Origin of the sequence: Fodinibius sp. SL11 (assembly GCF_052060035.1) — a bacterium.
GTDB lineage: Bacteria > Bacteroidota > Rhodothermia > Balneolales > Balneolaceae > Fodinibius.
Genome location: NZ_JBPOEA010000016.1, coordinates 1 through 57,132, shown reverse-complemented (window position 1 = coordinate 57,132; position 57,132 = coordinate 1). Strand labels below are relative to the sequence as shown.

The window sequence follows — 57,132 nt, the reverse complement described above, 5'->3', positions numbered from 1 at the left end:
TAATTCTCGACCTTTTTTGAAACTTCTTAAGCATTGCCCCCCTTTATAATGATACATCCAAAAGTTAGGATCCGGGGCATCAATAATCGCAAAATCGGCCTGTTTCCCTTGTTCAATAGAACCCAGCCTTACATCTCTTTTAACGGCCTTGGCTGCATATATTGTCGCTCCCTTCAGCACTTCATCGGGTGTTAACCGTCCATGATTACAGGTCAACATCATCGCCAGTGGCAAGTCGTAACTGGGCGCCGAACCGGGATTAAAATCAGTAGCTACCGCAACATCTACTCCACCTGTTACTAAACGGCGACAATCCAGAAATTCTTCTTGCGTGTAGAGTGACGCCAGTGGCAAGGTAACTCCCACCACTCCTGCTTTCGCCATCGCCTCAATGCCTTCATCCGAAATCTTCTCCAGATGATCTGCACTGGCCGCCCCTACTTCTGCCGCCAACTCGGCCCCACCGCACGAGGTCAACTGATCGGCATGGAGCTTGGGTGTCAATCCCGCAGCCTTGGCTGCCATTAAAATTCGCTGCGATTCATCTATGGTAAAAGCCGATTCCTCGGCAAAAATATCACAAAAATCAGCCAGCTTTTGCTCGGCAACGGCCGGTATCATTTCATCAACTACTAAATCAATATAACTTTCGCGATCGTCTTTATATTCGGGCGGAATAGTGTGGGCTCCCAAAAAGGTGGATACGACTCCCAAAGGCTGCTCCTCGGCCAACCGCCGATATACGCGCAGTATTTTTAACTCCTCCTCTACGGATAATCCATACCCACTCTTGCATTCCACGGTGGTTACCCCCAGCTTAGCCATCTCTTTTAAAAATCCGGCTGCCTTATCATACAACTCATCTTCAGTGGCTTTCCGGGTGTCTTTTACTGTAGAAAGGATTCCACCACCGGCTTTTGCTATCTCAAGATAACTTTTTCCCTGCACCCGCATCGCAAATTCATCAGGCCGCCATCCGCCAAATGCCAAGTGCGTATGACAGTCAACAAGTCCGGGAATAACCATCTTCCCGTCCGCGTCAAATTGTTGTTCGTTGGCATATTTTTCGGGCAGATTCTTTTCACGCCCTACCCATTCTATGGTATCATTCTTCCAGGCGATAGCCGCATTTTTTATGGGATGGATCTCATCTTGCGCCCCTTGATCTTTACACGTTGCCAAAAATCCGATGTTTGTTAGTACTGGCATATTTTGCTGATTAGTTAGCCAAAATTTCTATTCTAAACCACGGTCAACAAAATAACAAATAGCCCGATTTATTAGAAGATTCAAACATGACTATATCCTTACTTCTGCGTAGCTTTTCTATCAGACAGATGCCAAAAAGAGAGGGCATAACAAAAAGGAATATCAACGGCTTTTTAGAGGGAAATTACCATGGCTTATTTAATCAACAAGAGATTTCTATTACTATTCATCATAGGTTTTATTCCAATCTTGGTTTATTCTCAAAGTTATTCCGACTATGAATTTCGAAAGTTCAGCATCGCGGTTAACGGAGGCGCAAGCCTGGGAGATACCAACAGAAACGAATACTTTTTGTCGAGTAATTTCAGTCTTAACACCAAAGACTCCTATTCGTTTGGAGGTAGCTTACAGTACGCCTTAACCCCAGCCTGGTCGCTCGAACTCGGTTATCAACGAACAGATATTAAAGGATTAGACTCTCCGTTTGAGACGAAGGTGAATATGATCGCATTCCGAAATATTATCAATCTTAATCAACTTCTAATGATCAACTTGATCACTGAGCGCATTAACCCGTTTTTAACCGCCGGTGTTGGTTACGACATGTACAATTATCGTCTTGCCACTGAAAAAATCTATAACCATAATTCAAGTTACAATCTGGGAGCCGGCATCGCATACAAACTTACCAACACAGTTGATCTGTTTACCCACTACGATTTTCATATTGGATCAAATGAAATGGATAATGATACTGAAGGCTGGGGTGCTGATATGATCAATGCACTCACTGCAGGAGTCCGCATCAATTTTGGAAAAACTAACGCCATTCACCCCTCATGGAAACCTTTCCCGGCCGATTTAAGCCAATCGGATTACGAGCTGTTCGTAGCCCAGGTTGATCGCATCAACACATTAAATACGCAGCTTGAAGAACTGGAAAAACGAAGTGACCAAAACGACCAAAAGCACGATTCCACCATTCAAGACAATCGTGCGGCCATTGATTCCCTGAATGTGCGCATGGATCGCCTTGAACAACGAATGGACGATCTTGAACAAGCTTTTGCCAACCTTAAAGGATCGATTAATCCCGTTGCCGTAAACCAAGAAACAGGAAAAGCAGAATTACTCCCGGCCGGTCATTACGTGCAAATTTTTGCCTCATATGCGTTGTTGCCTGCCCAACGCGTTAGAAAATATGCTATGGATCAGCTAAACGATTCCTTACAAAATGCTGAAGAAAAGATTTTTATCATCAAGCGTAAGCGGTACTATGAAGTGTTAATTGGTGTACTTACGGAATTTGAGGATGCCTCAAATATCCAACAGATTATGACTAATTTCCATGAGGATGCGTACGTAATCTCCTTTCCTCGTCCGGTTAACTTAATGACGGATTTTGAGGGATTAAAAAAAGTGGATGAGAACTAATTTATTGTCCTAAAGACACCGGGCACCGCCTCGGTACCCTGAAAATTTAAATTATATTAATTCAGTCAGCTTCTTTTCTACTTCTTGTACCATGCTTCTATTTTGCAGCAACTCAACCGCCTTGCTGATATCATCCTTAAAATAGTGATCCTCCTCGGCGTGCGGTATCGCATCGCGTACAAACTCATGGGCTATTTCTACGCCGCGACCCGGTCGTAATGGCTTGCGAAAATCCAACGCCTGCGCAGCGGTAAACAATTCAATAGCTAATACCTGTTCCACATTTTGATAGACCTCTAACAGCTTCAATGCACTGATACTCCCCATACTTACATGGTCTTCCTGCCCCAAGCTTGTGGGAATCGAATCTACCGAAGAAGGATGGCACAGTACCTTGTTTTCGGATACTAAAGAAGCCGAGGTGTATTGCGGAATCATAAATCCTGAATTAATGCCCGTTTCTTGCATCAATAGCTCCGGCAATCCATCATGGCCTTCGAGCAGCAAATACGTTCGTCGCTCAGAAATACTGGCCAGTTCTGCCAGAGCAATTTTGGCGTGATCTAACGCCAGCGCCAAGGGCTGGCCATGAAAATTCCCACCACTGATGATATCACCATCCTCAAAAACGAGGGGATTATCGGTTACCGAATTAAGCTCTGTTTCAATGCTCTGTCGGCAGTAACGCAGTCCATCGCGGCTGGCGCCATGCACCTGTGGGACGCATCGCAAACAGTACGGATCTTGCACTTTTCCGCAGTCACGATGTGACTCTAAAATCTCACTTTCCACCAACAACTCTCGTACATTATTAGCTACCTCCTGCTGACCTTTATGCGGACGAATTTCGTGAATGCGCTCATCAAACGGCTTTATGCTTCCTTGCAACGCCTCCAGACTCATAGCCGAAATGAGATCAGCAGCTTTCAATAAGCTCAGCGACTTTTCAAGCACATACGCGCCATAAGCCCCCATCAGCTGGGTGCCGTTAATCAGGGAAAGCCCATCTTTAGCTTGCAGATCGATAGGTTCCAAATCGTGTTCATTCAGCACTTTCTCGGCAGGAATCGTATCTGATCCATCAGCATTCCAAAACAACCCATACCCCAGCAGCGGCAACGACATATGGGCCAAAGGAGCCAAATCTCCCGAGGCCCCCACACTGCCCTTTTCGGGCATGGCAGGAATCAGATCATGGTCAGAAAAATAGATCAAGCGATCAAAGGTCTCTTCTGAAATTCCGGAATTGCCCAGTCCCAACGCATGGATTTTAAGCTGTAGCATCAGTCGGGATATATCTTTGGGAATCAATTCGCCCACTCCCACCGAATGAGATAAAATAAGATTGCGTTGCAACTGCTTAAGCTCTTCCCCATCTACCCGTTTGTTAGCAAGTGCCCCAAATCCAGTATTGATGCCGTACATCGGCTCATCACGATCAAGCGCATTTTCCACCACCAAACGGGCATTTCTAAGGGCTGTTTTATCTCTCTTTAGATGGTTAATGCTTTGGGTAAGGTCGTCATACAAATTGGCTATGGTAATATTCACTGTATTGCTTTTTTGTTCCCGATATTTCTTAAAATACGAGGTCTTTTGCCCCATCCCAATTGTGTTTTTTGTATCTTTTCTTTCGCCTATCAATATATCCCAATCGAAACATAATACCTTGATTCCCGGATACTGCATACTCTGTAAATGCTCAAAAATTGATTATTTTTATGAAGATACCTCTGAGCATCATGCATCGGTGTACTACCAATGCCAAAACTGCGGATTGATTTTTGCCCCGTCAAAAGACCGACCAGACCGAAAAGAAGAGCTTGCCCGATATGAAACCCACGACAATGACCCCCAAGATGAAGGCTACCGGAATTTTCTGAACCAACTTTTTGAGCCTCTCAATGCGTTATTAGAACCGGGAAGCAAAGGGCTCGACTTCGGATCAGGCCCCGGCCCTACCCTCAACCTGATATTTGAAGAAGCAGGTCACGAGATGCGTATTTATGATTTGTTTTACGATAACGATAAATCTGTCTTTGAAGAAAAATATGATTTCATCACAGCCACTGAAGTCGTTGAGCACCTTTTTAACCCAGGCCAGGAATTAGATCGATTGTGGAAATGCTTGCGGCCGGGAGGTTATTTAGGCATCATGACTAAAATTGCAGAAGATAATGTCGACTTTTTTGCCCATTGGCATTACCGGCTGGATATCACGCACGTTACATTTTATACCCAGGAAACCTTTCACTGGCTTGCCAATCACTGGAATGCATCGGTTGAGTTTCCGGCTGACCGAGTCATCATCTTCCAAAAGCCTGAATAATTAAAATGTATTTATCACAAAGTAATACGCCATCACTCCGCTGGCTATTACTTTCATCAGGGTATTTACCAGCAATCCTGCAAAGGATCCGATCGCCGATTTTAGTGCGCGATCCGAGGTTTTTCCACCAATAAGTTCTCCAGCAAAAGCCCCCAGAAGTGGTCCTAATATTATTCCAAAGGGAGGAAAGAAAAATATCCCGATCACCATACCCAACAGGCTGCCCCAAATGCCATACAGTGATCCGCCAAACTTTTTTGTGCCGTAGGCGGGAATCACGTTATCCAAAATCATAATAGCCACAACGATAAGAGCCCAGACTACTAAAAATGTGGTTGTAAAAGGTTGGTTAGCTATTTGTAAAACAAGCAATCCGCAATAAGTTACCGGTGTTCCGGGCACAACAGGCAGGAATGAGCCAATAAGGCCAGCGAAAATTAAGAACGATCCAACGACAAGTAGAATAGTTTCCATAGGCTATATTTCATATTGATTGATCAATATAGTAAACGAAAACTTAAGGTCTGGGTTGCAGGACTATTTAATTAGAATTGGAATTGCCCAAAAAATAGACTCACCCTTAGAAAGGTAAGCCTAAAGACTTTAACCCTTTAAACCTTATAAAGGAGGTTTATATAGCAGCAACTTGCTCCTGATATCTCCCTATTGATATTGCTCCCAAAACTGGTCCAGCTACCATCACCAGAAACACCAGCGGATCCTGCCACTGCGCCCATAACAGATTTGTGAGTTGGATGCTGATAATAGTGACTGCAAAGCCAATGCTGTTGACTATAGTAAGTCCCGTGGCGACATAATTCGAGTCCGAGGAGTGGGCTACAAGCCTTGAAAACTGTGGTGAATCAGACACCACAAACAGTCCCCAGGCAAACAAGAATGTGATAAACAATGCAAACGGCAGCCCAACAAAAAGGGGCAGGGCCAGACAACAGAGACCAGAGCCAATCAGCGAGAAAAGTGCCACTTTTTTGCTACCAATTGAGAGTGACCAGTGTCCGCCTACAGCACAACTGATGCCTCCAACACCAATCACTGCAAATGACCACAAAGAGATACTCCCTGCCGGCACCTCATTCAACTGCCCATAATATCCGATCATTAATGGGACAAAGGCCCAAAAGGTGTACAACTCCCACATGTGACCAAAGTAGCCCAATGCTGCTGATCGGAAATTTCTGTTTTTAAACAATTTAATAACTGCCGACGGCTTAAATTCACCCTTTTTACCTTGATAGGGACCATCCGGTACAGCAAAATAAAGTAACACTCCTCCTGCAGTGGCAAAGCAGGATGTAGCAAATAGAATCACTTTCCACGGTAAGTCAGCACTCATATACTTGATTAAATGGGGGAATGCGGTCCCTACAACCAATGCCCCCACCAGATAGCCCAAGGCCTTCCCAAGTCCTTCTTTGTGCCAGTCGGAAGCTATCTTCATCCCCACCGGATAAATGCCGGCCAGAAAAGATCCAGTTGCAAATCTGCTCAACATCAAAAGAGAGAATGTACTGCTATAAACAGTAAGAACATTGGCACCGGCTCCGAGGACCGCACACCACAAAAATACCTTGCCGGGAGAAATACGATCCGCTACACTTAGAAAAGCAAAGACCAGTGTACCGATAATAAATCCGAATTGTACTGCCGAGGTGATATATCCCACTGCCATCTCTGTAAGCTGTAGCTCTTGCACCAGATCCGGAATTACGGCATTCCCTGCAAACCAGAGCGAAGTTCCGGCAAACTGGGCAAAAACTATGACCGGAAGTATTCGGCTGGGAATGGATTTTGTCATAAAATAGATCAGTATTGATTTCTTTTGCACTCCATTATAACAGAATAATTCATCAAAAAAATAACATCTGAATGTAGAATTTCCGTATTTGATTTCATCAATAATCATTAGCTATTCAAGAGATGCGACCCTTCCTATCTTTCTTTGTCACCGTTTTATTTTATCTGCTATGCGTTATTCAATCCTCTAATGCTTTGAACCAAATTCCAAAGGATTCCCTGCGTATCACAGTTTCCAATGGTACAGAACTTTTTGTCAACGTCCGCGGCAACGGCCCTCCCTGCTTGTACATCCACGGCCGGGTGTAGGTTCATACTGGATGGAGAAACTATACGGGGAAAACTTGGAAAATTATTTTACCATGATTTACCTTGACCAACGCGGGTCGGGACGATCGGGTTCTGCTGCAAATAGTGACTATTCCCTTAATCGAATGGCACGTGATTTCGAAGAGGTACGACAACCTCTTAAAATCGATTCATTGATCACTTTTGTGTGGTATTCTGCAAATAATCCATGCCAAGTAATACCCTGAAGCTATTCGCGGAATGATGATGGTAGCATCTACCCTTTCCCTGAATGAAAGTATTAGTGATATGATCCACTACGCGCTTGACATGTTGGATATTCCATCTGAAGAACGGGATCAGTACTTAGATGAAACAAAATATCCCCTCGATCGATTGATGCCTCTTTTTCAAATTGCTCTAGAAAAAAATCTGTTTTGGAAATTTCGCTATGCAAATCCAGAAAATTACAACATAATGGATTTAGTGATGGCACAGGTCAACAATCCCAATTATGAATTTTCGAATCGTGCGTTTAGCATATCCGAATATTATGATGAGACCTACAAAAAATTGGTCCCAAACTTATCTATACCAGTACTATTATTTTATGGGAAAAAGATTACGCCATCAGAACAACCCATTCCGATGATGTTCACTTCCCAAAAATGACCAAGGTCTCATAAACAGGCGAACATGTGCCATTTATGGAGGGGAAATATGACCTTGAGATGGCCATTCGATTGTGGCTTGCAATAATCGAATGGGCATCACGCATCATCAGCAAAACCACCTATTTTTGTTAATCCACCATCGGCAGATCCACACCCCGCTCTTTGGCCGTTTTAATGGCTTCATCGTAGCCGGCATCAGCGTGACGCATAACCCCACTGCCAGGGTCATTGGTAAGCACGCGCTCGAGCCGTTCATCGGCCATATCGGTACCATCAGCCACACACACCATTCCGGCATGGATGGAATATCCGATACCAACCCCGCCGCCGTGATGCAGCGACACCCAGCTGGCACCACTTGCCGTATTAAGCATCGCATTCAGCAGTGGCCAGTCGGCAATAGCGTCGGAGCCGTCTTTCATATCTTCGGTCTCGCGGTTAGGCGATGCGACCGAACCGGTATCCAGATGGTCGCGGCCAATAACCAATGGCGCATCTACTTTTCCTTTTTTTACGAGCCAGTTAAACTTCGCTCCCATCTCAGCACGTTCGCCATATTCCAGCCAGCAGATGCGCGACGGCAGACCCTGAAACTGCACTTGATCCTGTGCTTTTCGGATCCAACGGTTAAGCGATTCTTTTTGGGGAAAAGTATCCAAAACAGCTTGGTCCGTCGTATAAATATCCTCGGGATTGCCTGAAAGCGCCGCCCAGCGAAACGGCCCAGATCCTCGACAAAACAACGGGCGCACGAATGCAGGGACAAATCCCGGAAAGTTGAACGCCTCATCCATTCCGCGATGATCAGCTACCTGACCGCGCAGGTTATTACCATAATCAAAGGTAATTGCTCCCTTCTTCTGCATCTTCAGCATGGTTTCTACATGTGTCACCATCGAGTCAAGCACCGCATCTTGGTACATCTTTGGATTGAGCTCCCGCTCCTCGGCCGCTTCCTCCAGCGACATTCCGGCCGGGATGTATCCCAATTGCAGGTCGTGGGCCGAAGTCTGGTCGGTCAATACGTCGGGGATAACACCTTTCTCCAGCATCTTGGGTAAAACCTCTGCCACATTTCCCAACAATCCTATCGAAAGCGCTTCGCCTTTCTCTTTGGCATCCAGCGCTTTTTCGAGCGCTTCATCCAGGTTCGTGCATTTTACATCGCAATAGCCGGTTTCCACGCGCCGGTCGATGTGATGCTCATCTACTTCGATTCCGATAAACGAAGCACCGTTCATGGTAGCGGCCAGCGGTTGTGCACCTCCCATACCTCCAAGTCCTGCTGTAACGACCAACTGTCCTTGTAACGTACCGCCAAACTTCTGCCGGGCACACTCGGCAAACGTCTCGTAGGTGCCCTGCAAAATTCCCTGCGTGCCAATATATATCCAAGAGCCGGCGGTCATCTGTCCGTACATGGTTAATCCCATTTTATCAAGGCGACGAAATTCATCCCAATTCGCCCACTTCGGGACCAGATGAGCATTAGCAATGAGTACACGAGGTGCTTCTTCATGGGTACGAAATACGCCCACCGGCTTACCGCTCTGCACCAGCATGGTCTCATCATCTTCGAGACGCTTCAACGTTTCCACAATTTTGTGATACGACTCCCAGTTTCGGGCGGCCTTCCCTCCTCCACCATAGACAATTAACTCCTCCGGCTTTTCGGCCACATCGGGATCCAAGTTATTCATCAGCATCCGCAGGGCGGCCTCTTGGTGCCAGCCTTTGCAATTTAACTCGTTTCCTGTTGGTGCCTTGATGTTTTTAACAACGCCTTTTTTTGTACTCATCACCACTGTTTTTATTTCGGATTTTGGAGAAATGTAATAAATATAGAGCGTTTTGCGTATTCAGTAATTTAAATTTGGTTACCAAAATTTGTGCTACATAATGCGAACGACGAAAAAGTTGCTTCACTATGTCGGTTTAATTATCATGCACGGCGTAAAAGTTATTTGTATTGGGAATTGCAATTCTAAATAAATACCAGTTTCAATGGCAAACGAACAAGCAGGGACGGTAGACACCGCCCAGAAAAATGACTTTTTTGGTCATCCACGGGGACTATCTACACTATTTTTTACCGAGCTTTGGGAGCGTTTCAGTTATTACGGGATGCGCGCTCTCTTGGTTCTTTATATGACGGCAGAAACGATGACCAGTAATCCCGGCTTGGGGTTCAGTGTTGGTAAAGCAACTGCTATTTACGGACTTTACACATTCTTTGTATACGTGCTTTCCCTTCCCGGAGGATGGATTGCCGATAAGCTCTGGGGACAACGAAAAGCTGTTTTCGTAGGTGGTGTCATTATTGCCGCCGGACACTTTAGTATGGCTGTTCCATGGATTGAATTCTTCTACCTTGGTTTAGCACTCATTGTAATCGGTACCGGTCTTTTAAAACCGAACGTTAGCTCCATGGTCGGCGACTTGTATCCCGAAGGCGGAGCACGTCGCGATGCTGGATTCTCCATTTTCTATATGGGAATTAACTTCGGGGCCATCTTAGGACCCCTGCTCTGCGGTGTCTTAGGCGAAGGATACAACTGGCACTGGGGATTCTCTCTGGCCGGATTCGGGATGGTGCTCGGACTGATCTCCTACAAATACGGATATAAATTTCTGGGCAATGCCGGAGAATTAAAAACCGGTGAAAGTCAAGAAGTGCTAAACGCTCGAAGCAGAAAATTCTACACTATTTTATCTGTTTCTGCGGGCGCTATTGTCACCTTCGCTTTTTTGATGAGTTCCGGAGTTATAAGCCTTGGCCTGCAAGATTTAGCGGGTTATCTTGGTGGCGCCGCTGTGACTATTACCATTGCTTTTTTTGCTTATATCATTTTCTTCGGCGGACACACAAAAGAAGAACAAAAGAAGCTGGGTGTCATTTTCTGGCTGTTTATTCTTGCAGCCCTTTTCTGGAGCGGATTTGAACAAGCCGGGTCTTCGCTGAACCTTTTTGCCAAAGACTTAACCAATCGAAACATTGGTGATATTGCCTGGCTTGACGGAGGCACCGCCCTGATCATAACGGCTCTAATTGCCATCCCTCTATTTTATGTGGTATACCGAGTATTTAAACGGGATGATCTTTGGGATTTTGCCAAAGGAGTGGTCGTTGTTTCATCGATCGGTATCATCATTTTCTTATACTGGTTGATTCGACAGATTGGCATTGGATGGGAAACACCGGCCAGTACGCTACAGCTGATTAATCCCTTTTTCATTGTTGTTTTCGCACCCATCTTTGGATTCATGTGGACCTGGCTGGCATCGCGCAATGCCAACCCCTCCATTCCGGTTAAATTTGCCTTGGGATTATTTGGCCTTGCTGCCGGATTTTTCGTTCTCTCTTGGGGCGCAGCTAACGCCACAGTTGAAAACCCTGTAAGTCCCGCCTGGCTTGTTGTTACCTATTTCTTACATACGGCCGGTGAACTTTGCTTGTCCCCGGTAGGTCTTTCATCCATGACCAAGTTGGCACCTAAAACAAGGGTCAGCCAAATGATGGGGATCTGGTTTGTTGCTGCTGCTGTTGGCAACCTGTTTGCAGGATTGATGGCAGGTCAACTTGAAACACTTGCTCCAAATAGCCTCTTCTGGTGGGTTGCCATGATTGTAGGCGGAGGCGGCATTATTGCTCTTATTGCAAGTCCTTTTGTACAAAAACTAATGGGCGATGTAGAGTAAAATTCTAACAAATTAAATTTTAAACCCTGTCATTGCTTAAAGCTTTGACAGGGTTTTTTATTAGAATGATATAAGATGCAAAACGCCTTATATTTATTTCTATGACAAAACAAAAAAACACCTCTCACAAAGAGCAGCAACAAATTACTCAAAAGGAACCCATCACAGCGATTGCCACTCCGGTAGGAGAAGGCGGCATTGCCGTCATTCGTATTTCTGGGAAAAATGCTATAGCAAAAGTTAATGAAGCATTTCGTGGTAAAAACCTTACCGAACAAGATTCGCATACCGTCCACTTTGGGAATATTGTAGATCAAGATGGCAATGTTGTCGATGAAGTATTAGCTACGCTTTTCCACTCTCCCAAATCATACACCGGTGAAGATACCGTAGAAATTTCGTGTCACGGTGGAGTACTTGTAACTCAAGCGGTATTGGAAACAATATTAGATTTAGGTATCCGTTCAGCAGAACCCGGAGAATTCACTCAGCGTGCATTCTTAAATGGAAAAATGGAGCTAAGCCAGGCCGAAGCAGTCGCCGATCTCATCCACGCAAAAAGTAAAAAAGCACTGGATGCCGCCCACCAGCAGCTGGAGGGTCGACTGGGAGAACATATTAAGGAGTTTCGTCAGCAGATTATTGACGCTACGGCCATGGTGGAACTCGAGCTCGATTTTGTCGAAGAGGACGTTGAGTTTGCTGACAAAGAAGAGCTGGAGCGAATCCTGAAAGAACTCGATGAGGAAATTGATAATCTGCTGGCCACATATGAAACAGGACGCTTGGTTAAACACGGCGTGCGAACCGTTTTTATAGGGCTTCCTAACGCCGGAAAATCCACCCTACTGAATACCCTGGTAGGCAAAGAGCGTGCTATTGTTACCGATATTGCGGGTACTACACGCGATACTATTGACGTAGACTGGAGTTACGACGGACTTCGATTTAAGCTCACCGATACGGCCGGACTTCGCGATACTGACGATGTCATTGAGGCTGAAGGCGTTAAACGATCGCAAGAGGCTTTCAAAAAAGCTGATCTGGCGGTCTACCTTAAAGATCTGTCAAAAGAGCTCACCCAAGAAGAACGGGAAGACATCGCCCGCTTTCAAAAAGCGGCCGGAGAAACTCCCTTTGTACTGATTGGAACCAAAAACGATATTGCACTGGATGTGGACGATGAACGCATGAATTACGATCTAAAAATATCCGCGCTTGAACATGAAAAGATTGAAGAACTTAAAAAGCTCATGAAACAGCGTGCCTTAGAAAATAAGGAGTATGATTCGTCCAGCATACTGGTTACCTCAAGCCGTCACCGCGACGCCTTGAAAAAAGCCCAGGAGAATGTCCGCAGTGCATTACGTGCATTAGATCAGGGAATGACCGGCGACTTTCTCTCTATCGATCTACGATCAGCTTTAAAAGACCTTGGAACTATCACCGGAGAAATTACTACTGAAGATATTTTAGACTCGATTTTTTCACGGTTTTGTATTGGAAAGTGAATTTTACTTAGGAATACCTTTTTTGGAGAATGAGCAATATCAAGAAACAACTTACTCCCAGCATCAATAATCCAATGACAAAGCCGGCCCAACTCCAGGCTGACAAAATTATTCCCGAAGTGGTACCGATGATGCTGGAGCCTATGTAATAAAAAAGCCAGTATAAGCTGGTCGCCGTACTTTTACCACTCTTCACAGAGGCCGACACAATACGACTGGCTGTTGTATGTGCCCAAAAAATCCAAACGTCAATACCCCAAGTCCCACTACAAACACCCAAATATTAGTTGATAAAAGCATCACCAGTCCAACCAAAACTGTCACAATTAAGACTTTTAGAATCGTTGCCGGTGTATATAAATCCGACCATCGGCCGGCAGCTATTGATCCGCCAATACCCACGGTATACATCACATAAACCAGCGCAATAATATAGTGAGGCAATGAAAAAGGCGGTCCTTCCAACCGAAAGTTCAAATAGTTATACGTGCTTACAAATACACCCATTAGTAATGCGGCGATCATAAACAGGGCAAACAGTATAGGCCGACGCAAAAATAATTGCATTTGTCGGAACTTATAGCCCATCTGTATTTTCTGTGACTCAAAATGCTGTGATTTAGGTAAGATCCACAAGAAAATAACAGCAAGCACTATACCGATAACCCCAACGATTAACGTAGTATAACGCCAACCCAGCCAACCATTGAGGAACCCGGCGCTCACACGTCCCGACATACCGCCAAGAATATTTCCGCTTAGATACAAGCTGATAATAAAACCTAAGACGTTGCCATGTACTTCTTCGGCTAAATAAGCCAATGCTACCGCTGAGATTCCCGAGATGGTCATGCCTTTGAGAAAATTGACAACCACCAGTACCGCAAAGTTTGGGGACCCTGCCGATATAATTGTCAACAGAGCAGTGCCAAACATGCAGGCAGACATTAGCTTCTTTCGCGGCCATCGATCTGCCCAAAATGCAAAAGCGAACAATCCCGCAGCCATTCCAGCCGTTCCTCCGGAAATCGCCAAACTACTTACGGCAGGTGAAACAGAAAATGCTCTTCCCAATGCCGGTAATAAGGGCTGAAAAAAATACAACTGTGCAAATATGGAAAGTCCGGTTAGGATAATTCCCCACTGTATTTTTTGGTACCGCAGCGTGCCCAGTTGTGCTTTAGTTACTACTCGATCAGCGATAATATCTTATTAAAGTGCGTTTTATTTACTTTGATTTAATGCAAATAATAGGGTTTTCATTTCAATATTTTGGAATATATCCCAAAACGGAAGTACCTTCTTTTTTGTTTATATCAGTTCAACTACCATAAACCTCTGATCATAATATTTTTTATGAAAATTCTACTTATTGGTGGCACCGGAACGATCGGTTCTGTCCTTACTGACCGGCTGAAAGATGACCATGAACTTATTATTGTAGGACATTCCTCAGGTGATCTGCAAACCGACATTACTGATCCCAAGGCCATACAATCATTGTTTAAAGAGGTCGGAACCATCGATGCCGTTATTGTCACCACGGGTTCGGCACCAATCAAACCACTCAAAGAACTTACTAATGACGATTTCATCGAAGGGGTCAAAAGTAAAATGATGGGTCAAATTAATGTGGCTTTGACAGCACTCGACTACCTGAATGATGGAGGAAGCATTACGCTTACCACCGGTATTTTATCACACGATCCCATCCCGCAAGGTACTATCTTAAGCACCGTTAATAATGCTGTGAACGGATTTGTGATCGGATCGTACGGAGAATTTATGCAGCACGGCATTCGTATTAACGCGGTAAGCCCTGCGCTGGTGGAAGATTCGGCTGAAGCATTGGGCGATTACTTTCCCGGTCATACCCCTGCTAAGATGAAACATGTGGCAAACGGCTACATCAAAAGCTTGCAAACCCTAATCACCGGTCAAATTATCGATATAGATTAACAGGGATATTTCAATTAAATTCGTAGTATGACTGATATTCTTTTCAATCATATTGTTGCGCGCATTATGCGACCTTTGATATTACTGATCTTTATTATGGGGATGGGGATTGGCTGTAACTCCGAAACCCATAAACAAGAAAAAAACAAGCAAATAGATTATGATACAACGGCCGTAGTTCAGGAGGGTAAAAAAATTGCTTCAGCTACATTTAAAACGTTGAGCGGTAATTTGCAACAAGCCTTGGCCGAAGGTGGTGTAGACTATGCCCTGCAATTTTGCAATGTCGAAGCCATGCCCCTCACCGATTCGCTTTCGAGCTATCATAATGTTACCATCCGTCGTGCCAGTCACAAGCCGAGAAACCCATCAAATAAAGCAGATTCATTAGAAATGCGGGCTATCGAACAGTATTTAACCCAATTGGAAAAAGGAGAGAATCTGGAACCGATAACGTATTCAGATGATAAAACAATCAGCTTTCATGCGCCTATCACCATCACGAATAAACTTTGCTTGAATTGTCACGGCCAACCGAACAAAGATATTGCCAAATCAAATTTGTCAAAAATTCAAGAATTATACCCTATGGACCGAGCTACGGGATTTTCCATGGGAGAACTCCGGGGCGTATGGTCGATAAGATTTCCTGCCTCTCATTTTGATTCAACTCAGATAAAAAAGATCGCTCAGTAATCTGCTTCACGGAGTACCCAAAACGCTTCCCCACTATTTCATTTTAACATCACTGTTCAACCTTCAATAGAATTGAATCCAAAAACATTTTATGAGCAAGAACCTGCTTTCTGATATCAAGTATTCTGTTTTAGATTTAGCCGTCGTAACCGAAGGCGATAGCCCCGCCGATGCCATCAATAAAAGTCGCGATTTGGCTCAGCATGTAGAACAGCTGGGCTATTCCCGCTTTTGGATGGCTGAACATCACAACATGGAGAACATTGCCAGTTCGGCCACCTCTGTTTTGATTGGATATGTGGCTGAAGCAACCAACACCTTGCGTATTGGCTCCGGCGGCGTAATGCTTCCCAATCACTCCCCACTCGTTATCGCTGAGCAGTTTGGTACGCTGGCTTCCCTATATCCCAATAGAATAGACTTGGGACTGGGTCGAGCGCCCGGCACGGATCAACAAACGGCACAGGCCATCCGCCCAGACCGCATGCAGCAAGTGCAACAGTTTCCAAGAAATGTACAGCAGCTGCAACAGTATTTTTCTGCCGAGAACCGTTCGTCTGACGTGCGCGCCATTCCCGGCGAAGGCACCGAAGTGCCCCTATGGATTTTAGGATCCAGTACCGACAGTGCCCATCTGGCAGCCGCACTGGGTTTACCTTACGTCTTTGCCAGCCATTTTTCGCCACAACAATTACATGCGGCCCTGCAGGTTTATCGCGAAAAATTTGAACCATCTGATCAGCTGGATGACCCTTACGTTATGCCTTGCGTAAACGTAATTATTGCTGATACCGACGAACAAGCCCAATATCTGTCCACCTCTCTCAAGCAGATGTTTATGGGTATAGTGACCGGTGAACGCAAACCGATGGGGCCGCCTGTTGACGATATGAGTACCGTTTGGAATATGCGTGAGAAAATGGCGGTAGAACAGATGCTCAAATACACTTTTGTGGGCAGTAAGCAAACGGTGAAAGAAGAGCTTTCGGACTTTGTAGAAAAAACTAATGCTGACGAGATTATGACCGCTACCTACATTTTTGATCACGATCAGCGGCTCAAATCGCACCGACTTTTCTCTGAAATCATGAATGAGAAATAAAAAAGCCCGATCTCTATTAAGAAATCGGGCTTGTAAAATCTTTATAGTATCGGAAGTTAGTTCCCGTCTCCCGAATTTCCTCCGTTATCTCCGTCTCCGTTGTTGCCGCCTTGATTCTGTGGCAACTCAGGTACAGCTGAAGGGGTTTGCGAAGCATCATCCAACCCATTGCCCTGCTGGGCAGGTGCTTCAACTCCACTTTGTTGTACGGCACTTTCTGTAGCCCCTCCACGATTAATCGCAAAGTTCGCCAATACGCTGAGCACTAACAACGCTGCGCCAAGCACGGTTGTTGACTTTGATAACAGGTCGGCTGTGCGACGAGCACCAAGACCCTGTCCACCGGCTTGACCTCCTGCCAGTCCACCAGTAATTCCTTGTCCCTGTCCGGGTTGCAATAGAATTACAATTACCAAAAGAATGCTGACAAGTGTAATTATCGAGAGTATTATTGTATAAAGCATAAGTAAAATCTATCTAACGGTAATTTTCAGACCCGTAAAGTTATTCAAAATTCCTTTTCTTTCCAATGAAGATATAGTAGAAATTTAGTTGTGATGCACCTATAATAACTATTTCATCCAGCAAATATTCTATCACTTAATAATTTTGTCGTGCCAAACTTTCCAGCAAGAGTTCAAGAGTTTATCCAAAATTCACCGGGATTTTCTTACCAGATATTTTTGTCCATCATTGCCATCTTTATAATTTGGCTGATTCGGGTGATCGCTATCCGGATCATTAATCGAAGATTGCCGGAAGCAAAAACACAGTACAAATGGCGTAAAAACTTAACGTATATAGCTGTTTTTCTCGGCTTTTTGATTGTGGGGCGCATCTGGTTTGAAGGGTTGCAATCCCTTGCCACTTTTTTGGGACTACTTTCGGCCGGTTTGGCAATTGCGCTTCGGGGTCCTGTTACCGATTTTGCCGGCTGGATTTTTCTGCTCTGGCGAAAACCTTTTGATGTGGGAGATCGCATTCAGATAGGAGATATCAAGGGCGATGTTATTGATGTCCGGGTTTTTAAGTTTACCCTGCTGGAAATCGGCAATTGGGTGCATGCAGATCAAAGCACCGGTCGTGTTATTCATGTACCCAATCATCTGGTTTTTGATGATTCTCTGGCCAACTACACCAGCGATTTTGAGTTCATCTGGAACGAGTTGGAAGTGCTCCTCACTTTCGAAAGCAATTGGAAAAAAGCAAAGCAGATCCTCCAAGAACTGGCCGACAAGCACTTAAAAGATTATGTGGAAGAAGCTCAAAACCAAGTAAGCCGAGCAAAAAAATCATATCTCATCCATTACCGCTACTTAACCCCCACAGTCTATACCGAAGTTCGCGAAAGCGGGGTCTGTCTAACTATTCGACATCTTTCCAACCCTCGGAAGCGGCGAAGCCTGGGACAAGATATCTGGGAAGATGTATTAGATAAGTTTCATGAAAACGATGACATTGATCTGGCCTATCCCACTATGCGGATTTATAAAGAAGGTGAAAACTAATTCCCGGATTCCGGAACAAGTTTAACTGAGTACTTTAATTATTTGGGAATCGGCTGTATAAGTTCAGGGCCATTATTCTCAGGATCATTTACATCTTCTGAAACGCGGTTAACCGTCAGCTCAGTCATAGCATAACCGTTTATTACGTCCTCAAGGTCAGGTTCTGTTAATTTTTTATCAGCAAGCCATTTTTTATAGTGATTCGGATGAATAAGAATGGGCATACGATCATCAACCGGCTGAACCAGAGGATTTGCCTCGGTGGTAAGCATCGCACAGGAATAAACGTCGCGCCCCGCCGAAGATTCCCATATCGAATAAATACCGGCCATAGCCGTCAGCTGATTAGAAAGCAGCCGGATATAAAAAGGAGTACTTTTCTTTTCACTAAACTTCCATTTGTAATATCCGCTGGCAGGAATCAGGCATCGACGTTGCTCAATACATTCTGTCAACCATTCACCATCATTGAGATCCTCTATTGGTACCTCAAAATTTTCATTACCCTCCATTTCTTCTTCGGCATCGGGCGGAATCAATCCCCAGCGAAAATTATAGATTTTGCGTTCTCTATCTTCTTGATAAACCACTGGGGTCAGGGAACCGGGCGTGATATTAAAATCCGGATCAAAAAAATCATCCCGCGCCGTTGATACGTCAAATAATTGTTCTACTTCCTGCTTGGATGCCTGTAAGACAAAGCGGTCACTCATAAATTTATGATTTCCTTCAGCTTTTCATGTAGATTATGTGGCCTTTATACTAAGGTAACCGAATTAAAACTGCTAATGTTTCTTTTGTTATGAACATCTTTATCAATGAGGACGAGCAGCGCCTAAAAGCCGGATGGCGGCTGTTAGTTCAATTCATCTTCATGTTTTTATTTGTTGGCTTTGGAATTTTGGGCGTGCAACAAATACTGGAAGACCCCATGATGGTGTATACCACTATTCCTCAATTTGCGGGAATTATTCTAAGTGTTTGGCTGGCTGCACAATTGTTGGATAAGCGCTCTTTTTTTGATTACGGCATCAAACTCAACAAGCAATGGGGGAAAGATTTTTTATCCGGATGCCTGATTGCAGCTTTTTCTATCGGTTCTGTTTTTCTTATTCAATGGACCTTAGGGTGGGTAACGATTGTTGAATACGGTTGGGAAGCAGAACTGGAGACCCCTTTTTCTACCGGAATTATGAGCTTCTTTGTAGCTATGCTAATGGTGGGTTTCCATGAGGAGCTATTTTCCCGTGGGTACCAGCTTCTGAACCTCACCGAAGGATTAAAATACCCCGCAGTAGGATTAAATGGAGCTCTGGTTACGGCCATTTTACTTACATCTTCGCTATTTGGGCTAATGCATTTCTTTAATCCCAATGCTTCTTTTATTTCAACCTTCAATATTATTTTGGCCGGTATTGTGCTTGCCGTTCCGTATGTTCTTACTGGCCGTTTGGGATTATCGGTCGGCCTTCATTTTAGCTGGAATTTTGTGATGGCCGGTGTTTTAGGTTTTCCTGTAAGTGGCAAAAAAATCGAGTTTTCCATTCTCCAGATTCAGCAATCGGGCAGCGATTTTTTTACCGGAGGTGCTTTTGGCCCCGAAGCGGGTATACTGGGCTTATTGGGGATGGCAATAATATTAGGGGGAGCACTCGTTTATATAAGGCAGACTCGGCACGAACTATACATTGATCCGTTGTTTAAAAAAGACTATCAACCGGCTGCGAAATCAGATGAGCAAAGCCGATAAGTTTTGTATATTCTGCTATTGATACGCATCGCTTGGTTTTGAAGCGAATGCTTGAAGAACAAACATTAATAAAATGAAAGGTTAGAACGTTGAAGTTTGAAGAAATGACGTTAAGCCCCAATATCATGAGCGGGCTTCAAGACATTAATTACACTGAACTTACTGAACTGCAAGAAGAAGTAATCCCAGCTGTACTGGAAGGCCATGATGCACTTATAAAAGCCGAACCGGGAAGCAGCAAAATAGCCTCTTTTGTAATTCCTGCACTGGAGCAGGTAAATAACAGAGATGATAAAGACGGTACTTCGGTACTGGTTTTAACCCCCAATCCCAAGGAGTCAAAAGAGATTGACGAGCTTGTTTGGGCTATGGGTTATCATGCTCAAATTGAGTGTGCATCTATTGATATGGATACCGATCTCGAAGAGCAAAAAGAGGCTATCCAAAGTGAAGTCGAAGTTATTGCCGGTAATCCCGGCCCCTTGCTGGATGTTTGCCAGGATCTTCGATTCATATTCCGACACGTTGGATTGGTGGTTATTGATGCAGCGGATGAGATGGTTGCCCTCAATCTACAAGATAAAATTCAAAACATCTTAAAACGGGTACTCAACGATCATCAGACCCTCATTTATGCAAAGGAAGTAAATGATGATGTTAAAGAGCTTACCAAAAAACATACGGAAGATCCCATCGCTATTGGCTTCGAAGATAAGCCGGGCATGTTAACGGAACCGCCAAAGGTTGATCAAAATCTGACCCAGGGATATATCTATGTGCCCAACCGCATGAAGATTACCACCCTGATGGCGCACCTTGAGGATACGCCTACCGATAACTGCGTGATTTTTACGGCCTCTAAGCGAGGTACGGATCGCCTCTATCGAACGCTGCGCAAAAATGATAGAAAGGCTACAAGCCTACATGCAAAGCTTTCGGATGAAAAGCGATCCCAGCGCTTTGCCAACTTTACCAATGGCGATGTGCAGTACCTCTTGGTTGCTGATATTCCGGCCGCAGAGCTGGGGCTCGATCGCGTAACGCAGGTTATCAACTATGATGTGCCCAACGATCCAAATGAATATCGCTATCGCGCCGGACTTGTCGGATCTGGCAAAGCATCACGCATTGTATCATTGGTTTCCAAACAGGATCGCAGTGATATCAATGAATTGGAAAACAGTCTTGGTCAGGCGCCCAAAGAACTACCACTGCCTGAGAAGGTCAAACAAAAACTTGAAGAACGTAAGAAACAGAAAAAGAAGAAATCCCGAGGCGGTAAGCGCGATAACCGATCCAAACGAGGCAGTCGAAACGGACGCGGTAAAAAGAAGAAAAAAGACAATGAACTGCAGCTTCCACGCCCCAGTTACGATAAGCTTAGCGGCGGTAAAAAGGGTGATTCGCCTAAAGATCAAAAAGATGGCGTTATTGGACTGATTAAAAAGTTGTTTTCTTAAACCTCTAAACTTTTGAAATTCTAAAAAGGACGAGTTAACAGCTCGTCCTTTTTTATTTTATCCCACACTTCCCTTCTGGGAGTAACATCCATAAATTATTAAATAAAAAAGCCCCGCCGGATAACCAGCGAGGCTACGAAATAGCTTCGAGAATTTAAAAAGATTAAGCGGTCATCTTCTGCTTCTGTTTTTCCGCTTCGGCAAAAACAACCTCCTTAATCGCATCGAACCCTTCAAGAGTTTTTTGGATGTGCTCTTCTGTATGGGCCGCGGTAGGGATTAACCGTATCAATACAGTTCCCTTTGGTACGACCGGATAGGCAACACCACTTACAAAAATTCCGTGCTCCTCACGCATCTTGCGCATAATAAGCTGACAAAGTTCCGTACTGCCTTTTGTTAGTACAGGTGTTACCGGACATTCAGCGGGCAGTACATTATAACCCATATCACGAAGTCCGCCACGCAGCATATTTGTATTCTCCCAAAGTTTTTCTCTCCATTGGGGATTGTTACGAATCATCTTCAACCGCTTTCGCGCTGACTTCACAATCGGCATCGGTACCGACTTCGCAAAAATCTGGCTTCGAACATTCGCTTTCAAAAATTCAACAACACGCTCATCCGTAGCCACAAAAGCACCTATCAACGCAAAAGCCTTGGCAAAAGTCCCAAAGTAAAGGTCTATTCCATCGTGGCAACCCAAATGGGTTCCCGTACCGGAACCGTCTTTGCCCATTGTACCCACTCCATGAGCATCATCAACAAGCAAACGGAATGGATACTCTTCTTTAAGAGCAATCATCTCATTTAAGATGCCCAAGTCACCTGTCATCCCAAAAGCCCCTTCGGTTACTACAAGAACGGCTCCATCATCTTTTTTCTTGCGGTGGGCACGCTCTAATTGCGTTTTAAAACTTTCGATATCGTTGTGCTTAAACACATACTTTTCAGCCATAGCCAGCTGTTTTCCATCAACAATACAAGCGTGGCTCAGCTCGTCATAAATAAGAACATCGTTGCGATCCACCAAAGCATGAATTATGCTCATAATTCCCTGATAGCCGTAATTCAGCAAAAAGGCATCATCCTTATGGACAAAATCAGCCAGTTCTTCTTCCAACTTCTCGTGCTCGCTCGAGTTCCCCGTCATTAGGCGGGCTCCCATCGGACTACTCAAACTGTAATCCTGGGCAATTTCAGCATCATACTCTTTTACTTCTTCATTGCTTCCAATCCCTAAATAATCATTGATGCTCCAGACAATGACATCATCACCATTAAACTTCATTACGGGTCCCAGTGGACCTTCAAGTTTAGGGTAGGTATAATACCCGTATCCATCTGAAGTAAATTCTCCTAACGGGCTTGGTCTGGACTCAAGCTTATCAAATAAATCCATAAACTAACTTGTACTAATTGATTTGGTTATATGTAGATGATTCTTTTATTCACAAAGTGTGAAAAAAGTGACTGTAAAAACATTTAAAAAAGGTAATGAAAATAAGCCGTATCTCAAAAACAAGAACCTCCCTAACATACGCACCTAAGCTATTGTTATTCATAAACTTACCTGTAAAATAAGTTTATTTATATTAAATTATTAATATTCGACCTATCTTTTTAAACCCTTCATTTTCCCAACTTTTTACCAATTTCCAAGACCACCTTTTTTAGCAACTGTATATCATCTTTATTGGTACGGGGATTGATAAAACAAACTCGAAGTGCTGTTTTTCCATTGATTTTTGTGCCTGTCAGAAAAATACGGCCATCCTCTTCAATAGCCTGAATTATTTGATCATTGAGCGTATTCAACTCGACCCCATCCATTCCACCAGGATTATACCGAAAGCAAACTATCGAGAGTGGTACCGGGGCCATAAGCTCCAACTCCTCATCTGACTCTATCAGTTCCGCCAGAAAGGTAGCTTTACTAATATCAGAGTTTATCTCATTACGTAAACGGGTAGCCCCATACGCCTTTACCGTCATCCAAACCTTCAACGCCTTAAACTCTTTGGTAAGCGGCAGGTTATATTCCATCAAATCGGTTCGCTCGCCATTTTGCTCATCAGATTTCAGATAATCGGGAATGGTACTAAATGTTTGGCGTAAATGATCAGGATTTTTTACCAAAGCGCCGCCTGCCTCAAAAGGCACATATAACCACTTATGGGGATTCACCACAACCGAATCTGCCTTTTCAATGCCCGAGAATATTGGGCTCACGCCCTCAACTTTTGCAGCCGGGCCGCCATAGGCCGCATCAATGTGGTACCATAGATCATAACGTTGACAAATTTCTGCCACGGTCTCCAAATTATCCACAGCCCCGGTGTTGGTTGTGCCGGCCACGGCAATAGCACAGATAGGATGAAAGCCCGCATTTTTGTCTTTGCGAATTTGCTCCTCCAACTGGTCAACATCGATACGAAACTCATCGTCAACCGGAATTTTACGCAGATACTTCTTGCCCAGCCCCAGCATATCCATGGCTTTGTCAAAGCTGGAATGCCCCTCTTCAGAAACATATACGGTCATGGGCTGTGAGCCGTAGATACCCTCGTCCGAAATATCGACCGGTGCCTTAATCTTACGTGCTACGGCCAGACAGTTAAAGTTTGCCACCGATCCGCCACTGAGCAGTACCCCGGCACTGCTGGTCGGATAGCCGATAAACTCTGCCACCCATCGCATTACCAGTCGTTCCAGCTCGGTACTAACCGGCGATGAATGCCATTTTAGATTGTTCTGATTGAGAGAGGCCTTGATCATCTCTGCGAGCACTGCCGCCTGATTGCCCCCACCCGTGATATACCCAAAATAACGCGGACCAGCGCTATTGGTGATGGTACTCAAAATTTTGTCCCCAACTTCATCCAGCAGAGAATCCATATCTTGCGGATCATTGGGCAGCGATTCATTCAAAAGCTCCTGCACTTCATCGGGACCTTTTCCTGCAAAAACTTTTGATTCACTGTGTTCTTGATAGTGGGAGGCGATTAATTTGCCGGCTTCATCAATCCAGTGTTTAAACTGTTTGGGAGATACATCAAGACTCATTATCTACAATTTTTATATAAATTATTCTAAACATGTATGACTGAATATAATTTTCTTCCACCGAACTCCATAGCCGATCCTTATAGTCAAATAACGAATTAAAACCCCTCATAGAAATGAGTCCCCAACCCGACAGTAAATAGCAACCATCCATAAATGACATGCTCCACCGTGACCCAATACAGCGACTGGGTTCGTTTATAGGTGATCCCAAATAAAAGACCTGCCAAAAAGCTCAGAGCTACCGCCCACCAGTTGTCATAGACCAAATGCAGAAAAGAAAAAGCCAAGGCGCTTATAATTATTTCTCCATGCTTAAAACCAATTATGTTTTTGTATCGATGAAAAAAGAAAGTTCGGTAAATAAATTCCTGTGGTAGAGCAGAAAAAATTGGATATAGAACCATGATTATCATCCATAGCAACGGCTGCTCCGCCGGAAGTATAAATAGGTAACTGGAATGCAAAACCCAGGTTATCCCTACCAATGCAGGGGCAATAATCAATGACCGCAGTAAGATTGTTTTGCTGATCTGTTGATCCTCAGATCTTCGTAACAACCCTTTTCCAAAAGAAGGATCACGCCAGAGTATATATCCGCAATATCCTGCTACCAAGACAAGCAAAACTAACTTTGGCAATGGATTCCATCCAAAGTATTCGAGCATTGGCAGACCAATAAAAAGACCAATCCCCTCTATTATTTGGCTCCCACCCACAAATTTCGACGTTATGTCTGGCGAATTACTCTGCATAAGAAGTCTTGAACGTAAATACCTCGCTGAGTGTTCTAAATAAATGTTTTAAATGGATTCCACTCTCATTTTTTGTCATAAAATTTGTACCTTTACCCGTTTATAAAAACGCAAAACTAACTGAATGTCTCAGACCAAAACGACTGCTAAAAAAGAGCAATCACAAACCGACGAAGATCGCCCCATTATCGTTAAGGGGGCCCGTGTTCACAACCTCAAAGAAATTGATGTTGAAATTCCCCGAAACCGGCTAACCGTTGTTACCGGTGTGAGCGGATCGGGTAAATCCAGCCTTGCATTTGATACCATTTACGCCGAAGGACAGCGCCGCTATGTGGAGAGCCTTTCCAGTTACGCGCGGCAATTTCTGGAGCGTATGGATAAACCCGATGTAGATTTTATGCAGGGAATTTCGCCGGCCATGGCCATTCAGCAGAAGACCACCTCCTCAAATCCACGTTCCACCGTTGGTACTACCACCGAAATTTACGACTACATGCGGCTTCTATATGCACGCATTGGTCATACCATTTCTCCCAAATCCGGCAAAGAGGTTAAAAAAGACAGTACCAAGACGGTCATTGAAGAACTCCATAACCAGTTTGAGGAAGACACAAAATTTTATGTACTGTTTTCGATCCCCGAACATGAAAAAAAAGGGCTGGAAGATGAACTGCGCGTTTTAAAAGAAAAAGGATATCCACGGCTTTTACACATCGAAGAAGAAACTATTTTAGATCTTACAAGAGATGATGTAGATCCCAACAACATAAAAGCAGCAAATTACCGCGTGCTGGTAGATCGCCTTATTTTAAAAGACGACGAAGACACACGCACCCGAATTGCCGGATCTCTGGAAACCGCTTTTCAAGAAGGAAGCGGGCGCTGTTCGGTTAAGATCCGTGATGGGAAAGAATTAAGGTTCAGTGAGCGTTTCGAGATGGACGGCATCGAGTTTACCGAACCTAAACCACAGATGTTTTCATTTAATAATCCGTTTGGAGCTTGCGATAAATGTGAGGGATTTGGCAAGGTTTCGGGTATTGATGAAAATTTGGTGATTCCGGATCCCGAAGAGACTATTCGTAACGGTGCTATTGCTCCCTATAGCGGCGAAAAGTTTAGTCGACACCTGCGCGACCTCATCAAAGTGTCGGCACGATACAGCCTGCCTATTGATACACCCTACCAAGAACTCGACGACGATGTCAAAGAGATTATCTGGGAAGGCAAGGATGAGTATATTGGTATCCGTCCATTTTTTGAGGAGGTAAAAAGTCAATCCTACAAAGTGCACATGCGGGTATTCCATTCGCGCTATCGGGGGTATAGTCGCTGCCCCGATTGCAAGGGATATCGTGTGCGCAAAGATGCGCTATATGTAAAAATAAATGACAAACATATCGGGCAAGTAGCGGAAATGACCATCGGCCATGCTCGTGATTTTTTTGAAAATCTGGAGCTTACTGAATTTGAAAAAGAGGTGGCTGAACAGGTACTCTATGAAATCCGAAAACGACTCAAATATCTCGATGAAGTAGGACTCAGTTATCTTACCTTAAACCGACTGGCCAAAACACTAAGCGGTGGTGAGGCGCAACGCATCAGCCTGGCCAACTCATTGGGCAGCTCGCTCATCGGCAGCCTGTATGTACTGGATGAACCCACCATCGGCCTGCATCCCCGTGACAATGATCGCCTGATCAACATTCTTAAATCACTCCGCGATATTGGCAATACCGTGCTGGTTGTAGAACACGATCCCGAAATGATAAAAGCGGCCGACAACATTATTGATATTGGTCCTTTTGCAGGTATTCATGGTGGAGAAGTGGTTTTTAGCGGATCGTACGACAACCTGCTGGAAGCCAATACCTTAACCGGGAAATACATCAGTGGACGCAAAGCGATTCCGGTGCCAGAAAAGCGGCGCAAAGGAAGTGGCAAAACGATTACACTCGAAGGAGCGAGGGAACACAATCTAAAAAGCCTCGACGTTGAGTTTCCACTCGAAAAGCTGATCTGCGTGACGGGGGTTAGTGGCTCGGGCAAATCGACCCTCGTACACGATACCCTTTATGCAGCTATCCAAAACCAGATGGGTACCTATAAAGAGAATATAGGTCACCATCGCAAAATTACCGGCACCAATTATATCGATTCGGTAGAAATGGTTGACCAATCCCCTATTGGTCGGTCGTCGCGATCTAATCCCGCTACCTACACCAAAGCTTTTGATGGCATACGCGATCTTTTTGCAGAAACTCGTCAATCCAAGATTATGGGATACGAACCCGGCCACTTTTCGTTTAATGTGCCCGGCGGACGTTGTGAAGCATGCCAAGGCGAAGGCATCCAAAAAATAGAAATGCAGTTTATGGCTGATATCGAGCTGACCTGCGAAGAGTGCGGCGGCAAGCGATATCGCAAAGACGTGCTCCAAGTTAAGTACCGGGGCAAAAACATACACGACGTGCTTAATATGTCGGTATCCGAGGCCATCGAATTTTTTGTGGATGAAAAACGCATCACCAACAAATTACAGACACTCGAAGATGTGGGACTTGGGTACCTCAAACTCGGCCAAAGTGCGCCAACTCTTTCCGGCGGTGAAGCGCAGCGTGTTAAGCTGGCCAAATTCCTCAGCAAATCGGCCGGCGACAGTACGCTCTATTTCTTTGATGAACCCACGACAGGGCTCCACTTTGAAGATATTGCCAAACTGCTCGACTCCTTCAATGAACTCGTAAATAACGGACACACCGTTATCATTATCGAACACAATTTAGATGTGATTAAATGTGCAGATCATATCATTGATATTGGTCCCGAAGGCGGTTTTGCCGGCGGACAAGTGGTTGCAACAGGTACCCCGGAAGAAATTATCGAAGTAGATGAAAGCTACACCGGTCAGTACTTGAAGGATGTGTTATAGTTACACAATTTGCTTTATGAGCTTATAAATAAAAAAGGCTGTGCTTCGAAATAAAGCACAGCCTTTCAACGTATTAATTTTTAAGGAGTAACTATTTTATCCTAGCGTTTCGTATTACTCCCGATCCCTCATCAGGAATATCAAAGCGATTTTTAAGCTCCTGGTAAGACATATCCTGAATCTCGTTTCCTTTGGCTTTTGTCGAACTACTGGCTGATTGCCCGCCCGGAATTAATACATAGCGAAACTTATTATCAGATGGAAATGATCCTGGATCCGTGCTTGGATTATTAGGGTCAAAAAATACCAATCTTACAGTGTCCGGTTTTATCTTAAAATTGAGAGTATAATTAACTCCAGCCATATCTGGATCGACGGGAAGCTTGTAAACAAAATCAGCACCTACAAAGTCACCATATACGTTTACCTCCCCGCTATCTACGATTCCTTGACTAAGATCCGGGGCTATTAGATCACCATAGCGAACTGAATCGCCAAAAAACTCAGCGGGTTCCCACGAATCTGGAGTCATCCAGTCCGAATAAATAACATTAGCTGTACCCTCTTCGCCTTGGGGCCCTTGGTCACCTTGAGGTCCTTGTTCTCCTTGTGGACCCTGAGGGCCTTCCGGTCCCTGGGGGCCTTCGCAGCCCACTATCATTGCCAATCCTATACATAGTGATAAGACTAGCATTAGTAAATTGTTCTCTTTTAAATAAGTCATTGTTATGCTTATTTGATTAGTATTGATGAAAGAAAATTAAAAAGCATCTTGATGATACTTTGAATTCATTTAAACCATAAATGTAAATATTTGTAATATCAAACCAATTCATTAACAAAACCACTTACACTTAGTATATGCGTGAAATATTACTAAATGGGGTCAAATTGACTGTATCTTCGCTCTTATAATCTATAAGAATAATTTTTTTGATTGTTTTCTCGGCCTGTCATTTTCAGCCACTCAAACAACACCAACGATTCACCGTCAATTTTCTTAGTCACCCAAAGGTAAAGGAAGGCTAATCTGATTAGTTGCTAAAAGAAGGGGGCAGTATCAAACTACTGGTCTATTGGTACTATTTGTCCGGTGGGTGTTATCTTTTCACGCGGTCCCGGTTCTTCCTGCGGAAACTTATCAATAGATACATCGGGATCACGATCACTGGGCACGTAATGCACGTGCGATCCATGTGATACAGCTGTGTATGGCTTGGGGTTAAAATATCCGAGCGCATCGGCCAGCGCCAACGAGGCCAGTATTACAACAACAGCTATAAAAATGTACTTGAGCATATTTTTCGAGGTCATAGCTTCACTTCCTTCAGGATTCAAAACAGCTTCATAAAGATAATATTGTCAGCTTGATTCCCGAAATGCTATTTTGGACATTATAGCATTTACAATCAGCTGTTAATCCATGTTTCTCAAACTGATATATCTCAATTGGTCGTCTTTTCTTAATCGACTTACCAAATTTCAAACGTTTTTGGTTATTGGATATATCATTTTTCTGTTACTGCTGTTCTCCAATCTTTTGGGTACCGCACTCGTCATTGTACTATTTGACCATAATCCCATAATTACCGAGCAGCTCTCTTGGGTAACACCCAGTATTCATCATCTTATTATCCTTATTTTTGCTAATGTATTATGGATACTTCATTTCTCGTTTACCAGTACCCGGCTGCTTAATATGGAAATGAACCGGAAGTTGCTGGCTTTTGGTTATCCAGTTAAAAAACTAAGCTGGTACCTTAATGTAATGGGGTTTTTCCACCCCCTGAACGTAATTTATAATTTTACGTGGCTGGTTTTTCTGCTCATGCAGATCAAAAACCCGATGTATATTCCTGTAGTCATTGCGGTAGTGTTGCTTAACTATGCGATTATTTTTTCAATAAAGCATCGATTCCTAAAAATTGTTGAAAAGCGCTTTAAAATTATTGTATTCAGCGGACTCTTTTTAATTTTTGGGACCTTTCAGGCCGTTGTAATTATTTCTCGGGAATTTAAACTGCTCATCACCGAGTATATTCCCAGTATTGAAGTAATAAATAGCTATCTCTTTTATACGCCCGGCGGGTTGTTGCAGTATTCAGCAGCGGGGACCTACAACCTACCCACAGCATCAGCCATTTATGGGTTTAGTGCTTTGCTCATTTTCCTGATATTTCGGGATCACTTTTTAAAAACGCGCGAAGGCTTACAAGAACCTGTTAAAGAGCGCAGAGAGAATCATAAAAACAGAAGCTGGTATTACCTGAAAAAGTGGCTGGGGCTCAATGCTGGCAAGTTCTACTACTACATCTTTTCGCACTCTTACAACAAGCTCCAACTCCTAACCATTGCTCTCATTCCCGCCGTTTATATTCCCCTGCTATTGCAACTCGGCAACAGCTATTACAGTACTCTGCTCATTCCTATTATGTTAACAGCTATTCCGGTAGCCCTGCTGGCTATGGGTTTAGCCAACATGTTTGGATATGAGAACAAAGAGTTTCTAATTCACAGGCAATTCCCCATTTCTTTCGAAAAGCAACTCAAAGAACGTTTTCTGGGGATTATTGCAGTACCTCTTATTATTCTTTATTTGATTACCACCGCCGAAATCATCTACTTGCCTCGGCTGGGATCTGTAGTTGAAATCTATATCTCCAATACTTTTTTCTTCGTTTGTTTTACCCTTGTATTTCTGTGGACCTCCTTTTTTTACTATAAAAAAGCCGACTTTTCCTCGTTCAACTTCAAGCATCCTATTATTTCCCAAAAAGTAAGTTTCATGATGATGTTTCTTATTTTTGGATTGGGGTATGCCGTTTTTGCTCCAATAGGTCAATATCTCATGTATCGCCTTTATATCATGGTGGGCTTAATTATTGCCATAGTTATTTATTTGTGGTGGAATATGGATATGTTGGTACGTGCTTTTAACAAACACGTACTACATAAGGTATGGGCTGATGCCGGGCAGTAGCAAAATTATCTTGACAAGAATTTTTTATCTATGGGTCAACCAATAGAAATAAAAGGACTCCAAAAGTCATATGACAATACTCCAGTATTGCAAAATTTTGACCTATCTGTTCCTGCAGGAAATATATTTGGCCTTATTGGTCCCAACGGGGCCGGTAAAAGTACGCTGATCGGTATTCTTACAGGCCTGCTCGATTACGATGAGGGGAACATCATCATCAATGGACGAGAGCTTAACGAGCAAAATGAGCTGATGATCAAGCGGGAGATCGCCTCGGTATTACAACCGCCACTTCTTTTTGAGCACTTTACCAGCCACGATTTTCTGCACTATATTTGTGATATCTATGAGATTGATAGCAAAACACGACAGCAGAAGATGGACTCATTGCTGGAATACCTGGGCCTTACCGAATTTGAACATGCTAAAATTAACAAGCTGTCATCAGGCAGTCGCAAAAAGCTTTCTTTTTGTGCTGCCATTTTAAGCAATCCGAAAATTCTATTCCTCGACGAACCTTTTGAAAGTATCGATGTTATTTCAATTGGCCGGATGAAAACCATCCTCAATCGCCTGCAACAAAAGGGGGTTACCATTGTCATTACCAGTCATATTCTGGAGATTGTCGAAAACCTCTGCGACGATATAGCCATCCTACACAACCAAAAAATTATTGCCTATCTGGATTCGGAAAGCCGAAAAAAGCTTCAAAAAGATGCCAGCCTAAGCGAAATTTTTGAGAGTTATGTACAGGTAGAGCAACCTAAAAATGACGTGCTTAGTTGGCTGTAGCAAATAGCTTCTTAGATCCTGAAACTAATTCAGGATGACACATGCTTAGTTACGCTTTGGGATTCAATAAGTCTTTTAGTTCTGGGTTTAACTTTTTAATCAAGTTAAATTTCCATTCCCGGTGCCAATTCTTTAACTGCTTTTCTCGTTCTATTGCTTCTTCAATATTCGGATACTCTTCAAAATAAAGTGAAACTTTCAAGTTATACTTGGCTGTGAATGTCGATCCTTTCCCATATTTATGATTAAGTATTCTTTCATCTAATTCACTTGTAACACCAATATAAAGTACGGTACGCTTAACATTGGATAAGAAATAAACATTGCCATTTTTTCCTGAAGAATTTCTATACGGCATATCGTTGCGATTAATATGTATTAAATAGTAATTGATTCAACAAGTAAGACCTTTTAAAGACTTTAAACTTTCAGTATTAACTTCTATGTCATCCTGAACTTGTTTCAGGATCTGTATATTTCCATATCTTTTGGGGTAGCATTGCAGTAAAATAAGCAGATCAACCAAAACTCTTTCCCTGCAATGCTACTAAAGCAGGACGACTTCCCTCATCACAGTAAATCAACATATCTTGCAATAACAATATGGATTCAGGATCTCTACATACCATCACCCAAGGGAACTCCAAAAAGGAAATGACTTTAGCCGCCTTGTTAGTTATAATAAAATATTAACTACCAATTTATGGGGACTCGGTTATGCAAACGGAAACAACACAAGAAAAAGCCAAGAATCCAAAACACGAAGTAGGGTATTTTGAACGGCTAGCTACCCATGTTCGTGATCTCCGCGATACGCCACCCGATGTTTTTGAAGACGTCAGCGTTACCGACTGGTCGAACCTGAGCTGGGAGCAAGTAAATCGGCCTTACAAAGTGGATAAATGGGCTGAGGGCAAAAAGAAATGGGAAGAGGACCATGACGAAAGCATGGGCGTTAAAGAAGGATGGAAACACTTCAACAAGTCATTTCATCAACTCTTTGTAAAGGATGTTCCACAAGAGAAACAGGCGGCTCGCTCGGCCATCTGGAAAAACCTAATGAGCATGGATATCCATGGAGCAGGTGAAGCACTCGAAGAGCTCGTACAACTGCTGGTTTGGAATAAGGTACACCGCGTGGAAGATGCCATTTGGGACCCCCGAGGAAAACGGGCGCTCTTTGAAGACCTCGACTTCGAAAAGCCTAAAGTACTGTTTCTGGGTGCGGCTGACGGTTACGAAGCAATGCAATTAATGGCCCAATATCCCGGGGGGCATGCAGTTCTGGTTGATTATGACGAATTTTGTAAAACCGATCGCTTTGGTAAGTTTCCAGCACAATATCCCTTTTTAGGAAACAATCCCGCTACCGGCAACCGCAAGATATACTATAAAGAAGATATGAATATCGATTTTGTGGTTGAGGATATCCGTAACCTAAAATACGGCAAAGAATTCGATATTGTGGTCAGCATCGGACTCATCGAGCATTTCCCCGATGAATACAAACACGAAGCTTTTGAAATGCATCGCCAGTTCTTAAAACCCGGTGGCTACGCTATTCTTACCACTCCTCGAAATCAGCTACGCAGCAAAGCATTTTATACCGTAATGAGCGATTACATGAATTATGGCTACCGAGAGCTTATGGATATCCAGCAGATGGGACTCTATGCTTGGGAACACGGATTTGATATCCTTCGCGCCGGATACATCAAAGCGCATAACGGACTAATCTGCAAGGTACGGTGACTTTATCTTAGCCTTCCAAAAAAATCTGTCTACAACTCTGATGTCCCATTTTTAATCAAACGTATTTGAAACTCTACCATCTCGATATAATTATCTACGCTTATTCGCTCATCAATGCCATGCACCCGGGAACGGTCTTCGTGGCGGGCTCGTATGGGACGAAAACGATAAATATTGGATGTTAAATCGTGGAAATGCCGGGCATCGCTGGCAGCAATAAATAGCGAGGGGGAAACCAGTACCTGACTAAATGATTCTTCTATAGTCTGTTTCAACATCTGGTACGGAGCAGCCCTGGTACTTGATACCGGAGATGGATTACGTGCCCGATCTAATACGCGAACATTGATATTATCATTACGAATTCTATCTCGTACATATTCTACCACATCGTCGATCGTATCATTGGGATGCACCCTGAAGTTAATGATTACGCGTCCATCCACCGGTAATACATTTTCTTTGAAACCGGCCTCAAAAATTGTCTTTGCCGCCGTTGTACGAAGGGCCGCATTTGTTGCAGGATTATTGCTCAGCTTACTTTTAATAATTCCCCTAAATAGCCAGGTATTATTAAAAGCCATCCGCTGGGTAAATGACATATAGGGAATCAACGGCTCAAACGTTTCTACAATTAATCCACGGTAATGTGCTTTCATGGGTTTTTGCTCAATGCGATTAACAGCCCTGCTAAGCGTTCCAATTACTGAAGAACGGGTCGGCATCGATGAATGTCCCCCATCCTGAGTATATCTAAGCTCAATGTTAATGGATCCCTTGGAAGCCACTCCGATCATTGCCAGGGGAACCTCTACATTCGGAATAATCTCCTCAGCAATGGGCAGTCCCTCATCAACCAAATAAGCTAATTCTATATCCTGTTCTTGTAAATGCTCTGCTATTTGCTGCGCTCCACGAACTCCGCCAACCTCTTCATCGTGATGCAGGGCAATGTAAAAGGTGCGCTCCGGTTCAAACCCTTGCTCTAATAAATATTCCAGTGCTTCCATAATCGACATAACGCCGCCCTTATCGTCCAACGCACCGCGTCCCCAAACAAATCCTTCATCCACTTCTCCGTCAAATGGAGAATACTGCCATAACCTATCATCGCCATACTTAACGGGAACCACATCATAATGCCCTATCATCATGGCTGGTTTTAGTCCACTGTTACTTCCCTCCCACTTGTAGAGCAAGCTGTACTGACCAATACGTTCACTTTCCATATTGTCATGTATGCTTGGATATTTTTCACCCAAGAAATCAATAAAATCTTCGTAAGCCTCAAAATTGATCTCTGAAGTATCCTCTAAAGATACCGTTTGATACTGCAAACCTTGACTGAGTCGATCAATAGCCAGGTTTTTATCAATTTCGAACGAAGCTGTAGAGTTTGAAGTATTTGGATTACTCACCTTCTTTGAAGAACTACATGAGACCAATAAAAGGCTCGTAATAAATATTCCTACCCCCGTTATCCACTTCATACTTGTATTCAGTTAAATCATTAAAAAACAGAGTGTTGTGTTATCCAGCGATTAGGTTCCATTCAACAAACAAATATAAACTCATCAGCAAGAATCAATGGAAAAGCCACTATAATATGATCAGCTGGACAAAGAAAACTTTTCCTATAAATCGAATATTTTAACTGAGTTTGCAACTAAGTTATACTCTTTTTCTGCCATCTCTATCTTGTCCGGATTTTCTCCAGCATCTTCTGCATAATGCTTCGCCTGGTCTTCAGTAAGTGGTTTAACCTTAAATACCCCTTTCAACTGAACTTGCGCACCAGCCGCATCGGTGGGAATAAAAAACTTATAGTCCTTAAAGGTAATGCGAATATCTTTATCACCGGCCGAGAGCATAAAAAAGCACCCCTTCTTTTGGCATACCTGCTTAATAGTGCCCTTCGTTACTACTTCTTGACCCTTAAACACATTACTGTTTTCTACCAAATATTCCGGAGCAAAAAACTGGGCATCATCCGGAAATTCAGATCCATAGACCTCGTAATTTTCTCCCGTTGCTACCGGCTCCGATAGTTGCTTTGCCTCGTTCCCATTTTGGGCCATTCCGATATTGGTCAAACACAATATTCCAAGAATTAACGTAGCGCAGTATTTCATAGTTAACTTTGTCATTTTTAGTTAGAACAGTGGTGAAACAAGTTCACAAACCTTCTCCAGCACTTTGCGGTGTCCCTCGGTCATTGAGTCTTTGGTATGCGAATCAATATCCAGCTCCGCAACAAACTCTCCATTTTTCTTTATGGGGACTACAATCTCGGCTTGTACATGCACGCTGCAAGCCAGATAATTGTCTTCTTGACTTACATCCTGTACCACAAAAGTCTCGTTCGTTTCAGCGGCCTGACCGCAAATACCTTTTCCAAAGGGAATACGCGTGTGATCTGTCTCTTCACCGACATAGGGTCCCAACACTAATTCGCGATCTGCATCGGGATCAACAAGGTAAAACCCTACCCAATCAAAGACTTCAACATTTTCAGCCAGCAACTCGCAGATCTGTTGCAATTTTTCATCGCGCGATGCATCTTCACCATCCACAATTTTGCTGACCGTTTTTGTAAGTGAATTGTATTGTTGTCCTTCTGTTTGCTTCATCAATAACCTATTTAACACTTAAAAATTGGAACGTAAATCTAAGATTTAATTTAACACTTGGAAAGCCTTCTTCGTTGGTAAAAGCTGTTAAACTTCTTCCTGCTATTTTATATCTTCCGCACTTATGTTTGAAGATTTATTAAGCCAAAGCAACGTTTTTACTACCTACTTATCGGGAACCACTACTCTTTTTATAGCGGCCTTTACCTCTATTATTTCGGTTGCTAATCCTCTGGCAGCAATGCCCGTATTCATCTCCCTTACCGAACAAAACAGCGATGCCGAACGAATTTACGTGGCCAAGAAATCATCGTTCTATATGTTTGTTGTACTCATCATTTTTCTACTGGCCGGAACGTATATCATGAGCTTCTTTGGTATCAGTCTGCCGGGAATACGTATTGCGGGAGGACTCATTATTCTCCGCGCCGCTTATGCCATGTTGAATCCAGAAGCATCAGAAAAGAAAATATCAGACGAGGCCCAGGAAGCAGCCAAAGAAAAAGAGGATATTTCTTTTAGTCCCATGGCAATGCCTATGTTGTCGGGCCCCGGAAGTATTGCTGTTGTTATTGGCTTGGCATCACAGGCTGAGGGAATCCTTGACTTAGTTATTGTAAGTGGTGCCATTGTGCTGGTAGCCCTTATTTCGTACGGCGTATTACGACTGGCTCCCTTCTCAGCAAAGTATATTGGCCCCACCGGGATGAATGCCATTACCCGAATGATGGGATTTATCGCAATGGCCATTGGGGTACAGTTTATTTTGAATGGAATTTCGAAGTTTTTTGGTGTCTAAGTAGTAAATGTGAGACGGCAGATGTCAAACGACAAACAGAACATGTTTTACATCTGCCGTTTGCCCTCTTACTTCTCATCCTGCCTTTCCATAATCAGCCGCAAACCATCGAGCGTGAGCATGGGGTCAATAACATCAAAATAATCAGTATGCTCGGCTATTTTTTCTGAAAGGCCACCCGTGGCAATTACTTTGGCCGCCCCGCCCATCCGTTTTCTCATACGGTCGATGAGTCCTTCAATCATGCATAGATGACCCAGCACCAATCCTGACTGCATCGCCTCCATTGTACTACCCCCAATAACTTGCTTCGGAGGCTCCAGCGGAATCTGCGAAAGTTGTGCCGTTTCCCCCACCAAAGCATCGATAGTGACTTTGAGTCCGGCACAAATTGATCCCCCAATTAATTCGCCGGGGGTTTGCACAACCATAACAGTGGTGGCTGTCCCAAAGTCTACGACAATACAGTCATCCTCAAACAACGCATAGGCTCCCACAGCATCAGCAATAAGATCGGCGCCCACACTTTTGCGATTTAACCGTTTAATCTTAAGACCCGTATCCACTTCGCCGTCCAAAATTAACGCTTTGGTATCCGACTTTTCTTCAAAAACCTCACTGATGATCTGCGTAAGCTGTGGGACAACACTGCTTATGATAATCCGGCTAAAACGGTCGAAGGTCAACTCAAACTCGCTGAACAAACTATTGAAAAGCACTGCATATTCATCGGCCGTTTTATCGGTATCGGTTTGGATACGCCACTGGTATTTCCATTCTCCATTTGAAGAGGCTCCAATAACAATGTTACTATTTCCGATATCAAGAGCGAGCAGCATATTTCGACATCAATTTGATTAATATTATCAAGCAGCTAAAATAGGAGGGCTCTCAACTACTTCAAAATTTGTATTATATTTACGAATCTGATATGCTCTTTAAAACTATCGATTTAAATAAAAGAATGTTTTTATGAATACGGCAGAACATTTTCATCGATTATTTTCCTATGATAATTGGGCCAATGAACAAGTTTTACTGAGCCTGCAAGATCATCTTGGCTTTGAGAGATCAGATAAAGCGGTCGCATATTTTGCCCATATTGCCGGGTCGCAACAAATGTGGTTTAAACGGATTAAAGAGGAATCAATTGATGATGTGGAAATTTGGCCTGACTATGGGTTAGCAGATGCACTGCAAAATATGAAGACGCTCAACCAACAATGGAAACAGCTGGTCAATGCAACTGATAATTTTGATCAAATAGTCTCGTACACCAATTCTAAAGGTACCCCTTACGAAACGCCTCTTTCTGATATTCTTTTTCACATCATTATTCACGGTCAGCATCATCGTGCCCAGATCGCTAAATTGTTACGAAATGCAAAAATTGATCCCCCGGCCACCGATTTTATCTTCTTTAGTCGCGCTAATTAGTATATTCCCCTTCTCAAAAGTCATCTATTAATTAAATACTGCTATTTAGTTTGAAATTTATTGAACAAGCGCTAAGTGCTTTTTCGAGCTTTATGTGGGGCATGCCACTCGTTTACCTGCTGGTAGGCGGCGGACTTTTCTTTCTGATTTATTCACGCTTTGCCCCTTTCAAATATTTTAAACACGCCCTTAATATCCTTCGCGGTCGGTATGATGATCCCGATGACCCCGGCGATATTACTCACTTCGAGGCCTTATCCAGTGCTCTCGCTGCTACTGTTGGCATGGGGAACATCAGTGGGGTAGCCGTTGCCATTTTTATGGGCGGCCCCGGAGCCCTTTTCTGGATGTGGGTAAGTGCCTTTGTAGGAATGGCTACCAAATTCTTTACCTGCACACTGGCTATTCTGTATCGAGGTGAAGATTCCGAAGGCAAGGTGCAGGGCGGACCGATGTACGTAATCCGCGAAGGACTCGAAAAAAAATGGGGTGGAAATTGGACCTATCTTTTCAAACCGCTGGCCGGACTATTTGCGCTGGCCGGCATTTTTGGCCCTCTGCCCATTTTTCAAGCGAATCAACTCACACAAATTTTACGTGATTCCATTTATATCCCCCAGGGATGGGTAGCGGCCAATGCCCATTTCGGGGGTGATATCATCACCGGGCTTGTACTCGTAGTAATCGTTTCCATTGTGATTTTTGGCGGTATTACACGCATCGGCAAAGTTACCTCCCGACTGGTACCGACCATGGTTATTATTTATGTAGGGTGCGTAATTGCCATACTGGCTGCACATATTACCGAAATTCCTTACTACCTGGGACTTATCGTGACTGATGCTTTCACCGGCAAATCGGTGATGGGCGGAGCAGTCGGCTCTCTTATTGTAATCGGCATTCAACGTGGTGTCTTTTCAAACGAAGCCGGACTCGGTACCGAAGCCCTTGCTCACGGCGCAGCCAAAACCAAAGAGCCGGTTCGCGAAGGCTTGGTTGCCATGTTAGGACCTGCCATTGATACCATTATTACTTGTACGATGACCGCCCTGGCTATCTTGGTGACCGGAGTGTGGAAATCCACCGAAGCAAACGGAGTTACCCTTACTCTTAATGCATTTGATCAAGCACTGCCCGAATTTGGTACCTATCTACTGATTATTTGCGTTGTCTTCTTTGCCATCAGCTCCATGCTTACATATTCCTATTATGGGACAAAATGCCTGGGCTACTTGATCGGTGCTGACAAACAACACTGGTACAACTATTTTTATGTCGGCTCCATTATTTTTGGATCCGTTGCTTCTATTGGCGCCGTTATTGATCTCATTGATGGCATGTTTGCACTGATGGCCATCCCCACGATGGTATCTACAATATTACTGGCACCCAAGGTTAAAGAAGCAGCCACCAGTTATTTTAAACGGATCGACACCTTTAAAACCTTCAAATAATTTGTCGATGAGAAATCCCTCTTAAATCTGTTATATTTAAACAAATTCACTTAATAATAGATTTATGGCTGATGTCATCCTTGGTATCGATCCCGGGTCGCGCAACACCGGCTATGCTATCCTCACCGAAGAGGACAGCAAACTGGTTGCCCTACGCTGTGATGTTTTAAAAATGGCACACATGGATGATCATTCTGACCGACTGCAGTATATCTTTGAAGAAGTATCCAAAATCATTTCCTCTTTTAATCCGGATTCTTGTGCTGTGGAAACCCCTATTTATGGCGTCGATCCACTGGCCATGCTTAAACTGGGACGAGCCCAAGCAGCAGCCATGCTGGCTATCACCAATCACGATATTGGAGTTACAGAGTATTATCCCAAACAGGTAAAAAAATCCATTACCGGTAATGGAAATGCCAGCAAGGAGCAAGTGGCTTTTATGCTGCAAAAGACCGTATCCCTGCCCGATGAAAAGCTATCCAAGGACGCCACCGATGCACTGGCTGTGGCATGGTGTCACTTAATGAAGCAAAATAGTTTTAACCGGCAGGCTCCCAAATCCCAAAAGAAAACACACCAAAATAACAGTAAATCGAGCTGGGCCGATTTTGTAGAAAATAATCCTGACCGAGTTAAATAAAGCACTTCCACTTTTCATGATTGCATATTTAAAAGGTTCCGTCCACGATAAATCACCGGAACAAGTTATTATTGATGTCCGCGATGTTGGCTATCTGCTTGAAATCTCCAACCAAACGTATGAGGAGTTGCCGGACACAGGTGATGAGGTTGAGTTGCTGGTATATCACCACGTAACCGACAACGATCAGCGTCTTTTTGGCTTTGCCAACCAAAAAGAAAAAGATCTTTTTGAACTGTTGATTACCGTAAAGGGGGTCGGCCCCAAACTGGGACTTACTATTCTTTCCGGACTTCCCGCCCAAGAAATTACGGGGGCCATCGTTCAGGAAGATAAAAACGCCCTTTCCAAAATAAAGGGTATCGGGAAAAAGACTGCTCAGCGCATGATCCTTGAGCTCAAAGATAAAATTTCTGAAATGGTGGATGCGACCTACTCAGCTGATGGTGACACTTCGCTTAGCAGTAATGTAAAAGAGGAAGCCGTTTCTGCCCTGCAATCACTCGGCTTTAAAAAGCGGGATGCCGAAGAATCGATTGAGCTTGCAGCCAGAAATGAGGACTTTGATAGTGATGTGCAAGAATTGGTTAAAAAAGCCTTATCCCAGATGGATAAATAATAGCAAGTCTGCAGTTTGCTCTATTTTGAATATTATCATATAACGGCCTTTTTTAATTTCTCCAATATCGAGGGATAAATATTACAAATACCGTAAATAATTCAAGGCGTCCGGCCCACATCAAAAAGATCATAACTATTTTGGAAAGCGGTGAAAAGGCAAGGTAGTTATTCATTGGTCCCACAACCCCAAATCCGGGTCCAATATTACCTATACAAGCTGCAGATGCACTCATTATGTCCAAGGTTTCCAGCTCAAGACCAATGCGGTACGATTCTATCTCAATGATTAGCGCCCCCATCAAAAATGTAAATATATACAGCAGGATCATGATTGTTACACGCCGGGTTGTTTTGTCCTTAATGATATTTTTGCCAACCCGTATCGATTGAACGGCGCGGGGATAAATGGTGGTAAAGAGTTGCTTAAAGAAAGTTTTTATGGTGACTATCCAGCGGAAAACCTTAATACCACCGCCGGTACTCCCGGCACAACCTCCGATAAACATCATCATAAACAACAGGGTTTGTGCCATTGAGTTCCAGGTATTAAAGTCGTGGCTCGCATATCCCGCAGTCGTTACAAAAGTAAGTACTTGAAAAATACTGTGCCGTATAGCGTCCAACGGGTCCTCAAAAGTATTGCCGAACACCATTGCAAATATGATTGCCCCTGTTAAGAGAAGGATAAAGCTATAAAAAAGAAATTCGGTGTCTCGGTACAGTTTCCGGGGATTACCGGTAAACGCTCTCCACATGATGGCATAATTTACTCCTGCCATAAACATGAATGGAATAATAATCCATTGTACCGTTGCTGAAAAAGCCGCAATACTTTCAGCTTCGGGGGAAAAACCACCGGTAGGCATTGTCGTCAATGCATGAGCTACGGCATTATAAAGATCCATCTTGGGAGACCAGCCGATTAAATGAGAGCCATAAAGCAGAAGCCCAAGGGTTATGGTAAGACCAATATAGAGCAACCATAAAATCCTTGCCGTTTCTACAATACGCGGGGTAATTCGGTCAAACTCTGTTCCGGGGGCTTCGGCTTCGATTAACTCTGATCCCCCTACGGATAAACGAGGCAAAATGGCTATCCCGAGAACAATTATTCCCATGCCGCCAAGCCACTGTGTGATTTGACGCCAAAGCATAATTTCGGGGCTATGAGTATCAAATGAAATTGAAGCCATTACGGTAGCTCCGGTCGTCGTAAAACCGCTCATGCTTTCGAAGAAAGCGTTAATTGGAACCGCTACGGTCCCTGATCCGGCCAGCAAATAGGGAAGCCCGCCAACCAATGTTACGCCCAACCAACTTAATGATACCAGCAGAAAAGTCTCTCGCAGTCCCAATTTGGGATTGGTGTCAAGTTGTTCCAATGCCGTTCCAACAATCAATGCAATTCCGATGGGAAGTAAAAAAACCAATGGATTTTCAGGACCAAAAAACGAATAGATAAATGGTATGCCAAGCGGTACGGCAAGCCACTTTAAAATAGAGCCAAACAAGCTCAAGACACATAAAACATCAACCTGTTTTCTCATAGGCTTTCAACAATATCTTCAGCTTTTCCTGTTGTCAGAATCACCAATTGATCTCCCAACTTTACGGATGTATCGGACGTAGGAGGAATAAAATGGTTTTGCCGCACTATGGCGCCGACTACCAAAGGTTGGTCAAAACTTTTCTTCAACTCTTCAATGGTTTTATCCAGAACGGTGCTTTCTGAATCAATTTTAATTTCAAAAACCTCTCCACTTTCATGCTCCAGCTCTGTTAAATTACCTGCATAACTTTTTTGAATGTAATTAGTAATGCTGGACGCAACTACTTCTCTGGGGTGAATTACACGTGTAATATCCAATGATTCAAAAAGCGTCAAATACTGCTGTTCATGAACAATGCTCACCAGTCTCGGGGTTCCACAATCTTTTCCTATCAGAGTCACCAATGCATTGGTGGCATCATCATCAGTACTAACCAACAAGATATCAGATTCTGGAATATTCTCTTCTTCCCAAATCGAACGTTCGGTGATATCTGCCTGTAACACCATCGCTTGGGATAGATGTTCAGAAAGAAATTGTGCCCGGTCGGGATCCTTTTCAAAAATACGAACGCTCAATGGAGTATCCTCTAATAATAATGCCGTCTGGAAACCAATATCCCCACCGCCGAGAATATCAAAGGTATCTTTCACAGGTTCCATTTCGGCCGATGCTATGGATATTCCAAAATCATCCACTTTTTGAGGAGACCCAAATACGGTAATTCGATCCCCCTCTTCAAAAACAGCACCCTCAGGAGCAAGCATAAAATCACTATCGCGAAAAATGCCGGCAACGTTAATTTCGGAATGCTCATTACATTGCTGAATTTTTTTGCCGATCAGGTCGCTTTCACTTTCCAGCTTAAACTCTGACATTTTTATTTTTCCCCGGCAATACATCTCTTCATTTATTGACTCTTGACGAGTAGATTGAAACCAGAGAAGCTCTGTAATTTGTTTTGCCGTTAAGTTTGATCGGTCAATCATCGCATCAATACCAAACGCTCCCTCCCTTGTATTCCAAATATTGGCAAGGGACGGATCAGAGACCCGTGCAATGGTAAAGCAATCGGTAAGAAGCTTAGCCATGCTGCCAATAAGAACATTGGTCTGATCTTCTGAGGTTGTCGCTACTACAATATCAGCATCTTCAATTCCTGCTGATTTTAACACCTCTTCCTCCAGCCCATTCCCGGCCGTCACATTAACATCAAAAGGTATGCGATCCAGATTACTGGCATTTTTATCTACCATTGAGATCTCGTGATTATCACTGAGATCTTTCATCACACTCGTCCCTACCTGACCCGCGCCAACAATAAGTATCTTCATTTCAATTTATTTTATACTGATACTAAAATTCATATCACTGATGATATATACTCAAAATAAGCTTTCAGCCAAATCCATAGATTCATAATCCTTTTGAAGGATTAAAGAATATTCTGCCTATTCTAAAGTAAAGTAATAGGAATAATTTTCAATAAATTGCTCAAAGAAAAACCGAGCAAAGCACCATCACTGAAAATTCATAACAATTATTTAACAGCTCTGCTGTTTTAATTGCGAATAGGGCTTTGTACTATTGCTTCTTAAATTAAAAGCAATGTTTTACTTACCTTAGTTTAATATAGCAATCAATTTTTGAGCCGTGCCTGACAAACAAACCATTTTAGTAGTAGACGACGAACAAGACCTTCTGGACTTAATTGAATATAATCTTAAGAAAGAAGGGTTTAATGTACTAAAAGCCGAAGACGGCAAAGAGGGTATTAAAGTGGCCCGAGAACACAATCCCAACCTTGTGTTACTGGATATTATGATGCCCAAAATGGACGGCATGGAAGTGGTGGAACGAATGCGCGCCGATAAAGACCTTAAACATATTCCCATTATCTTTTTAACCGCGCGAGGGGATGAAAAAACAGAGGTCGAAGGTCTGGACAAGGGGGGCGATGATTATATCACCAAGCCAATTAGCACCACCAAGTTGATTTCTCGTATTAAAGCCGTATTACGCCGGTTTGAAAAAACCAGTCAGATGGTCGACAAAATTAAAGTACATGATATCGTCATTGATAAAGATCGCTATATTGTCACCAAAGGCGATGAGGAGTTCCAGATGCCACGTAAAGAATTTGAGCTTCTTTACTTTTTAGCCAGCCGAAAAGGCAAGGTTATGGATCGCCAAACCCTGCTTAATCAGGTTTGGGGCAACAATATTTATGTAGTTGATCGCACTGTCGATGTTCATATCCGGAAAATTCGTGAAAAGATCGGCAGCGAATATATTGAAACGGTTAAAGGAGTCGGTTACAAGTTTAAAGAATGAGGAAAAACCCTTTTCAAAAATCATCACGTCTTGCTTTCCGCAGTGCCGTTTATTCTGCTTTGTGTATCGGCACCGGAGTTGGTATTGCTGCTAAATTTTTGCTGGGTTCTACCCTAACGGCTTCATTTGTTGCAGGTGGAGTCTTTTTTGTGCTATCCGGAATTACGGTCTACCTGATTATATATACACAGCAATTTTCCCGCCTGGAGACCCTCAACCAGATCAATAAAAATATTCTGAAAAAACGCTTCCATGATTACGAAGAGCTGCAAACAAAAAATAATGATGAGCTCGACTACCTAATCAAACAAACGGTACGAGCCAGCAAAACCGTAGAACGCGAAATACAACGTCTCAACAGAATTGAAAACTACCGTAAGGAGTTTATTGGGGATATTTCTCACGAGCTTAAAACACCTATCTTTGCCATCCAAGGGTTTATAGAGACGCTCTTAAACGGTGCGATTGATGACGAGGAAGTCAATCGCAAGTTCCTTGAAAAGGCGATGCGTAACGTCAATCGTCTTATCTATCTTACCAAAGACCTGATGGCAATTTCCAAATTAGAGACTGGTGAGTTAAAATCTGACATCCAGGATATTAACCTTGGCAAAATAATAACTGACGTTGTTGACAATCTTCAATACAAAGCCAAGAAAGATGTCGTCTCTCTCAAAACCAAAGATATTCCTGAACATACGTTTGTCACCGCCGATCGTAATCAAATCAAACAGGTTCTTACCAATCTTGTTGAGAATGCCATCAAATACAACTATAAAGGCGGGCTTGTGACCGTTGGCGTTAAAGATTATCCCAAGAATAAGAACCGCGTGTTGGTATATGTAAAAGATACCGGTATTGGCATTAGCCAGCAGTACATTGAGCGCGTCACCGAACGGTTTTTCCGGGTGGACAAATCCCGCTCGCGCGATAAAGGGGGAACGGGGTTGGGATTGGCCATCGTTAAACATATTATGGAAGCCCACGACGAGGAGTTCTTTATTGAAAGTACCCCCAGCGTGGGATCTACTTTTAGTTTTACGCTCAGCAAGGTCGATCGCACACCTGCAGAAGCGGAACTAACCAATTAAGTGCCACCAAATATTCTGATGAATAACCCAGAAACCACCCTTCTTTTTCTCATTACCGGACTCATTACGGCCAGTGGCTCACATGAAGCTATGCCGATCCTGAAAAAAACACGGATGAAAGTTGTAAACAAACAATACCTGGAGGCTATTTTTGCAGCTGAAAAAATTGTAGAACACTATCCTGACACGGCTTTTGCAGAATCCGCCCGTGATATTATTCATCTCATTAATACGCACCACCTCGATGAAGAGTATTCCGTAACCATTTAAAATCTGGTTTTGGCAAAAGTTCTTCACACTTGTAGTGATTTTCAATACCTTCCCTTTCCAAATTCATCAATACTAACGACCATTCACCTTTATGTTACATGCCGTAATTATGGCCGGCGGATCGGGTACCCGCTTTTGGCCGCAAAGTACAGAAGCTCATCCCAAGCAATTCTTGAATATTTTCGGCGATCGCACTATGCTGCAGGATACCGTTGATCGGATCGAGCCCCTGATCCCCGCTGATCGGGTCTGGGTCATTACCAATGACAAGTACGTAGATTTGGTGCAGGAACAGCTCCCTGATGTCCCAACCAATAATATCGTTGGTGAACCGGTGGGTAAGAATACCGCTCCCTGTGTTGCAGCAGCCGCCACGCTCATCCAGGAAAAAGATCCAGCGGGTACGATGGTCGTACTTCCCGCCGATCACCTGATCGGCAAGCCTAAAACATTTTTATCTATTTTGGAAGCCGCTAAAGCCAAAGCTCAGGAATCCGGTGCACTGGTGACCATTGGCATTAAGCCCGATCATCCCGAAACCGGTTACGGCTACATTGAGTTTGATAAAAGCTCATCCCAATTATATAAGGAAAGTGAAGTCAAAAAAGTAAATCAGTTTCGGGAGAAACCTGATCTGGAAACAGCCAAAGAGTTTATTGACTCGGGGAACTTCCTCTGGAACAGCGGGATGTTCATATGGAAGGCTTCAACCATCCTGGAAAAGTTTAAGCAACATCTGCCTACTATTTTTGATGAGGTCGAAAAGCTGAAGCCCGCTGTCGGTACCGATAATCAAAAAGGGGCTATTGATGAATTTTATTACGGATGTACCTCCATTTCTATTGACTACGGTATTATGGAGCAAGCTGACCAGGTTTTTGTCGTCCCCGGCTCATTTGAATGGAATGATGTTGGAAGCTGGCGCGCCGTTTATGACTTGCGATCAAAAGACAAGGATAGCAATGTTATACAAACCGATACCGCGGCCACCGCTGATGCCAAAAACAATCTCATCCAAAGTAAAAGTGGAAAAATGATTGCGCTTGTGGGCGTCGAAAACCTTGCCGTTGTTGAGACAGATAATGCCATTTTGGTTTGTGACCTGGACCATTCTCAGGGAGTAAAGAAAGTTGTTAACAAATTAAGAAAGGATGAGAACCTGAAGAAATTTGTTTAAAAAGATTACTGCCCCTCACCCCTCAAAAACCCTTATACAACACTTGTCGATATTATGACTTCACTCAATGGTAAGCGTTTGCTGGTCGTAGGCCAGGCGCACATGATTGGGCAGACGTTCATTGGATTCCTCGTGGTTTACGTATGAATTCATATGGCACAGATAGGTTTGGGGGATATCAAGCTCGTTTGCAATATCCACCGCTTCAGGTATCGTCATGTGTGTAGGGTGTTCCGGTCTCCATCGCAATCCATCTAAAACCATCACTTTTGAACCTCGAATACGTTCTTTCGTTGCTTCGGGCAGTTCTTTCACATCCGTGATGTAGGAGACATCATTTACCCGATAGCCCAATACCGTCACTTGTCCGTGAATGGCAGGTAGAGGTGTAATTTTTAAATCCCTGAATGATATGATATCGGTAATCTCCTGTAAATTGATATCCGTTGCCCCCGGATAGCGATCGGGACCAAACATATACTCAAAGCGTCTTCGTATAGCATCTAAACAAGTAGCACTTGCATACACCGGAATCTTTTGCTCCTGCTTATAACAAAAAGGGCGCAGATCATCGAGCCCGGCAATATGATCCATATGCTCATGTGTAATCAATACCAGATCGATTTCTGATAGTCCAGCGCGTATGGTTTGCAAACGGAACTCGGGCCCTGTATCAATAACAATAGACGACTCTTCGGTTTGTATCCACGCCGAACAGCGCCAGCGAATATTGCGTGGGTCCCCATCAATTTGCTCTTTGCCAAAACCCCCGGCGGTAGGTACGCCCATCGAAGTTCCGGTGCCTAAAAAGGTTAACTTCATTGGTTAAATATCAATATCCATTTCTTCAATTTCGCTGTCTTTAAACTTATCAAACCGTTCCCAAAGCCCTTCAAGCTGTTTACGAATCACCGGTTTAATATAAATGTCTGCTAATTCCTGTTCTTTATCCTTGAGAACTCGAGCCAATAATCCTACCTGTTGCTGCTCAGGTTTCTTTTTATTCAACACCACTAATTTTCGTCCCTCCATCACGCAGGAATCTCCTCGGAATGTTCCTTTTTCCTTACGGATGGTATAACCTAATTGTTCTACGAGCTCTTCAAGTTCTAAAAGCAGCTTTTCAGTTTTCATCAGTTTAAAACGTAATTCCTATTTGAACACTATGGCCTTTCAAGTTGTAATCGTAGACATCCTCTTCAATATTATAACTGCGAAAATCATATTTATACCCTAAAGAAAGTCCCTTGTCGCCAAATAACCGATCAAAATACACCTTACCATGAGCATTTAGAGTTCCTATTGATCCGCCAAAAAATCCTCCCGTCGCAAATGAAAATCCATAGGTGGGAACCGCACCAACTTCAAACCGAATATTTTTCACCGGTCGCCATACCCCATTTATGCCCCCGCCCGCGGCAATCATCCCAAATTGAAATCTACTTGTGGTAGGCAATAACAGAGATCGGTTGTTTGTAATGTTCGTATACCGGGATGCAATACGAAGGGGAATCTTAACCCTTACGTTGGAACTTCTATACAAGTTAAGCCCAAAGTCATAATTTCCGCCGGTATGAAAATAGGAAGCATCATCTATTCCCGTTATTTTGCCCCCAGTAGAAAGATACAGGCTAAGTCCCACTGTATTATATCCGGCAACTAATACAGGTCCATCATACTCAAAAATCCCCGCTCCATTTATGGTTGGCTCTCCTTTATACGAAGCTTTCATAGACTCAATGCCTATAAAAATTTCAGACATGGGGGTACTGAATCGAGGACCTGTTTCCCCCACAGAAAACATTTGGGCTTGTAGCTGATTAATCCAGCCACCGATTAAGATCAGGACAACCGTAAAAACGGAAGTAAGGATTTTAATTTTTTTTTCAAAAAACTGGGAATTCTTTGTTGTAACTTTACATTTCATATATATCATCCATTTAAATAAGGTGTAAAATCTATGAAAACCGTAGGACTCTTAATAATACTTTTATCTATGTCGTTAAATACTGCTGATACAACCACAGATTCTGTTTACGAGTTCAAAACTACAAACATTGACGGAAAAGAAACATCACTGAATAAATATGAGGGAAAAGTTTTATTAATCGTCAACACCGCCTCAGAATGCGGCTACACTCCTCAGTACGAAGGGTTACAGGCATTATATGAAAAATACAACGATGATGGACTTGTTGTATTAGGTTTTCCTGCTAATAATTTTGGCGGACAGGAACCGGGAACGGATGAAGAAATAAAACAGTTTTGTAAAGTGAACTACGAGGTGGGTTTTCCGATGTTCTCTAAAATATCTGTCAAAGGTGAGGATCAGCATCCCTTGTTCTCATATTTAACAACGGCTGACAATCCTGATTTCACCGGAGCAATAAAATGGAATTTTGAGAAATTCTTGATTAACTCGAACGGAAAACTGGTCCATCGCTATCGAAGCGGTGTTAAACCACAGAGCGATACAATTATTGATGCAATAGAAAAGGAATTAAACAGTTAGATAAGATGTATCCCTAATACATCCCATCACCATCCCGACGGAGGGCCGTAACTGATACTTGCGGTCCTCCTTTTTTGTTTAATTCAATACGTGTGAAATTAATAAAAACTCTGGGATACGAACCTTTATTAATTTCCCATCACCACGTTCCATAGTATAATAACCACGCATGCTACCACGATACGATTTTAGCACACAGAAGCTGTTGTAGTCATGCTGTCCACCTGGTTCAATAGTGGGTTGTAATCCAATTACCCCTGCTCCATCCACTTCGTGATCCTGCCCGCCGGAGTCTTCAATTTTCCAATGTCTCCGTAACAATTGTACTGGTTGATTCCCCATATTTCGAATGGTAACAAAGTATGCAAATACATGTTTATGAACAACAGGGCTTGATTCTTCTTCCAAATATACCGGTTTTACCTCTACACTGATATCGTGAGAAACCTCAACAAAAGTGGGCTGATACATAAAATGGATTAGCTTTATTTTTGTCTATGGTAATAAATTCCCGGTATGAATCAAAAGTTATAAAATTGCGGAAATTATGCTTGACATAAGAGTAAAAAGGTCGTTATATTTGGGCTCTCATTTGGTCCGGTAGTTCAGCTGGTTAGAACGCCTGCCTGTCACGCAGGAGGTCGCGAGTTCGAATCTCGTCCGGATCGCTTTCCGATAAGCCGCTGGCTCGCAAAGAGTTAGCGGCTTTTTTGTTTCCCGAAATTAGCCTTATTTCTACCTTCCATTTTCGGATTTGGGTAACATTTGGGTAACAGAATTAGGCACTTCTACCCAAAATTTTCTTTCCGAACTCCTAAAATTCTGTGCGAAGTTTCTCTCTGCTCACTCAGCTGCTTAACTTTCCTTCTTATCCCAAAACAACATTTCATAAATCACTAAGCTTGGATCTTTGGGAGGATCTGTAAGCTCCGCTCTACTCTCATAGATTTTTCCTGCACAAGTATCAGGCATGGGGAAATAATAATACTCTTCCCTCTCAAAATCCCATTCTACAAAGCTGATCTCAAAAGACTCGATCTCTCTATCAGTTTTATCCGTCGCATTTTATAAGGTTTCTTGATCTATTTGCTCCGTAGGACGTACGATCATACCCAGTGATTGATCCTCCGTAAAATAAGCGGTTGTCCAGTTCCACATGGTTTTAATGCGATTCCGATAGTTGATCAGCTGGAAAAGGTGTACAAACAACCACATAGCCCAGGCTACCCAGCCAGTTACGGTTTTAGAAGGTACTGTAAGATCAGCGGTGGCCTTACTCTTGCCTATGATGGCCATTGATCCCTTATCAAAGTAGTGGAAGGGTGTTAAGTCTTGGCCCTGTTCCATGGCAATAAAATTCCTCGCCAAGTGCTGACCTTGCTGCATGGCAACATTGGCCAGTTGGGGATGACCTTCGGGAAAATTCTCATCAGTTTTCTGCAAGGCGGCATCACCGATCGCATAGATATTCTCGGTGTCTTTTACCTTATTATATTCATTCACCAGCAAGCGATTGCCCCTGCCATAGCTTTCTTCGGGAATCCCTTCAAACACCCGGGCTGTTACCCCTGCGGTCCAGATCAAGGTCTCGGTCTCGATGGTGTCGCCGTCTTTAAAATAGACAGTTTCATTCTTGTAGTCTTTAACCATCTTTTCGAGCTTCACATGGACCCCCATCTTCTTAAGAGCTTCATGGGTATATTTTTGGGATTTCTCGCGCATTGGAGGTAGTACTGTAGGCGCAGCATCTACAAGAAATATATTTAGCTCATTGCTGGTTAGCTCCGGATAAATGTTTTCCAGCATGTTATTACGCATCTCAGCCAGCATGCCGGCAACTTCAACACCTGTAGGTCCCGCTCCTGATATGACGATATTTCGAAGCTTGGCTTTCTTATCAGGATCATTGGTATAGGTAGCTTCTTCGGTTTTTTGCAGCAGGTAGTTGCGCATTTCTACCGCATCGTCAATGGTTTTCATCGGCAGGGAATTTTTCTTGATGTTCTCCATCCCAAAAAAATTGCTTTTGGTCCCCGTAGCAATCACGAGCGAATCGTATGCTAATGCACCTGTAGAGAGCTGCACCTTGTTGGTTTTGGGTTCTACCTTTTGGAGCTCCCCCATCCTAAAACTGACGTTATCAACATCTTTAAAAATAGTACGGAAAGGAGTACTGATGCTTGAAACCTCAAGCATACCAGTTGCTACCTGATACAGCAGTGGAGGGAAATAATTGTAGTTGTTTTTATCTACCAGCGTGACGTGAAAGCCTTTCTTGTTAGAAAGTTGTTTTGCCAGGTTTACACCGGCAAATCCACCGCCGATAATGATAATTTCCTTATCCATAATATTTTCCTCTTTTTAACTTTCTCGAATTACTTTAAAGGTGTTCTTTCGGTGCTCAAAATTCATTGATGTTTGCTAAGAAACATCCTTGATATATCTCAATAGAAAATGCCTGTAGGGGGTAACCCCACAGGCATTTGTAGATTATATATAGTCACTTATGAAAAAGTAACCATAGGAATGGAGTTATATTTGGTTTATCTATATTACAAAGCTGGCTTCTATGTTGTAAATCCACCGTCAACCACAAAGGTATTTCCGTGGGCATAAGAGCTTTCGTCAGAGAAGAGAAAAGTTACCATATTACTTATATCTTCTGGCTGCGCATAACGATGCATTGGAATCTGTTGCTCATATCCTGCTTTCACTTCCTCTCCATGACCCGGTTTTGCCCCCTCTTCCAGTGAACGCATCATACGGTTATCTACTGGTCCCGGATGGACGGTATTCACTCTGATATTACGTTCACCCAGTTCCTGGGCAGCAACGCGCATAGTTCCAATTATGGCGTGTTTGCTGGTGTTATATGCCACCATACCCGGACTGCCTACCAAGCCTGCCACAGAAGAAGTTATAACGACACTTCCGCCATTCTCCATTTTGGGAGTTACATATTTCATTCCCAAAAAGACTCCTTTTACATTAACAGCCAGTACTTGGTCAAAGGTGTCCTCTGGATATTCACTAATAGGTTTAACAACGCCCTCTATGCCGGCATTGTTAAAGAACAGGTCAATTTTCCCATATCTTTCCAATGCTGTATCAACATAATTTTGTACGTCTTCGGCGTCAGTTACATCGGCTACTGCGTAGGAAATGTCAAGACCTTTCTTTTCAGCTTCCTGCTGCCTTTCTTTCAGGCTCTCTTCGTCGATATCTACCAAAAGAACCTTGGCACCTTCGTTAGCTAATTTTTTAGCTGTAGTAAATCCAATACTTCCTGAGCCACCTGTTATGATGGCGACTTTATTTTCTAAACGTTTCATAATATTCACCTTTCTTCATTAGAGTTTAACTTCTTGTGTTACTTTAAGTAACTCTATTAGTGCTCGAATCTCATTGACTTCTGCTAAGAAAAACCCTTGACAAATCTCAATAAAAAGGCTGCTGTAAGGTTACCCCAGGCTTTTCTGATCAAATAGAAAAGGACCCTTGCTGTATAGCTGGTCATTTGAGTCAGGCTGCACTTACTAAGTCTGGATTAATAGTTACTACCGGATGAACCGAAAGTCGTACAATTTTCTCTGTTGTTGACTTAAGAATGCGATGCTTAATTCCGTTACGTTTTTGTGTTGTTAGGACTATTAAATCATAATTGTCCTGTTCGGCATATTTCGCAATAGTTTTTGAAGGGTTTGGGGCAATTCGTACAATACCGTCACCTTTATTTTCAGGCTGAAGGTAGCTGTCCATAAGCTTTTTTAATTTTCCAGACGTCCGCTCTTGGGCATAAGGATATACGTCTTGCTCCATATCAAGGGGCATACTAAGCTGTTCCAGACTTTCACTGAAGTAATGAAGCGTAGGAATTATATGGATAAAATCTACTTTTGCTCCATATCGGCCAGCAATTTTTTGGGCATAGCTATAAGCATGTGATGCATTATCAGAAAAATCAGTTGGGACTAATATTTTATTTATAGAATGCATAGCAGTTAATTTTTATTAAACAGTTATAACTTTCTTGAACTACTTTAAAGGTGCCCTTTTGGTGCTGAAATATCATTGATGTTTGGTAAGAAAAACCCTTGATATAGCTCAATAGAATATAGCCTGTGAGTTTACCACAGGCTCTCTACATTTATTAAAATGGAATAGACTTTCATTTTGTATAAAGCCCATTCCGTGAATACGGTGCCTGTGCATCCAGCACAAAAAAGACCAGATCCGAATCCTCATTTGCTTCCAGAATCAACTGTTCATCTTTTACAATCAGCTGATCGCCCTCCTCGACACTTTCACAATTACTACCAACCGCTACATTCCCGCTAAACAGGTACAGAAATCCGGTATTCCCCTCCAGGCTGGGAGTTTTGATGATGTTTCCCACTTCCAGATGCAGGTCGTAAAACAACACTTCACTTCTGAATAGCATCGGGGCTTTGGATCGCTCGTGTCCGGCAAGCAAACGCCACTTATTTATGCTATTTATTACATCCGGCTCATAAAATTGCACCTTTGGTTTCAGGTTATCTGCTTTGGGACGGATAAATATTTGCAGCATCTCCACTGTTTCATCGCCCTTACGGACGCCCTCTTCATGTTGAATACCACTCCCTGCATTCATCAGCATCAGATGTTTATTGTTAATGGGTATGTCATTGCCGTCACTATCCTTGTGATGCATCGTGCCTTTGCGCAGGTAGGAGAGAATTTCCTCATTCTGATGCAGGTGCATCGGTACCAGCGCGCCGCCTTCGAGTGTGGCGTGTTCCAGCCGCCCGATCTGGGCAATGCCATGATCGTTGGAGTCCGGTATGGATCGGCCCAAGGGAAGAAACCGCGAAGTAAACGGTCCCCGGCTTACTGTGTGTCGTTCATTTGAATTGGCAATGTGTATCATAGGATTTTCCCTTCTACGAAGTTGAACCAATAAGCTGCGTTACAAAAGCAGGTTCGATTTCGTCATCCAACTTTTGGAGTGTTACGTAAGAGACCGTTAAAACTCCTAACAATACAAGGGGAGTAAGAACAGCAGATATGGGATCGGCCGCTGCTGCGTGGGCAATACTGGCGGAAATCATATTGATGGTGAAGCCGGCATAAACCCACTCTTTAAGACGTCCTGTAAATGGTGCCAGCAACAGCAGGACACCAATTATTTTGGCTATACCCAGCTCTATTCGAAAGTAATCCGGGAATCCCAAGTGCTCAAAAGTTTGCGCCATTTGCGGACTAATAAAGTACATCGTTGCACTGAATAGCATCATGGCACTGAAGATTCCAGTAGTAATCCAATAGGTAATTTTCAATTTATTCATTGTGATAAAAGGTATTTCTGTTACGATTAGTTGTTGTTCCGTTTAGATTCAAAGGGTGTTTTAACTCAATTCATTTAGCAGGTCCTGGACGTCAAGAGGCTGGGTAATCATCTTGACTGAGCCGTCCTCGGTGTATTCCCATTCCTCACGGGGACGATCGCGGTACAGTTCCACGCCATTGCCATCAGGATCTTTTAGGTAGATCGCCTCCGAGACGCCGTGATCGCTGGCTCCATCAATAGGGTATTCCTCATCAATGAGGCGCTGTAAAATTTCAGCTAAGTCTTTCCTCGTAGGTAACAAAATAGCAGTATGGTACAACCCTGCACTATTGCGTGGAGCAGGTGGACCTCCTTTGCTGTGCCAGGTATTGAGCCCGATGTGATGGTGATACCCGCCGGCTGATAAGAAAGCCGCATTCTCGCCATACATGGTCGTCAGCTCAAAGCCGAGCAGGTCACGATAAAATTCAAGTGCCCGATCCAGATCAGACACTTTCAAATGCACATGTCCGATGCGTGTTTCCGGCGGTGTGGTGTAGTTGTTTTCCATGGTAATGTGATTGGTTTTAAATATTCTTTGTTGAAAATTTACAAGACCCCGAAGATTTTCGGGACCTTATATATTTCCACAAAAGGGATTAGTTCTTAGGCATAAACTCACCATCCGCCTTAATCTGAACCTCATTGCTGATCATGGGTGGTGGAAAATCACCTCCAAGATTAAACTCAGTCCGATCAATCGAACCGGTAATTTGAATGCCGGCTTTAAGATTGCCTTGGGTCATATCATTCTGGATTGTTCCACGGTAAATCATGGTCACCGTTACCGGTTTGGTTGTGCCGTGCAGCGTCAGATCTCCAGTCAGTTCGTATTTGTCATTGCCTACTTCTTTGATATCCCTACTTTCGAAGGTCATCGTCGGATACTTTTCCACGTTAAAGAAGTCAGGGCTTTTCAGGTGGTTGTTGCGTTTTTGGACGCGCGTATCAATAGAGGCTGTTTGAACAGTCAACTCTACCTTCGCATCGCTGAAATCATCCTCGTATGTTTCAATGGTGACATCATAGTCTCCAAAATATCCGGGCACGTCAGCAATACCCAAGTGAGTAACGGTAAATCCAAGCTTCGAATGCGCAGGGTCTTCCACCCACGTATATTGCGCAAAGACACTGCCAGGAAGCATGAAGAATGATAGAATAAAGATTAGTTTTTTCATTGGTTTTATTGATTTATGGTTGATTAGATTAAGTAGTAGTGAATAATTATTGTTTTGCAAATTCTGATATAAAGGTTTCCAGTCCGGTAGGCTTGCGACCGAGCAGGTTCTGCATATCATCATAGGTGAAATCAAGCGCGCCATTAACGAAAGTTGTGGCGGTCATCACACTCATGGCAATCTGCTCTTCGGGAAGCCCGGCTTCGGTCAACGCTTGTTCAAAGTCCGAGACAGAAATATCGCTGTAGCTAATCTCCTTACCGGAGGCTTCACTCAGCAAGTCAGCAATTTCATCAAGCGTGTAGGCTTGCGCTGAAGTAATTTCGTAGATGCTGTTTTTGTGTTGTTCTGCAT

The 57,132-nt window shown here is 43.3% G+C and carries 57 protein-coding genes, 1 tRNA gene and 1 pseudogene (1 of these 59 only partly in view); 27 read left to right on the top strand and 32 right to left on the bottom strand.

Translation table 11 applies throughout. The features are described 5' to 3' along the window. Positions 1-1,209, bottom strand: the 5' portion of a protein-coding gene (gene hutI / locus ACQ76V_RS13895) for an imidazolonepropionase (RefSeq protein ID WP_441001109.1). The gene continues 12 nt to the left of window position 1, outside the view; only the first 1,209 of its 1,221 coding nucleotides appear in the window; its start codon is at positions 1,207-1,209; its stop codon lies beyond the left edge, outside the window. Between the two features lie 189 nt (positions 1,210-1,398). Between hutI and ACQ76V_RS13890 the strand changes: the two genes are divergently transcribed. Continuing rightward, entirely contained in the window at positions 1,399-2,643 is a 1,245-nt protein-coding gene (locus tag ACQ76V_RS13890) for a hypothetical protein (RefSeq protein ID WP_441001108.1), read from the top strand. A gap of 51 nt (positions 2,644-2,694) precedes the next feature. Here ACQ76V_RS13890 and hutH read toward each other — a convergent pair whose 3' ends face one another. Continuing rightward, entirely contained in the window at positions 2,695-4,248 is a 1,554-nt protein-coding gene (gene hutH, locus ACQ76V_RS13885) for a histidine ammonia-lyase (RefSeq protein WP_441001107.1), read from the bottom strand. 64 nt (positions 4,249-4,312) lie between these two features. Here hutH and ACQ76V_RS13880 point away from each other — a divergent pair, with 64 nt between their 5' ends. Next, the gene (locus ACQ76V_RS13880) at positions 4,313-4,972 is read left to right on the top strand and encodes a class I SAM-dependent methyltransferase (RefSeq protein WP_441001106.1); all 660 of its coding nucleotides are present in this window, start codon (positions 4,313-4,315) and stop codon (positions 4,970-4,972) included. Here the strand turns inward: ACQ76V_RS13880 and ACQ76V_RS13875 are convergent, their stop codons facing one another. Continuing rightward, the gene (locus ACQ76V_RS13875) at positions 4,973-5,446 is read right to left on the bottom strand and encodes a DUF456 domain-containing protein (RefSeq protein ID WP_441001105.1); all 474 of its coding nucleotides are present in this window, start codon (positions 5,444-5,446) and stop codon (positions 4,973-4,975) included. It lies immediately after the preceding gene. Positions 5,447-5,603: 157 nt separating this feature from the next. Beyond that, the gene (locus ACQ76V_RS13870) at positions 5,604-6,788 is read right to left on the bottom strand and encodes an MFS transporter (protein ID WP_441001104.1); all 1,185 of its coding nucleotides are present in this window, start codon (positions 6,786-6,788) and stop codon (positions 5,604-5,606) included. Positions 6,789-7,068: 280 nt separating this feature from the next. Here ACQ76V_RS13870 and ACQ76V_RS13865 point away from each other — a divergent pair, with 280 nt between their 5' ends. Both ACQ76V_RS13865 and ACQ76V_RS13860 read left to right on the top strand, forming a co-directional pair. Continuing rightward, positions 7,069-7,323 (top strand): alpha/beta fold hydrolase, encoded by a 255-nt coding sequence (locus ACQ76V_RS13865; protein WP_441001126.1) that lies wholly within the window; start codon positions 7,069-7,071, stop codon positions 7,321-7,323. Positions 7,324-7,336: 13 nt separating this feature from the next. Then, the gene (locus ACQ76V_RS13860; RefSeq protein ID WP_441001103.1) at positions 7,337-7,747 is read left to right on the top strand and encodes a hypothetical protein; all 411 of its coding nucleotides are present in this window, start codon (positions 7,337-7,339) and stop codon (positions 7,745-7,747) included. 130 nt (positions 7,748-7,877) lie between these two features. Here ACQ76V_RS13860 and hutU read toward each other — a convergent pair whose 3' ends face one another. Next, on the bottom strand, positions 7,878-9,548 hold the full coding sequence (gene hutU, locus ACQ76V_RS13855; RefSeq protein ID WP_441001102.1) for a urocanate hydratase: 1,671 nt from the start codon (positions 9,546-9,548) through the stop codon (positions 7,878-7,880). A 205-nt stretch (positions 9,549-9,753) separates the two neighbouring features. On the opposite strand from hutU, the gene ACQ76V_RS13850 reads away from it, so the two are divergent. Both ACQ76V_RS13850 and mnmE read left to right on the top strand, forming a co-directional pair. Next, complete coding sequence (locus ACQ76V_RS13850) at positions 9,754-11,448, top strand: peptide MFS transporter (RefSeq protein WP_441001101.1); 1,695 nt, start codon at positions 9,754-9,756, stop codon at positions 11,446-11,448. Positions 11,449-11,549: 101 nt separating this feature from the next. Continuing rightward, the gene (gene mnmE, locus ACQ76V_RS13845; RefSeq protein WP_441001100.1) at positions 11,550-12,959 is read left to right on the top strand and encodes a tRNA uridine-5-carboxymethylaminomethyl(34) synthesis GTPase MnmE; all 1,410 of its coding nucleotides are present in this window, start codon (positions 11,550-11,552) and stop codon (positions 12,957-12,959) included. A 192-nt stretch (positions 12,960-13,151) separates the two neighbouring features. On the opposite strand, the gene ACQ76V_RS13840 is transcribed toward mnmE, so the two are convergent. Further along, positions 13,152-14,033: an MFS transporter gene (locus tag ACQ76V_RS13840; RefSeq protein ID WP_441001099.1), complete on the bottom strand. Its 882-nt coding sequence runs from the start codon at positions 14,031-14,033 to the stop codon at positions 13,152-13,154. 282 nt (positions 14,034-14,315) lie between these two features. On the opposite strand from ACQ76V_RS13840, the gene ACQ76V_RS13835 reads away from it, so the two are divergent. The 3 genes from ACQ76V_RS13835 to ACQ76V_RS13825 all read left to right on the top strand — a co-directional run bounded on the left by ACQ76V_RS13835 (position 14,316) and on the right by ACQ76V_RS13825 (position 16,716). Beyond that, complete coding sequence (locus ACQ76V_RS13835) at positions 14,316-14,918, top strand: short chain dehydrogenase (RefSeq protein WP_441001098.1); 603 nt, start codon at positions 14,316-14,318, stop codon at positions 14,916-14,918. Positions 14,919-14,945: 27 nt separating this feature from the next. After that, complete coding sequence (locus ACQ76V_RS13830) at positions 14,946-15,614, top strand: Tll0287-like domain-containing protein (protein ID WP_441001097.1); 669 nt, start codon at positions 14,946-14,948, stop codon at positions 15,612-15,614. A 91-nt stretch (positions 15,615-15,705) separates the two neighbouring features. Beyond that, the gene (locus ACQ76V_RS13825; RefSeq protein ID WP_441001096.1) at positions 15,706-16,716 is read left to right on the top strand and encodes an LLM class flavin-dependent oxidoreductase; all 1,011 of its coding nucleotides are present in this window, start codon (positions 15,706-15,708) and stop codon (positions 16,714-16,716) included. 56 nt (positions 16,717-16,772) lie between these two features. Here ACQ76V_RS13825 and secG read toward each other — a convergent pair whose 3' ends face one another. Next, positions 16,773-17,180 (bottom strand): preprotein translocase subunit SecG, encoded by a 408-nt coding sequence (secG, locus tag ACQ76V_RS13820; protein WP_441001095.1) that lies wholly within the window; start codon positions 17,178-17,180, stop codon positions 16,773-16,775. Between the two features lie 150 nt (positions 17,181-17,330). Here secG and ACQ76V_RS13815 point away from each other — a divergent pair, with 150 nt between their 5' ends. Continuing rightward, positions 17,331-18,224 carry a mechanosensitive ion channel family protein gene (locus ACQ76V_RS13815; RefSeq protein ID WP_441001094.1) on the top strand — a complete coding sequence of 298 codons (894 nt, stop codon included), beginning with the start codon at positions 17,331-17,333 and terminating at the stop codon, positions 18,222-18,224. A gap of 38 nt (positions 18,225-18,262) precedes the next feature. On the opposite strand, the gene ACQ76V_RS13810 is transcribed toward ACQ76V_RS13815, so the two are convergent. Beyond that, positions 18,263-18,937, bottom strand: coding sequence for an SOS response-associated peptidase (locus ACQ76V_RS13810; RefSeq protein ID WP_441001093.1), 675 nt, complete (start codon positions 18,935-18,937; stop codon positions 18,263-18,265). Positions 18,938-19,026: 89 nt separating this feature from the next. Here ACQ76V_RS13810 and ACQ76V_RS13805 point away from each other — a divergent pair, with 89 nt between their 5' ends. Together ACQ76V_RS13805 and ACQ76V_RS13800 are read left to right on the top strand one after the other, a co-directional pair. Next, positions 19,027-19,974, top strand: a complete 948-nt coding sequence (locus ACQ76V_RS13805; RefSeq protein ID WP_441001092.1) for a CPBP family intramembrane glutamic endopeptidase — start codon at positions 19,027-19,029, stop codon at positions 19,972-19,974. An 89-nt stretch (positions 19,975-20,063) separates the two neighbouring features. Next, positions 20,064-21,434 carry a DEAD/DEAH box helicase gene (locus ACQ76V_RS13800; protein WP_441001091.1) on the top strand — a complete coding sequence of 457 codons (1,371 nt, stop codon included), beginning with the start codon at positions 20,064-20,066 and terminating at the stop codon, positions 21,432-21,434. Between the two features lie 163 nt (positions 21,435-21,597). Here the strand turns inward: ACQ76V_RS13800 and ACQ76V_RS13795 are convergent, their stop codons facing one another. From ACQ76V_RS13795 to ACQ76V_RS13785, 3 genes are all read right to left on the bottom strand, one after another. Further along, entirely contained in the window at positions 21,598-22,836 is a 1,239-nt protein-coding gene (locus ACQ76V_RS13795) for an aminotransferase class I/II-fold pyridoxal phosphate-dependent enzyme (protein WP_441001090.1), read from the bottom strand. A gap of 230 nt (positions 22,837-23,066) precedes the next feature. After that, positions 23,067-24,500, bottom strand: coding sequence for a pyridoxal phosphate-dependent decarboxylase family protein (locus tag ACQ76V_RS13790; RefSeq protein WP_441001089.1), 1,434 nt, complete (start codon positions 24,498-24,500; stop codon positions 23,067-23,069). A 98-nt stretch (positions 24,501-24,598) separates the two neighbouring features. Beyond that, positions 24,599-25,255, bottom strand: a complete 657-nt coding sequence (locus ACQ76V_RS13785; RefSeq protein ID WP_441001088.1) for a lysostaphin resistance A-like protein — start codon at positions 25,253-25,255, stop codon at positions 24,599-24,601. 124 nt (positions 25,256-25,379) lie between these two features. Between ACQ76V_RS13785 and uvrA the strand changes: the two genes are divergently transcribed. After that, positions 25,380-28,190 carry an excinuclease ABC subunit UvrA gene (gene uvrA, locus ACQ76V_RS13780; RefSeq protein WP_441001087.1) on the top strand — a complete coding sequence of 937 codons (2,811 nt, stop codon included), beginning with the start codon at positions 25,380-25,382 and terminating at the stop codon, positions 28,188-28,190. Positions 28,191-28,281: 91 nt separating this feature from the next. Here the strand turns inward: uvrA and ACQ76V_RS13775 are convergent, their stop codons facing one another. Both ACQ76V_RS13775 and ACQ76V_RS13770 read right to left on the bottom strand, forming a co-directional pair. Continuing rightward, the gene (locus tag ACQ76V_RS13775) at positions 28,282-28,884 is read right to left on the bottom strand and encodes a hypothetical protein (RefSeq protein WP_441001086.1); all 603 of its coding nucleotides are present in this window, start codon (positions 28,882-28,884) and stop codon (positions 28,282-28,284) included. 371 nt (positions 28,885-29,255) lie between these two features. Further along, entirely contained in the window at positions 29,256-29,504 is a 249-nt protein-coding gene (locus ACQ76V_RS13770; protein ID WP_441001085.1) for a hypothetical protein, read from the bottom strand. A gap of 109 nt (positions 29,505-29,613) precedes the next feature. On the opposite strand from ACQ76V_RS13770, the gene ACQ76V_RS13765 reads away from it, so the two are divergent. After that, positions 29,614-31,170, top strand: coding sequence for a hypothetical protein (locus ACQ76V_RS13765; protein ID WP_441001084.1), 1,557 nt, complete (start codon positions 29,614-29,616; stop codon positions 31,168-31,170). A gap of 30 nt (positions 31,171-31,200) precedes the next feature. Further along, positions 31,201-31,962, top strand: a complete 762-nt coding sequence (locus ACQ76V_RS13760; RefSeq protein ID WP_441001083.1) for an ABC transporter ATP-binding protein — start codon at positions 31,201-31,203, stop codon at positions 31,960-31,962. A 49-nt stretch (positions 31,963-32,011) separates the two neighbouring features. Here the strand turns inward: ACQ76V_RS13760 and ACQ76V_RS13755 are convergent, their stop codons facing one another. Then, positions 32,012-32,320: a GIY-YIG nuclease family protein gene (locus tag ACQ76V_RS13755; RefSeq protein WP_441001082.1), complete on the bottom strand. Its 309-nt coding sequence runs from the start codon at positions 32,318-32,320 to the stop codon at positions 32,012-32,014. Between the two features lie 359 nt (positions 32,321-32,679). Here ACQ76V_RS13755 and ACQ76V_RS13750 point away from each other — a divergent pair, with 359 nt between their 5' ends. After that, positions 32,680-33,714 carry a methyltransferase domain-containing protein gene (locus ACQ76V_RS13750; RefSeq protein ID WP_441001081.1) on the top strand — a complete coding sequence of 345 codons (1,035 nt, stop codon included), beginning with the start codon at positions 32,680-32,682 and terminating at the stop codon, positions 33,712-33,714. Positions 33,715-33,743: 29 nt separating this feature from the next. Here the strand turns inward: ACQ76V_RS13750 and ACQ76V_RS13745 are convergent, their stop codons facing one another. The 3 genes from ACQ76V_RS13745 to ACQ76V_RS13735 all read right to left on the bottom strand — a co-directional run bounded on the left by ACQ76V_RS13745 (position 33,744) and on the right by ACQ76V_RS13735 (position 36,344). Next, positions 33,744-35,204, bottom strand: coding sequence for a M20 family peptidase (locus tag ACQ76V_RS13745; RefSeq protein ID WP_441001080.1), 1,461 nt, complete (start codon positions 35,202-35,204; stop codon positions 33,744-33,746). A 144-nt stretch (positions 35,205-35,348) separates the two neighbouring features. Continuing rightward, positions 35,349-35,846, bottom strand: a complete 498-nt coding sequence (locus tag ACQ76V_RS13740; RefSeq protein ID WP_441001079.1) for a DUF4920 domain-containing protein — start codon at positions 35,844-35,846, stop codon at positions 35,349-35,351. A 21-nt stretch (positions 35,847-35,867) separates the two neighbouring features. Beyond that, positions 35,868-36,344 carry a GAF domain-containing protein gene (locus ACQ76V_RS13735; RefSeq protein ID WP_441001078.1) on the bottom strand — a complete coding sequence of 159 codons (477 nt, stop codon included), beginning with the start codon at positions 36,342-36,344 and terminating at the stop codon, positions 35,868-35,870. 124 nt (positions 36,345-36,468) lie between these two features. On the opposite strand from ACQ76V_RS13735, the gene ACQ76V_RS13730 reads away from it, so the two are divergent. Continuing rightward, positions 36,469-37,143 carry a MarC family NAAT transporter gene (locus ACQ76V_RS13730; RefSeq protein WP_441001077.1) on the top strand — a complete coding sequence of 225 codons (675 nt, stop codon included), beginning with the start codon at positions 36,469-36,471 and terminating at the stop codon, positions 37,141-37,143. Positions 37,144-37,211: 68 nt separating this feature from the next. Here the strand turns inward: ACQ76V_RS13730 and ACQ76V_RS13725 are convergent, their stop codons facing one another. Further along, complete coding sequence (locus tag ACQ76V_RS13725) at positions 37,212-37,982, bottom strand: type III pantothenate kinase (protein ID WP_441001076.1); 771 nt, start codon at positions 37,980-37,982, stop codon at positions 37,212-37,214. A 133-nt stretch (positions 37,983-38,115) separates the two neighbouring features. Here ACQ76V_RS13725 and ACQ76V_RS13720 point away from each other — a divergent pair, with 133 nt between their 5' ends. The 4 genes from ACQ76V_RS13720 to ruvA all read left to right on the top strand — a co-directional run bounded on the left by ACQ76V_RS13720 (position 38,116) and on the right by ruvA (position 41,296). Next, the gene (locus ACQ76V_RS13720) at positions 38,116-38,580 is read left to right on the top strand and encodes a DinB family protein (RefSeq protein WP_441001075.1); all 465 of its coding nucleotides are present in this window, start codon (positions 38,116-38,118) and stop codon (positions 38,578-38,580) included. A gap of 50 nt (positions 38,581-38,630) precedes the next feature. After that, the gene (locus tag ACQ76V_RS13715) at positions 38,631-40,034 is read left to right on the top strand and encodes an alanine/glycine:cation symporter family protein (protein WP_441001074.1); all 1,404 of its coding nucleotides are present in this window, start codon (positions 38,631-38,633) and stop codon (positions 40,032-40,034) included. Between the two features lie 64 nt (positions 40,035-40,098). After that, positions 40,099-40,677 carry a crossover junction endodeoxyribonuclease RuvC gene (gene ruvC / locus ACQ76V_RS13710; RefSeq protein WP_441001073.1) on the top strand — a complete coding sequence of 193 codons (579 nt, stop codon included), beginning with the start codon at positions 40,099-40,101 and terminating at the stop codon, positions 40,675-40,677. Between the two features lie 16 nt (positions 40,678-40,693). Beyond that, complete coding sequence (gene ruvA, locus ACQ76V_RS13705; RefSeq protein WP_441001072.1) at positions 40,694-41,296, top strand: Holliday junction branch migration protein RuvA; 603 nt, start codon at positions 40,694-40,696, stop codon at positions 41,294-41,296. A 52-nt stretch (positions 41,297-41,348) separates the two neighbouring features. On the opposite strand, the gene ACQ76V_RS13700 is transcribed toward ruvA, so the two are convergent. Both ACQ76V_RS13700 and trkA read right to left on the bottom strand, forming a co-directional pair. Beyond that, entirely contained in the window at positions 41,349-42,845 is a 1,497-nt protein-coding gene (locus tag ACQ76V_RS13700) for a TrkH family potassium uptake protein (protein WP_441001071.1), read from the bottom strand. Next, positions 42,842-44,182: a Trk system potassium transporter TrkA gene (gene trkA / locus ACQ76V_RS13695; protein ID WP_441001070.1), complete on the bottom strand. Its 1,341-nt coding sequence runs from the start codon at positions 44,180-44,182 to the stop codon at positions 42,842-42,844. The genes ACQ76V_RS13700 and trkA overlap by 4 nt, the downstream gene beginning before the upstream one ends. 319 nt (positions 44,183-44,501) lie before the next feature. Here trkA and ACQ76V_RS13690 point away from each other — a divergent pair, with 319 nt between their 5' ends. From ACQ76V_RS13690 to ACQ76V_RS13675, 4 genes are all read left to right on the top strand, one after another. Then, the gene (locus tag ACQ76V_RS13690; protein ID WP_441001069.1) at positions 44,502-45,182 is read left to right on the top strand and encodes a response regulator transcription factor; all 681 of its coding nucleotides are present in this window, start codon (positions 44,502-44,504) and stop codon (positions 45,180-45,182) included. Beyond that, positions 45,179-46,273, top strand: coding sequence for a sensor histidine kinase (locus ACQ76V_RS13685; protein WP_441001068.1), 1,095 nt, complete (start codon positions 45,179-45,181; stop codon positions 46,271-46,273). Before ACQ76V_RS13690 ends, ACQ76V_RS13685 begins: the two co-directional genes overlap by 4 nt. A gap of 18 nt (positions 46,274-46,291) precedes the next feature. Continuing rightward, the gene (locus ACQ76V_RS13680) at positions 46,292-46,543 is read left to right on the top strand and encodes a hypothetical protein (RefSeq protein WP_441001067.1); all 252 of its coding nucleotides are present in this window, start codon (positions 46,292-46,294) and stop codon (positions 46,541-46,543) included. A gap of 91 nt (positions 46,544-46,634) precedes the next feature. Next, positions 46,635-47,720, top strand: a complete 1,086-nt coding sequence (locus ACQ76V_RS13675) for a mannose-1-phosphate guanylyltransferase (RefSeq protein ID WP_441001066.1) — start codon at positions 46,635-46,637, stop codon at positions 47,718-47,720. Between the two features lie 60 nt (positions 47,721-47,780). On the opposite strand, the gene ACQ76V_RS13670 is transcribed toward ACQ76V_RS13675, so the two are convergent. The 3 genes from ACQ76V_RS13670 to ACQ76V_RS13660 are packed head-to-tail and all read right to left on the bottom strand — an operon-like array spanning position 47,781 to position 49,647. Further along, on the bottom strand, positions 47,781-48,542 hold the full coding sequence (locus tag ACQ76V_RS13670; protein ID WP_441001065.1) for an MBL fold metallo-hydrolase: 762 nt from the start codon (positions 48,540-48,542) through the stop codon (positions 47,781-47,783). 3 nt (positions 48,543-48,545) lie between these two features. Continuing rightward, positions 48,546-48,854 (bottom strand): hypothetical protein, encoded by a 309-nt coding sequence (locus ACQ76V_RS13665; protein WP_441001064.1) that lies wholly within the window; start codon positions 48,852-48,854, stop codon positions 48,546-48,548. 4 nt (positions 48,855-48,858) lie between these two features. Beyond that, complete coding sequence (locus ACQ76V_RS13660; protein WP_441001063.1) at positions 48,859-49,647, bottom strand: hypothetical protein; 789 nt, start codon at positions 49,645-49,647, stop codon at positions 48,859-48,861. Between the two features lie 69 nt (positions 49,648-49,716). Between ACQ76V_RS13660 and ACQ76V_RS13655 the strand changes: the two genes are divergently transcribed. After that, positions 49,717-50,232 carry a glutathione peroxidase gene (locus ACQ76V_RS13655; RefSeq protein ID WP_441001062.1) on the top strand — a complete coding sequence of 172 codons (516 nt, stop codon included), beginning with the start codon at positions 49,717-49,719 and terminating at the stop codon, positions 50,230-50,232. A 78-nt stretch (positions 50,233-50,310) separates the two neighbouring features. On the opposite strand, the gene apaG is transcribed toward ACQ76V_RS13655, so the two are convergent. Next, positions 50,311-50,703 (bottom strand): Co2+/Mg2+ efflux protein ApaG, encoded by a 393-nt coding sequence (apaG, locus tag ACQ76V_RS13650; RefSeq protein ID WP_441001061.1) that lies wholly within the window; start codon positions 50,701-50,703, stop codon positions 50,311-50,313. A 123-nt stretch (positions 50,704-50,826) separates the two neighbouring features. Between apaG and ACQ76V_RS13645 the strand changes: the two genes are divergently transcribed. Then, positions 50,827-50,900: transfer RNA gene (locus ACQ76V_RS13645), tRNA-Asp, on the top strand. Positions 50,901-51,297: 397 nt separating this feature from the next. Here ACQ76V_RS13645 and ACQ76V_RS13640 read toward each other — a convergent pair. The 8 genes and pseudogenes from ACQ76V_RS13640 to ACQ76V_RS13605 all read right to left on the bottom strand — a co-directional run. Further along, positions 51,298-52,578, bottom strand: a complete 1,281-nt coding sequence (locus ACQ76V_RS13640) for an NAD(P)/FAD-dependent oxidoreductase (RefSeq protein WP_441001060.1) — start codon at positions 52,576-52,578, stop codon at positions 51,298-51,300. Positions 52,579-52,799: 221 nt separating this feature from the next. After that, positions 52,800-53,564 (bottom strand): SDR family NAD(P)-dependent oxidoreductase, encoded by a 765-nt coding sequence (locus ACQ76V_RS13635; RefSeq protein WP_441001059.1) that lies wholly within the window; start codon positions 53,562-53,564, stop codon positions 52,800-52,802. 190 nt (positions 53,565-53,754) lie between these two features. Next, positions 53,755-54,228: a universal stress protein gene (locus ACQ76V_RS13630; protein WP_441001058.1), complete on the bottom strand. Its 474-nt coding sequence runs from the start codon at positions 54,226-54,228 to the stop codon at positions 53,755-53,757. A 172-nt stretch (positions 54,229-54,400) separates the two neighbouring features. After that, positions 54,401-55,141, bottom strand: a complete 741-nt coding sequence (locus tag ACQ76V_RS13625; protein ID WP_441001057.1) for a pirin family protein — start codon at positions 55,139-55,141, stop codon at positions 54,401-54,403. 13 nt (positions 55,142-55,154) lie between these two features. Next, complete coding sequence (locus ACQ76V_RS13620) at positions 55,155-55,559, bottom strand: DoxX family protein (protein ID WP_441001056.1); 405 nt, start codon at positions 55,557-55,559, stop codon at positions 55,155-55,157. 60 nt (positions 55,560-55,619) lie between these two features. Continuing rightward, positions 55,620-56,111 (bottom strand): VOC family protein, encoded by a 492-nt coding sequence (locus ACQ76V_RS13615; protein ID WP_441001055.1) that lies wholly within the window; start codon positions 56,109-56,111, stop codon positions 55,620-55,622. Positions 56,112-56,199: 88 nt separating this feature from the next. Further along, the gene (locus tag ACQ76V_RS13610; RefSeq protein ID WP_441001054.1) at positions 56,200-56,778 is read right to left on the bottom strand and encodes a YceI family protein; all 579 of its coding nucleotides are present in this window, start codon (positions 56,776-56,778) and stop codon (positions 56,200-56,202) included. Between the two features lie 46 nt (positions 56,779-56,824). After that, positions 56,825-57,132: pseudogene (locus ACQ76V_RS13605) on the bottom strand (SDR family oxidoreductase); the annotation flags it as partial.

Excerpts from the sequence above, each read along its gene's own strand:
- ACQ76V_RS13890 (WP_441001108.1), top strand. The coding sequence starts at position 1,399 with ATGGCTTATTTAATCAACAAGAGATTTCTATTACTATTCATCATAGGT.
- hutH (WP_441001107.1), bottom strand. The coding sequence starts at position 4,248 with ATGGGGCAAAAGACCTCGTATTTTAAGAAATATCGGGAACAAAAAAGC.
- ACQ76V_RS13875 (WP_441001105.1), bottom strand. The coding sequence starts at position 5,446 with ATGGAAACTATTCTACTTGTCGTTGGATCGTTCTTAATTTTCGCTGGC.
- ACQ76V_RS13870 (WP_441001104.1), bottom strand. The coding sequence starts at position 6,788 with ATGACAAAATCCATTCCCAGCCGAATACTTCCGGTCATAGTTTTTGCC.
- ACQ76V_RS13860 (WP_441001103.1), top strand. The coding sequence starts at position 7,337 with ATGATGATGGTAGCATCTACCCTTTCCCTGAATGAAAGTATTAGTGAT.
- hutU (WP_441001102.1), bottom strand. The coding sequence starts at position 9,548 with ATGAGTACAAAAAAAGGCGTTGTTAAAAACATCAAGGCACCAACAGGA.
- ACQ76V_RS13850 (WP_441001101.1), top strand. The coding sequence starts at position 9,754 with ATGGCAAACGAACAAGCAGGGACGGTAGACACCGCCCAGAAAAATGAC.
- mnmE (WP_441001100.1), top strand. The coding sequence starts at position 11,550 with ATGACAAAACAAAAAAACACCTCTCACAAAGAGCAGCAACAAATTACT.
- ACQ76V_RS13835 (WP_441001098.1), top strand. The coding sequence starts at position 14,316 with ATGAAAATTCTACTTATTGGTGGCACCGGAACGATCGGTTCTGTCCTT.
- ACQ76V_RS13830 (WP_441001097.1), top strand. The coding sequence starts at position 14,946 with ATGACTGATATTCTTTTCAATCATATTGTTGCGCGCATTATGCGACCT.
- ACQ76V_RS13825 (WP_441001096.1), top strand. The coding sequence starts at position 15,706 with ATGAGCAAGAACCTGCTTTCTGATATCAAGTATTCTGTTTTAGATTTA.
- secG (WP_441001095.1), bottom strand. The coding sequence starts at position 17,180 with ATGCTTTATACAATAATACTCTCGATAATTACACTTGTCAGCATTCTT.
- ACQ76V_RS13810 (WP_441001093.1), bottom strand. The coding sequence starts at position 18,937 with ATGAGTGACCGCTTTGTCTTACAGGCATCCAAGCAGGAAGTAGAACAA.
- ACQ76V_RS13805 (WP_441001092.1), top strand. The coding sequence starts at position 19,027 with ATGAACATCTTTATCAATGAGGACGAGCAGCGCCTAAAAGCCGGATGG.
- ACQ76V_RS13795 (WP_441001090.1), bottom strand. The coding sequence starts at position 22,836 with ATGGATTTATTTGATAAGCTTGAGTCCAGACCAAGCCCGTTAGGAGAA.
- ACQ76V_RS13790 (WP_441001089.1), bottom strand. The coding sequence starts at position 24,500 with ATGAGTCTTGATGTATCTCCCAAACAGTTTAAACACTGGATTGATGAA.
- ACQ76V_RS13785 (WP_441001088.1), bottom strand. The coding sequence starts at position 25,255 with ATGCAGAGTAATTCGCCAGACATAACGTCGAAATTTGTGGGTGGGAGC.
- uvrA (WP_441001087.1), top strand. The coding sequence starts at position 25,380 with ATGTCTCAGACCAAAACGACTGCTAAAAAAGAGCAATCACAAACCGAC.
- ACQ76V_RS13775 (WP_441001086.1), bottom strand. The coding sequence starts at position 28,884 with ATGCTAGTCTTATCACTATGTATAGGATTGGCAATGATAGTGGGCTGC.
- ACQ76V_RS13770 (WP_441001085.1), bottom strand. The coding sequence starts at position 29,504 with ATGACCTCGAAAAATATGCTCAAGTACATTTTTATAGCTGTTGTTGTA.
- ACQ76V_RS13765 (WP_441001084.1), top strand. The coding sequence starts at position 29,614 with ATGTTTCTCAAACTGATATATCTCAATTGGTCGTCTTTTCTTAATCGA.
- ACQ76V_RS13760 (WP_441001083.1), top strand. The coding sequence starts at position 31,201 with ATGGGTCAACCAATAGAAATAAAAGGACTCCAAAAGTCATATGACAAT.
- ACQ76V_RS13755 (WP_441001082.1), bottom strand. The coding sequence starts at position 32,320 with ATGCCGTATAGAAATTCTTCAGGAAAAAATGGCAATGTTTATTTCTTA.
- ACQ76V_RS13750 (WP_441001081.1), top strand. The coding sequence starts at position 32,680 with ATGCAAACGGAAACAACACAAGAAAAAGCCAAGAATCCAAAACACGAA.
- ACQ76V_RS13745 (WP_441001080.1), bottom strand. The coding sequence starts at position 35,204 with ATGAAGTGGATAACGGGGGTAGGAATATTTATTACGAGCCTTTTATTG.
- ACQ76V_RS13740 (WP_441001079.1), bottom strand. The coding sequence starts at position 35,846 with ATGAAATACTGCGCTACGTTAATTCTTGGAATATTGTGTTTGACCAAT.
- ACQ76V_RS13735 (WP_441001078.1), bottom strand. The coding sequence starts at position 36,344 with ATGAAGCAAACAGAAGGACAACAATACAATTCACTTACAAAAACGGTC.
- ACQ76V_RS13730 (WP_441001077.1), top strand. The coding sequence starts at position 36,469 with ATGTTTGAAGATTTATTAAGCCAAAGCAACGTTTTTACTACCTACTTA.
- ACQ76V_RS13725 (WP_441001076.1), bottom strand. The coding sequence starts at position 37,982 with ATGCTGCTCGCTCTTGATATCGGAAATAGTAACATTGTTATTGGAGCC.
- ACQ76V_RS13720 (WP_441001075.1), top strand. The coding sequence starts at position 38,116 with ATGAATACGGCAGAACATTTTCATCGATTATTTTCCTATGATAATTGG.
- ruvC (WP_441001073.1), top strand. The coding sequence starts at position 40,099 with ATGGCTGATGTCATCCTTGGTATCGATCCCGGGTCGCGCAACACCGGC.
- ruvA (WP_441001072.1), top strand. The coding sequence starts at position 40,694 with ATGATTGCATATTTAAAAGGTTCCGTCCACGATAAATCACCGGAACAA.
- ACQ76V_RS13700 (WP_441001071.1), bottom strand. The coding sequence starts at position 42,845 with ATGAGAAAACAGGTTGATGTTTTATGTGTCTTGAGCTTGTTTGGCTCT.
- trkA (WP_441001070.1), bottom strand. The coding sequence starts at position 44,182 with ATGAAGATACTTATTGTTGGCGCGGGTCAGGTAGGGACGAGTGTGATG.
- ACQ76V_RS13685 (WP_441001068.1), top strand. The coding sequence starts at position 45,179 with ATGAGGAAAAACCCTTTTCAAAAATCATCACGTCTTGCTTTCCGCAGT.
- ACQ76V_RS13680 (WP_441001067.1), top strand. The coding sequence starts at position 46,292 with ATGAATAACCCAGAAACCACCCTTCTTTTTCTCATTACCGGACTCATT.
- ACQ76V_RS13675 (WP_441001066.1), top strand. The coding sequence starts at position 46,635 with ATGTTACATGCCGTAATTATGGCCGGCGGATCGGGTACCCGCTTTTGG.
- ACQ76V_RS13670 (WP_441001065.1), bottom strand. The coding sequence starts at position 48,542 with ATGAAGTTAACCTTTTTAGGCACCGGAACTTCGATGGGCGTACCTACC.
- ACQ76V_RS13665 (WP_441001064.1), bottom strand. The coding sequence starts at position 48,854 with ATGAAAACTGAAAAGCTGCTTTTAGAACTTGAAGAGCTCGTAGAACAA.
- ACQ76V_RS13660 (WP_441001063.1), bottom strand. The coding sequence starts at position 49,647 with ATGAAATGTAAAGTTACAACAAAGAATTCCCAGTTTTTTGAAAAAAAA.
- ACQ76V_RS13655 (WP_441001062.1), top strand. The coding sequence starts at position 49,717 with ATGTCGTTAAATACTGCTGATACAACCACAGATTCTGTTTACGAGTTC.
- apaG (WP_441001061.1), bottom strand. The coding sequence starts at position 50,703 with ATGTATCAGCCCACTTTTGTTGAGGTTTCTCACGATATCAGTGTAGAG.
- ACQ76V_RS13640 (WP_441001060.1), bottom strand. The coding sequence starts at position 52,578 with ATGGATAAGGAAATTATCATTATCGGCGGTGGATTTGCCGGTGTAAAC.
- ACQ76V_RS13635 (WP_441001059.1), bottom strand. The coding sequence starts at position 53,564 with ATGAAACGTTTAGAAAATAAAGTCGCCATCATAACAGGTGGCTCAGGA.
- ACQ76V_RS13630 (WP_441001058.1), bottom strand. The coding sequence starts at position 54,228 with ATGCATTCTATAAATAAAATATTAGTCCCAACTGATTTTTCTGATAAT.
- ACQ76V_RS13625 (WP_441001057.1), bottom strand. The coding sequence starts at position 55,141 with ATGATACACATTGCCAATTCAAATGAACGACACACAGTAAGCCGGGGA.
- ACQ76V_RS13620 (WP_441001056.1), bottom strand. The coding sequence starts at position 55,559 with ATGAATAAATTGAAAATTACCTATTGGATTACTACTGGAATCTTCAGT.
- ACQ76V_RS13615 (WP_441001055.1), bottom strand. The coding sequence starts at position 56,111 with ATGGAAAACAACTACACCACACCGCCGGAAACACGCATCGGACATGTG.
- ACQ76V_RS13610 (WP_441001054.1), bottom strand. The coding sequence starts at position 56,778 with ATGAAAAAACTAATCTTTATTCTATCATTCTTCATGCTTCCTGGCAGT.